This is a genomic window from Mucilaginibacter psychrotolerans (genome assembly GCF_004519315.1).
Taxonomy (GTDB): Bacteria; Bacteroidota; Bacteroidia; order Sphingobacteriales; family Sphingobacteriaceae; genus Mucilaginibacter; species Mucilaginibacter psychrotolerans.
The window spans coordinates 1-53,545 of the sequence record NZ_SOZE01000037.1; the positions used below are offsets into that span (position 1 = coordinate 1).

General features: G+C 45.1%; 58 protein-coding genes and 1 rRNA gene. 18 read left to right on the top strand and 41 right to left on the bottom strand.

Annotated elements, in window-relative coordinates:
* Nucleotides 1-53 precede the first annotated feature (53 nt).
* The 7 genes from E2R66_RS23685 to E2R66_RS23715 all read right to left on the bottom strand — a co-directional run bounded on the left by E2R66_RS23685 (nucleotide 54) and on the right by E2R66_RS23715 (nucleotide 3,447).
* Nucleotides 54-296 (bottom strand): DUF3253 domain-containing protein, encoded by a 243-nt coding sequence (locus E2R66_RS23685; protein ID WP_133235698.1) that lies wholly within the window; start codon nucleotides 294-296, stop codon nucleotides 54-56.
* A 53-nt stretch (nucleotides 297-349) separates the two neighbouring features.
* Nucleotides 350-631: a hypothetical protein gene (locus tag E2R66_RS23690; RefSeq protein WP_133235696.1), complete on the bottom strand. Its 282-nt coding sequence runs from the start codon at nucleotides 629-631 to the stop codon at nucleotides 350-352.
* Between the two features lie 66 nt (nucleotides 632-697).
* The gene (locus E2R66_RS23695; protein WP_133235694.1) at nucleotides 698-964 is read right to left on the bottom strand and encodes a hypothetical protein; all 267 of its coding nucleotides are present in this window, start codon (nucleotides 962-964) and stop codon (nucleotides 698-700) included.
* Between the two features lie 101 nt (nucleotides 965-1,065).
* Nucleotides 1,066-1,809 (bottom strand): 3-oxoacyl-[acyl-carrier-protein] reductase, encoded by a 744-nt coding sequence (fabG, locus tag E2R66_RS23700; RefSeq protein ID WP_133235692.1) that lies wholly within the window; start codon nucleotides 1,807-1,809, stop codon nucleotides 1,066-1,068.
* Nucleotides 1,810-1,987: 178 nt separating this feature from the next.
* Nucleotides 1,988-2,362: a hypothetical protein gene (locus tag E2R66_RS23705; RefSeq protein WP_133235690.1), complete on the bottom strand. Its 375-nt coding sequence runs from the start codon at nucleotides 2,360-2,362 to the stop codon at nucleotides 1,988-1,990.
* 168 nt (nucleotides 2,363-2,530) lie between these two features.
* Nucleotides 2,531-2,920, bottom strand: a complete 390-nt coding sequence (locus E2R66_RS23710) for a hypothetical protein (RefSeq protein WP_133235688.1) — start codon at nucleotides 2,918-2,920, stop codon at nucleotides 2,531-2,533.
* Entirely contained in the window at nucleotides 2,920-3,447 is a 528-nt protein-coding gene (locus E2R66_RS23715) for a hypothetical protein (RefSeq protein WP_133235686.1), read from the bottom strand. The genes E2R66_RS23710 and E2R66_RS23715 overlap by 1 nt, the downstream gene beginning before the upstream one ends.
* Before the next feature lie 169 nt (nucleotides 3,448-3,616).
* On the opposite strand from E2R66_RS23715, the gene E2R66_RS23720 reads away from it, so the two are divergent.
* Nucleotides 3,617-4,129, top strand: coding sequence for a DUF695 domain-containing protein (locus tag E2R66_RS23720; protein WP_133235684.1), 513 nt, complete (start codon nucleotides 3,617-3,619; stop codon nucleotides 4,127-4,129).
* 42 nt (nucleotides 4,130-4,171) lie between these two features.
* On the opposite strand, the gene E2R66_RS23725 is transcribed toward E2R66_RS23720, so the two are convergent.
* From E2R66_RS23725 to E2R66_RS23760, 8 genes are all read right to left on the bottom strand, one after another.
* A complete protein-coding gene (locus E2R66_RS23725) occupies nucleotides 4,172-4,570 on the bottom strand; it encodes a hypothetical protein (RefSeq protein WP_133235682.1) in 399 nt (132 codons plus the stop codon).
* Between the two features lie 3 nt (nucleotides 4,571-4,573).
* Complete coding sequence (locus tag E2R66_RS23730; protein WP_133235680.1) at nucleotides 4,574-4,777, bottom strand: cysteine-rich CWC family protein; 204 nt, start codon at nucleotides 4,775-4,777, stop codon at nucleotides 4,574-4,576.
* Between the two features lie 117 nt (nucleotides 4,778-4,894).
* Complete coding sequence (locus tag E2R66_RS23735) at nucleotides 4,895-5,620, bottom strand: hypothetical protein (RefSeq protein WP_133235678.1); 726 nt, start codon at nucleotides 5,618-5,620, stop codon at nucleotides 4,895-4,897.
* Nucleotides 5,621-5,789: 169 nt separating this feature from the next.
* Complete coding sequence (gene tatA / locus E2R66_RS23740; protein WP_133235676.1) at nucleotides 5,790-5,969, bottom strand: twin-arginine translocase TatA/TatE family subunit; 180 nt, start codon at nucleotides 5,967-5,969, stop codon at nucleotides 5,790-5,792.
* 272 nt (nucleotides 5,970-6,241) lie between these two features.
* Nucleotides 6,242-6,754 carry a DUF5606 family protein gene (locus E2R66_RS23745; RefSeq protein ID WP_133235674.1) on the bottom strand — a complete coding sequence of 171 codons (513 nt, stop codon included), beginning with the start codon at nucleotides 6,752-6,754 and terminating at the stop codon, nucleotides 6,242-6,244.
* 161 nt (nucleotides 6,755-6,915) lie between these two features.
* Entirely contained in the window at nucleotides 6,916-7,353 is a 438-nt protein-coding gene (locus E2R66_RS23750; protein ID WP_133235672.1) for a peptidylprolyl isomerase, read from the bottom strand.
* 347 nt (nucleotides 7,354-7,700) lie between these two features.
* On the bottom strand, nucleotides 7,701-8,234 hold the full coding sequence (locus tag E2R66_RS23755) for a GNAT family N-acetyltransferase (RefSeq protein WP_133235670.1): 534 nt from the start codon (nucleotides 8,232-8,234) through the stop codon (nucleotides 7,701-7,703).
* Between the two features lie 9 nt (nucleotides 8,235-8,243).
* Nucleotides 8,244-10,082 (bottom strand): UbiD family decarboxylase, encoded by a 1,839-nt coding sequence (locus E2R66_RS23760; RefSeq protein ID WP_133235668.1) that lies wholly within the window; start codon nucleotides 10,080-10,082, stop codon nucleotides 8,244-8,246.
* Nucleotides 10,083-10,243: 161 nt separating this feature from the next.
* On the opposite strand from E2R66_RS23760, the gene E2R66_RS23765 reads away from it, so the two are divergent.
* Both E2R66_RS23765 and E2R66_RS23770 read left to right on the top strand, forming a co-directional pair.
* Entirely contained in the window at nucleotides 10,244-11,083 is an 840-nt protein-coding gene (locus E2R66_RS23765; RefSeq protein WP_133235666.1) for a sulfite exporter TauE/SafE family protein, read from the top strand.
* 85 nt (nucleotides 11,084-11,168) lie between these two features.
* Nucleotides 11,169-11,645 (top strand): hypothetical protein, encoded by a 477-nt coding sequence (locus E2R66_RS23770; RefSeq protein ID WP_133235664.1) that lies wholly within the window; start codon nucleotides 11,169-11,171, stop codon nucleotides 11,643-11,645.
* Between the two features lie 136 nt (nucleotides 11,646-11,781).
* Here E2R66_RS23770 and E2R66_RS23775 read toward each other — a convergent pair whose 3' ends face one another.
* The 7 genes from E2R66_RS23775 to E2R66_RS23800 form a co-directional block, all read right to left on the bottom strand.
* Nucleotides 11,782-13,302 (bottom strand): serine hydrolase domain-containing protein, encoded by a 1,521-nt coding sequence (locus tag E2R66_RS23775; protein ID WP_133235662.1) that lies wholly within the window; start codon nucleotides 13,300-13,302, stop codon nucleotides 11,782-11,784.
* Between the two features lie 19 nt (nucleotides 13,303-13,321).
* Complete coding sequence (locus E2R66_RS23780; protein ID WP_133235660.1) at nucleotides 13,322-13,543, bottom strand: hypothetical protein; 222 nt, start codon at nucleotides 13,541-13,543, stop codon at nucleotides 13,322-13,324.
* Between the two features lie 85 nt (nucleotides 13,544-13,628).
* Nucleotides 13,629-13,880, bottom strand: a complete 252-nt coding sequence (locus E2R66_RS23785) for a hypothetical protein (RefSeq protein WP_133235658.1) — start codon at nucleotides 13,878-13,880, stop codon at nucleotides 13,629-13,631.
* Between the two features lie 315 nt (nucleotides 13,881-14,195).
* Nucleotides 14,196-14,357, bottom strand: a complete 162-nt coding sequence (locus tag E2R66_RS28535; protein WP_158288495.1) for a hypothetical protein — start codon at nucleotides 14,355-14,357, stop codon at nucleotides 14,196-14,198.
* Nucleotides 14,358-14,374: 17 nt separating this feature from the next.
* Nucleotides 14,375-14,818, bottom strand: a complete 444-nt coding sequence (locus E2R66_RS23790) for a DUF6934 family protein (RefSeq protein WP_133235656.1) — start codon at nucleotides 14,816-14,818, stop codon at nucleotides 14,375-14,377.
* A 149-nt stretch (nucleotides 14,819-14,967) separates the two neighbouring features.
* Nucleotides 14,968-15,846, bottom strand: coding sequence for a succinate--CoA ligase subunit alpha (sucD, locus tag E2R66_RS23795; protein ID WP_133235654.1), 879 nt, complete (start codon nucleotides 15,844-15,846; stop codon nucleotides 14,968-14,970).
* 210 nt (nucleotides 15,847-16,056) lie between these two features.
* Nucleotides 16,057-16,272 (bottom strand): hypothetical protein, encoded by a 216-nt coding sequence (locus E2R66_RS23800; protein ID WP_134737959.1) that lies wholly within the window; start codon nucleotides 16,270-16,272, stop codon nucleotides 16,057-16,059.
* A 150-nt stretch (nucleotides 16,273-16,422) separates the two neighbouring features.
* Between E2R66_RS23800 and E2R66_RS23805 the strand changes: the two genes are divergently transcribed.
* Nucleotides 16,423-17,193 carry a hypothetical protein gene (locus tag E2R66_RS23805; RefSeq protein ID WP_133235652.1) on the top strand — a complete coding sequence of 257 codons (771 nt, stop codon included), beginning with the start codon at nucleotides 16,423-16,425 and terminating at the stop codon, nucleotides 17,191-17,193.
* 41 nt (nucleotides 17,194-17,234) lie between these two features.
* Here the strand turns inward: E2R66_RS23805 and E2R66_RS23810 are convergent, their stop codons facing one another.
* Together E2R66_RS23810 and dctA are read right to left on the bottom strand one after the other, a co-directional pair.
* The gene (locus tag E2R66_RS23810) at nucleotides 17,235-17,798 is read right to left on the bottom strand and encodes a DapH/DapD/GlmU-related protein (protein WP_133235650.1); all 564 of its coding nucleotides are present in this window, start codon (nucleotides 17,796-17,798) and stop codon (nucleotides 17,235-17,237) included.
* An 86-nt stretch (nucleotides 17,799-17,884) separates the two neighbouring features.
* Complete coding sequence (dctA, locus tag E2R66_RS23815) at nucleotides 17,885-19,114, bottom strand: C4-dicarboxylate transporter DctA (protein WP_133235648.1); 1,230 nt, start codon at nucleotides 19,112-19,114, stop codon at nucleotides 17,885-17,887.
* A gap of 299 nt (nucleotides 19,115-19,413) precedes the next feature.
* On the opposite strand from dctA, the gene E2R66_RS23820 reads away from it, so the two are divergent.
* The 3 genes from E2R66_RS23820 (at nucleotide 19,414) to E2R66_RS23830 (ending at nucleotide 24,005) form a co-directional block, all read left to right on the top strand.
* Nucleotides 19,414-19,797, top strand: a complete 384-nt coding sequence (locus E2R66_RS23820) for a methionine-R-sulfoxide reductase (RefSeq protein ID WP_133235646.1) — start codon at nucleotides 19,414-19,416, stop codon at nucleotides 19,795-19,797.
* Between the two features lie 702 nt (nucleotides 19,798-20,499).
* The gene (locus E2R66_RS23825) at nucleotides 20,500-21,474 is read left to right on the top strand and encodes a ribonucleoside-diphosphate reductase small subunit (RefSeq protein ID WP_133235644.1); all 975 of its coding nucleotides are present in this window, start codon (nucleotides 20,500-20,502) and stop codon (nucleotides 21,472-21,474) included.
* Between the two features lie 155 nt (nucleotides 21,475-21,629).
* Nucleotides 21,630-24,005: a ribonucleoside-diphosphate reductase subunit alpha gene (locus E2R66_RS23830; protein WP_133235642.1), complete on the top strand. Its 2,376-nt coding sequence runs from the start codon at nucleotides 21,630-21,632 to the stop codon at nucleotides 24,003-24,005.
* A 42-nt stretch (nucleotides 24,006-24,047) separates the two neighbouring features.
* Here the strand turns inward: E2R66_RS23830 and E2R66_RS23835 are convergent, their stop codons facing one another.
* The 5 genes from E2R66_RS23835 to rlmH form a co-directional block, all read right to left on the bottom strand.
* Nucleotides 24,048-24,245 carry a hypothetical protein gene (locus E2R66_RS23835; RefSeq protein ID WP_134737960.1) on the bottom strand — a complete coding sequence of 66 codons (198 nt, stop codon included), beginning with the start codon at nucleotides 24,243-24,245 and terminating at the stop codon, nucleotides 24,048-24,050.
* A gap of 8 nt (nucleotides 24,246-24,253) precedes the next feature.
* On the bottom strand, nucleotides 24,254-24,661 hold the full coding sequence (locus E2R66_RS23840; protein ID WP_133235640.1) for a Dabb family protein: 408 nt from the start codon (nucleotides 24,659-24,661) through the stop codon (nucleotides 24,254-24,256).
* Nucleotides 24,662-24,716: 55 nt separating this feature from the next.
* A complete protein-coding gene (locus E2R66_RS23845; protein ID WP_133235638.1) occupies nucleotides 24,717-25,163 on the bottom strand; it encodes an SUKH-3 domain-containing protein in 447 nt (148 codons plus the stop codon).
* A 45-nt stretch (nucleotides 25,164-25,208) separates the two neighbouring features.
* A complete protein-coding gene (locus tag E2R66_RS23850; protein WP_133235636.1) occupies nucleotides 25,209-26,126 on the bottom strand; it encodes a cation diffusion facilitator family transporter in 918 nt (305 codons plus the stop codon).
* Between the two features lie 184 nt (nucleotides 26,127-26,310).
* Nucleotides 26,311-26,784: a 23S rRNA (pseudouridine(1915)-N(3))-methyltransferase RlmH gene (gene rlmH / locus E2R66_RS23855; protein WP_133235634.1), complete on the bottom strand. Its 474-nt coding sequence runs from the start codon at nucleotides 26,782-26,784 to the stop codon at nucleotides 26,311-26,313.
* An 80-nt stretch (nucleotides 26,785-26,864) separates the two neighbouring features.
* Between rlmH and E2R66_RS23860 the strand changes: the two genes are divergently transcribed.
* Entirely contained in the window at nucleotides 26,865-28,670 is a 1,806-nt protein-coding gene (locus E2R66_RS23860) for a MutS-related protein (RefSeq protein ID WP_133235632.1), read from the top strand.
* Here E2R66_RS23860 and E2R66_RS28540 read toward each other — a convergent pair.
* The 6 genes from E2R66_RS28540 to E2R66_RS23885 all read right to left on the bottom strand — a co-directional run bounded on the left by E2R66_RS28540 (nucleotide 28,635) and on the right by E2R66_RS23885 (nucleotide 35,464).
* Nucleotides 28,635-28,772 (bottom strand): hypothetical protein, encoded by a 138-nt coding sequence (locus tag E2R66_RS28540; protein WP_158288496.1) that lies wholly within the window; start codon nucleotides 28,770-28,772, stop codon nucleotides 28,635-28,637. The genes E2R66_RS23860 and E2R66_RS28540 overlap by 36 nt on opposite strands.
* Nucleotides 28,772-29,146: a type II toxin-antitoxin system VapC family toxin gene (locus E2R66_RS23865; protein ID WP_133235630.1), complete on the bottom strand. Its 375-nt coding sequence runs from the start codon at nucleotides 29,144-29,146 to the stop codon at nucleotides 28,772-28,774. Before E2R66_RS23865 ends, E2R66_RS28540 begins: the two co-directional genes overlap by 1 nt.
* Nucleotides 29,140-29,355, bottom strand: a complete 216-nt coding sequence (locus tag E2R66_RS23870; RefSeq protein WP_133235628.1) for a hypothetical protein — start codon at nucleotides 29,353-29,355, stop codon at nucleotides 29,140-29,142. Before E2R66_RS23870 ends, E2R66_RS23865 begins: the two co-directional genes overlap by 7 nt.
* Before the next feature lie 440 nt (nucleotides 29,356-29,795).
* The gene (locus tag E2R66_RS23875; protein ID WP_133235626.1) at nucleotides 29,796-32,300 is read right to left on the bottom strand and encodes an outer membrane beta-barrel family protein; all 2,505 of its coding nucleotides are present in this window, start codon (nucleotides 32,298-32,300) and stop codon (nucleotides 29,796-29,798) included.
* Between the two features lie 110 nt (nucleotides 32,301-32,410).
* Nucleotides 32,411-33,367, bottom strand: a complete 957-nt coding sequence (locus E2R66_RS23880) for an acyltransferase family protein (protein ID WP_133235624.1) — start codon at nucleotides 33,365-33,367, stop codon at nucleotides 32,411-32,413.
* Between the two features lie 258 nt (nucleotides 33,368-33,625).
* Complete coding sequence (locus E2R66_RS23885) at nucleotides 33,626-35,464, bottom strand: CocE/NonD family hydrolase (protein WP_133235622.1); 1,839 nt, start codon at nucleotides 35,462-35,464, stop codon at nucleotides 33,626-33,628.
* 62 nt (nucleotides 35,465-35,526) lie between these two features.
* Between E2R66_RS23885 and E2R66_RS23890 the strand changes: the two genes are divergently transcribed.
* Entirely contained in the window at nucleotides 35,527-36,153 is a 627-nt protein-coding gene (locus E2R66_RS23890; protein ID WP_133235620.1) for a class I SAM-dependent methyltransferase, read from the top strand.
* Between the two features lie 234 nt (nucleotides 36,154-36,387).
* Here the strand turns inward: E2R66_RS23890 and E2R66_RS23895 are convergent, their stop codons facing one another.
* The 3 genes from E2R66_RS23895 to E2R66_RS23905 all read right to left on the bottom strand — a co-directional run bounded on the left by E2R66_RS23895 (nucleotide 36,388) and on the right by E2R66_RS23905 (nucleotide 40,776).
* Nucleotides 36,388-37,074: a response regulator transcription factor gene (locus E2R66_RS23895; protein WP_133235618.1), complete on the bottom strand. Its 687-nt coding sequence runs from the start codon at nucleotides 37,072-37,074 to the stop codon at nucleotides 36,388-36,390.
* A 178-nt stretch (nucleotides 37,075-37,252) separates the two neighbouring features.
* Nucleotides 37,253-38,881, bottom strand: coding sequence for a sensor histidine kinase (locus E2R66_RS23900; protein WP_133235616.1), 1,629 nt, complete (start codon nucleotides 38,879-38,881; stop codon nucleotides 37,253-37,255).
* A 5-nt stretch (nucleotides 38,882-38,886) separates the two neighbouring features.
* A complete protein-coding gene (locus E2R66_RS23905; protein WP_133235614.1) occupies nucleotides 38,887-40,776 on the bottom strand; it encodes a S9 family peptidase in 1,890 nt (629 codons plus the stop codon).
* Between the two features lie 133 nt (nucleotides 40,777-40,909).
* Between E2R66_RS23905 and E2R66_RS23910 the strand changes: the two genes are divergently transcribed.
* The 3 genes from E2R66_RS23910 (at nucleotide 40,910) to rfbC (ending at nucleotide 43,842) form a co-directional block, all read left to right on the top strand.
* The gene (locus tag E2R66_RS23910; RefSeq protein ID WP_133235613.1) at nucleotides 40,910-42,715 is read left to right on the top strand and encodes a tetratricopeptide repeat protein; all 1,806 of its coding nucleotides are present in this window, start codon (nucleotides 40,910-40,912) and stop codon (nucleotides 42,713-42,715) included.
* A 260-nt stretch (nucleotides 42,716-42,975) separates the two neighbouring features.
* Nucleotides 42,976-43,278, top strand: coding sequence for a DUF4286 family protein (locus E2R66_RS23915; protein WP_133235611.1), 303 nt, complete (start codon nucleotides 42,976-42,978; stop codon nucleotides 43,276-43,278).
* A gap of 9 nt (nucleotides 43,279-43,287) precedes the next feature.
* The gene (rfbC, locus tag E2R66_RS23920; protein ID WP_133235609.1) at nucleotides 43,288-43,842 is read left to right on the top strand and encodes a dTDP-4-dehydrorhamnose 3,5-epimerase; all 555 of its coding nucleotides are present in this window, start codon (nucleotides 43,288-43,290) and stop codon (nucleotides 43,840-43,842) included.
* 131 nt (nucleotides 43,843-43,973) lie between these two features.
* Here the strand turns inward: rfbC and E2R66_RS23925 are convergent, their stop codons facing one another.
* Nucleotides 43,974-44,375 (bottom strand): hypothetical protein, encoded by a 402-nt coding sequence (locus E2R66_RS23925; protein ID WP_133235607.1) that lies wholly within the window; start codon nucleotides 44,373-44,375, stop codon nucleotides 43,974-43,976.
* A gap of 189 nt (nucleotides 44,376-44,564) precedes the next feature.
* Here E2R66_RS23925 and E2R66_RS23930 point away from each other — a divergent pair, with 189 nt between their 5' ends.
* From E2R66_RS23930 to E2R66_RS23955, 6 genes are all read left to right on the top strand, one after another.
* Complete coding sequence (locus tag E2R66_RS23930) at nucleotides 44,565-45,449, top strand: hypothetical protein (protein ID WP_133235605.1); 885 nt, start codon at nucleotides 44,565-44,567, stop codon at nucleotides 45,447-45,449.
* A 7-nt stretch (nucleotides 45,450-45,456) separates the two neighbouring features.
* Complete coding sequence (locus E2R66_RS23935; RefSeq protein ID WP_133235603.1) at nucleotides 45,457-46,113, top strand: hypothetical protein; 657 nt, start codon at nucleotides 45,457-45,459, stop codon at nucleotides 46,111-46,113.
* Nucleotides 46,074-46,865 carry a sensor histidine kinase gene (locus tag E2R66_RS23940; protein WP_133235601.1) on the top strand — a complete coding sequence of 264 codons (792 nt, stop codon included), beginning with the start codon at nucleotides 46,074-46,076 and terminating at the stop codon, nucleotides 46,863-46,865. Before E2R66_RS23935 ends, E2R66_RS23940 begins: the two co-directional genes overlap by 40 nt.
* Nucleotides 46,866-46,875: 10 nt before the next feature.
* A complete protein-coding gene (locus E2R66_RS23945) occupies nucleotides 46,876-47,505 on the top strand; it encodes a response regulator transcription factor (protein ID WP_133235599.1) in 630 nt (209 codons plus the stop codon).
* Nucleotides 47,506-47,805: 300 nt separating this feature from the next.
* A complete protein-coding gene (locus E2R66_RS23950) occupies nucleotides 47,806-50,643 on the top strand; it encodes an outer membrane beta-barrel family protein (RefSeq protein WP_133235597.1) in 2,838 nt (945 codons plus the stop codon).
* Between the two features lie 28 nt (nucleotides 50,644-50,671).
* Nucleotides 50,672-51,448: a GLPGLI family protein gene (locus E2R66_RS23955; RefSeq protein WP_133235595.1), complete on the top strand. Its 777-nt coding sequence runs from the start codon at nucleotides 50,672-50,674 to the stop codon at nucleotides 51,446-51,448.
* A gap of 342 nt (nucleotides 51,449-51,790) precedes the next feature.
* Here E2R66_RS23955 and E2R66_RS23960 read toward each other — a convergent pair whose 3' ends face one another.
* Nucleotides 51,791-53,227: a hypothetical protein gene (locus E2R66_RS23960; protein ID WP_133235593.1), complete on the bottom strand. Its 1,437-nt coding sequence runs from the start codon at nucleotides 53,225-53,227 to the stop codon at nucleotides 51,791-51,793.
* 202 nt (nucleotides 53,228-53,429) lie between these two features.
* Nucleotides 53,430-53,541: ribosomal RNA gene (gene rrf / locus E2R66_RS23965) — 5S ribosomal RNA — on the bottom strand.
* Nucleotides 53,542-53,545 lie beyond the last annotated feature (4 nt).

The window sequence follows — 53,545 nt, forward strand, 5'->3', positions numbered from 1 at the left end:
GGGGAGTTTTCGGCGGTGTATAACGGGTAAAAAAGACGCGATGTATCGCGTCTCTACGGACTATTCATTTTTATACGGACAGGCCCTATGATATTTTCAGTATCAACGGGCCTTCCTTTTTGGGTGATGCTAACCTTGCCTTCCTGTTGCAATTCGATAGCGGCATCCCTTACCTCCTGCATGTGCTTGCGCCAGTCGGCAGGGAACAATTCCCGGGCAATCTCGGAGGGGCAGGTGCTTTTATCAGGGCCACGCTGAATGGCTTTGGCGAGAATGGCTTGGGGGATGGTGGGCATTACTCATTGGCGTGGCCAGCGGTATGACGTATTATCTTGTCTAAAACGAGTGGTCAACTTATCCACAACCCCACACGTCGTACTATTTTCCACTTGCCATTTATTTTACTTAAATAAATTCCGCTGGCACCGCCGCCTAGAAAGTTACATAGCATGGATTGTTGAACATACGCCATATTGTGGTCAAGAGAAAAAATCGGGATTGTGATGGTGTAATAGCAATTGCCACCAAACTTTGGCAACCCATTTTCAGTTAAACTATTCTTTTTAATCTCCAGCGTATCGGTAAGATTAATCAGCTTTGAAAATGATTTATCAAGATTAAATGTTTTCAAGGTATCATTTTGGAAAAGTAAATAAGTTGAATCTCTATTGATAAAAATGTTCCTGCTACTACGCCCTTAAGGCAATCTGCCCTTTATGGAGAAGACACTCCAGTCGGGGGCGGATGGCACGCCGTTTTTATCTGCCGCTATAAAAACAACTTGGAGCTTTTTTAAAGCGATATCTAATGGTACGTCTTTTGCTGATAAGCTATCCTGTTCTATAACTGCTCTTACCACTTCATTTATCTCACTAGCCTCAGGCGGTACAAAGGATTGTGTAGTTTCTTTACGCCCACAGGCGAATAAGAACATAACCGAAATCAGTACTAAATACTTACGCATAGGATTGTTTGTACCAATATAAAACAAAAAAGCCAAAAGCCGCTCCTTGCAACTTTTGGCTTTTTTTAAGAAGACGCGAAGTATCGCGTCTCTACAATTTTCTACAACATCCCGCCATCCACAGGTATTACCTGCCCGGTGATGTAGGCTGCCATATCTGATGCCAGGAACACGCAGGCGTTGGCCACGTCTTCTACTTCGCCGGCACGTTTCAGGGGGATGGCCGCTGCCCAGCCTTCTACTACTTTAGGGTCGAGCACGTCGGTCATTTCGGTGCGGATAAAGCCCGGGGCCACCACGTTGGTGCGGATATTGCGCGAGCCTAATTCTTTGGCAATGGATTTGGAGAAACCGATAATACCTGCCTTTGATGCTGCATAGTTGGCCTGGCCGGCATTGCCCTGCACCCCTACTACCGAGCTCATATTGATAAATACACCTTTGCGGGCCTTCATCATAATTTTTGAAGCCGCCTTGGTTACGTTGAAGATGGATTTCAGGTTCACATCCAACACTTCGTCCCAGGCTTCTTCTGTCATGCGCATCAGCAGGCCATCTTTGGTGATACCGGCGTTGTTTACTACAATATCTAATTTGCCAAAATCGGCTACGATGTCGTTGATCAGTTTTTCGGCCTCGTCGAATTTAGAGGCATCGCTGCGGTAACCTTTTACCTGCGTGCCGAAGCTTTGCAGTTCGGTTTCCAGTGCCTGCCCTTTTTCTACCGAAGAGAGGTAGGTGAATGCAACGTTTGCGCCATGCTCGGCAAATTTCTCGGCTATTTTACGGCCTATACCTTTTGATGCACCGGTTATCAGCGCGGTTTTTCCTTCTAATAATTTCATAATTGAGTATGAGTTTATGGTTGGCGAAAGTACGGATTTTTTAGAAAGATGGAAAAGTGCAGGAATCTGCTATGCGGACAAGAAAAGCTGGGAAGTAGACGGAGGGTTATTTAAATCAAGTCCATAGAAATGGGGGACTTTCTACGGGCTTGGTTATCAAAGCGGTTTCAATGTAATTTTAGAATGTAGTATTAAAATATGTACCTAAAGAGCCGTCCGAACAACGGGCAGTCACATTTAAGGTGCCTCCGCAATTAACCGGGATGGTTACAGAGGTGCTGTAAGTAGTAGTGCCAAAACCTCCGGAAGTATTGCAACGATAATAACCACCGTAAGTGTAATAGCTGGCGTTAGTACCGCTCCAGGTTACGGTTACGGTGCCATCCCCGTTGTACACTTTGCTAACGAAAGTAACTGTAGCGTTGCAGGTGAACTTACGTGCAACAGCTGCCTTTTTTGTTGGTTTAACAGGCACCAGTTTAACCACAGTGAACGAATAAAAGCATGCCAAAACAATGACCATTACAAGGCCGTAGAATAGTTTGTTTCTCATTTTTGTATTAATTTAAAGGTTTATAAATGGTAGAAGTGCTACCGCTTTGGTTATACTAAGGTAAGCTTATATTACTCAATAGTATAATACCTATAACAACTTTAGCAAATAATTAATAAAGAGAAGCGAACTTAACTGAGACATAGCATAAGGGCATAATAATAAAGCTCACTCCGCATCTCTCACCCAAGGCTCTTCTCCTGTGAACCGGATAGTGTTGGTTGCTTCATCCAGAATAAAATCCCAGCGGATGGTGTCGTTGGCATCGTTATGCACATCAGAGCACGTGTAGTGGAAATGTATGCCGAATTTGCATTTCAGGTAGCCTTCGCTTTTCTCCGGCTTGAAGCCGCTATCGGTAATTTCAAACTCCGTTACCTCGGGCGAGCCGCCATCTTTGTTGTGGTAGGCCACTAACCCTTCGCACATGGCGCGGTAATGGGCACTTTGCTTTTGGCCGAACAGCGTTGCAAAAAATGCCGACGGGCTTATTTCATTAGCTATTAACTGCCTTAGCAGACTTTCATCGGCCTTTAGTGTGAACTTTTCTCTCATCATTAATACTTGAGGTATTCGGCGGGTATGGGGTTGGTTTTGCTCTCCTCGTCGAAATACCAGGCAATAATCCAGAAACGCTTGCCATCGTTATACATTTCTATACTGTTGATGCCGCGTTCTATCACAGGGCCATCGGGGGTGTTGCGGCTTTCGTACGTACTCCATACGTGGTACACGTTACCGAACTGCTCTACCTTACGGCCTATTTCCTTCTCTACAAAGCCTTCCTGCGTCAAAAACTCGTCGCTGCGTTTATGGAACTCTTTCAGCGTCATATATTCCAGCACTTTTGTACCGTCGTTTTTGGTACGTACCATGCCGCAGCGTGGGTCGGGAATATGGAGACTGCTGTCGCGCTGGTAGCTTGGCTTCTCGCCTTTTTTTACCGTTACCACATCGTAGTAGGCCTTCATCATGCCATCCAGCGTGCTTACGTTATCGCCGTATTTGGTTAATACTTGCGCATTGAGTTTGTTTAATGTGCCAAACGCAAGCAGGGTAATTATGAGTACGGACAATCGTTTCATTGAGAATTAGTTTAATACGGTTACGAGATAAAGGTATTAAAATCGAAGTACAAAAGCAGGTAGCCCTACCGGCGATTATTCAGGTTCAATAACTCTTTGAGAACTATCGAAATCTCCCCTTATTGTGCACAATAAATTATCTTTGCTGGGCCGTAAGATAATAACAGCGATGAAAACCATAACGACAACCATTATTTCGATAGCGTTTCTATCATACGCATTTACCTGTAAAGGCCAAACCACAGGCACGGTTTTCCCGGTAGAAAAATTTGCTGTTTTGGAAGGCAAATTAGCTGATGGCAGACCTGCAATTGGTTCTTTCAACAGGGGTTATAAGGATTTCGATAAAAAAGCATCATATACATGGTGTTTAACCATTAATATCGGCCTCGATTTGAAACATGTTACAAAAAACGGTTTACCGCTTCAATCAGAATCAGATATCTGCAATAAATTCGAAGATGAGTTGCTGAGCCACATTCGGCAACTTGCTACTGCCCATTACATTGGGCACCTGTATAATGATTCTTTTTTAGACATATACGTGTACCTTGATGAACCTGAAAAGGTGTATCAATTTTTGAAAAAAGAGGTTGATAAAAAAGGTCGCGCTCGTGATTTTGCGTTTGAGATTAAACAGGACCCGAATTGGGCCATCGTTAACTCTTTTTTAAGCAAATAATGCTGTAAAGCATAAGCAGCGAATGTATTGGGTTTCTTCAAATCAATACACCAACGCCAGTGGACCATCTTTCGCCACCAAAACTGAAGAACCTGGTTTAGCTCCGGGCAACAGTTCGGCTATAAATTTCCCGTGCAGCAGTATAGCCACTTCAACATCGCCGTCTTTACTTTCGTCCCATTCGCAGGTAATATCTGCCTCAGCAGCTATGGGTTTTACCGTAATACCAGGTTTTATGTATTCATCCGGATTTAGCGGTTGCCCGTCCTCCGCATTGAAGAAAGCATCTACAGGGGCGGGTAAACGATTGTAAAGCCACACGTCTGACACTACATCGCCATAAAAAGTGAGATAAGCGTACGCTACACGCCCATCGTCTTCGATGTTAACGGCGTAAGCCTTATCAAAAGCACAAGGTATATTGAGGCTGAATGGAGGCATAATTTATAAACTTTCCTGATATTCCTGCTGCAGTTCCAGCAAGCAATTGGCACAAAGGCAGCCATCGTACAATTCGCTTACGTATTGCACTTCATTGATACTGAGCTGCACTTTACTGCACTGGCATTTGGTGTAGGCATTGGCCTTGCATTCAAAACGGCTTTGACAGCGGTCGCAGCTTAATATTTCGTGTTTGGCAGAAATCATATTTTAAGTCCCGAAAGTCGGAAAGAAAAAATTGCTGTTTATCACACGAACGTAAAAGGCCCCGATACTTTGCAATATCGGGGTCTTTGTTATCCTAAGGCAATTATGCGGAAATTATTAAAAACTATAGGTAAGGAATAAATTGCCGGCCACCGAGTTAAAGCCTGGTGTGGTGCTTCCACCCGAACGTGTATTATAATTGCCACCAACTACGCCCAGGCTATAACGGCCCTCCACAGCTATACCTATATTATTGCTCAACATAAAGTTGAAGCCCACTTTGGGGGCGATATAGGTGGACTGGCCGTTCGATAACGATTCGATACTGGAAAAATTGGTATCATCTACCGTTATTTTATAACTCACCAATACAAAACCGCCGTTTACGCCGCCATAAAAGTTGATATCGCCTGCCGATAGTTCATAAGCAATACCCAGGTAGGCGCCGATGCCCTTGTAATTGCTAAAAGTTGCGCCGTAATAATCGGTACCATCGTAGCTGATCTGTATTTTGTCGGCCAGGGGTTTATAGCTGCGGTAATCAATTGTTCCTGAGTATAGCAGGTGGTCCATCCTGCGCATTACACTAAACCCGAAAGTTGGCGAGCCTTTATAGCTGTCTTTTAAATCGCCCATGGGCGATTCGTACCCGCCGTTGAAGGCAATAAGCCAGCCATCCTGCCGCACAGCGCCGCCGCTGCTGCGGTTGCTGCCGCTAAGTACATCGCCGTCGGCATTCATGCCGCGTGTTTGCGCATGCGCCTTGCAAAAAATAAACAGGGATAAAACCAGGGAGAGGGTAGCTACGCAACGTTTAGTGCGCGGTTTGATTTGGGGGGCCATTTGCGTGATTAGGTTGTATAATACTTATTGCCTAATTAACACAATTATTTCCATTTTGAGGAAAAATAATTCAAAAGATTAACCCGGAAGAATCATTGCAATCAAATAACAATCCATAAATGGATGTTAAATACCAAAGGCCCCGGTTGGGGCCTTTGGTAAAGTAGTATTAAGCGTTGTTATCTTTAACCGGCACGGGTATTGGTTTGCCGGCATCTTCATTTTGCGCTTCTTTAAAGTCTTTCATGCCTTTGCCCAGGCCGCGCATCATTTCGGGTATTTTTTTACCGCCGAATAATAGCAAAATGGCAACTAATATTAAAATGATTTCCGGTGCTCCTAATCCCATGGTGTTTTTTTATTGGTGAATGTACATGTATATACGCAAATAACGGAGATACGATTTTAATAACGGCAATTTTTAAATAAAAGTTTGCTTCACCGGAATTAAACGTCAATATCGCTTAGCAGCAGTTTCCGTCCTCTTGCACCACGTCATTACCATCCGATGGGAAAATGATGCAGACCAACACACAGCGTAAAGCCCCGATAGCATTCACTACCGGGGCCTTATGGTATTTTGCGGCGTGTACGCCGCCACCTGGAGGGATTTGTTGGCCCTTATGCTTTCTTAGCCGCAGGCTTTTTAGCTTTTGCTTTCGGCGCTTCGGCAGGCGTTTCTGCTACTGCTTCTGCCGCTGCAACTTCTTCCTCTGCAACCGGTGCTTCTTCAGCAACAGGTGCGGCGGCAACTACTTCGCTAAACAAAGGCATATCTTTCAATATCAGGAACCAGCTGATGATTTTCTTCATATCGCTGCCATACACCTTCTCTTCATCATGATCAGGCGCAACTTCGCGGAAGTACTTGCGCATTACCTTGGCATCATCCTTTACAGATGGCAGACCTTCTGCAGTTTTCATACGCTCCAGTACGTCGACCAGTTTAATGTCTTCATCGAGCCCGAAGATGGTTATCTCGTTCAATGCGGCAAGCTTAGCAGTGCTGAGGTTAACAATCAGCTTGGTTTTTTGCGCATCAAGGCTTTCTAAAACGTAACCGGTTTTGTTTTGCGCAAGCGCTTTCCATAAACCCGGCTTGCCCGATACGGCAACAATTCCCTGTAAATTCATATGTATGTTGTGAAATGTTAAAAGGGTTAGAAAAGTTAGAAGGAGTTAGAGAGGTTAGAAGGGTTAAAAAGGTCAAAAATTTCTTTCCAACTAATTAGCCTACCTGAATTTTAAAACCTCTGCAACTACTTTAACTTTTCCAACCTTTCTAACTTTTTTAACTAATCCTCAATTACTTCTACGCCTAAAATTTTATCGCCCTGGCGTATATCGTCAACCACGTCAACATTTTCAACAACCTTACCAAATACGGTGTGGTTACGGTCTAAATGCGCGGTATTTGCACGGCTGTGGCAGATGAAAAACTGTGAGCTGCCGGTGTTGCGGCCAGCATGTGCCATAGAAAGTACGCCACGATCGTGGTATTGGTTTTCGCCGGTTAGCTCGCAATCTATTTTGTAACCTGCGCCACCTGCACCGGTACCGGTTGGGTCGCCACCCTGAACCATAAAGTTAGGGATAACGCGGTGAAAGGTAACGTTATCGTAAAAACCGGATTTAGCCAGCTTCAGGAAGTTAGCTACGGTGTTAGGGGCATCCTTGTCGAAAAACTCAACAGTCATGTCGCCTTTTTCGGTTTTGATTATTGCTTTGCTCATCTTATTTTTTAATAGGGTGCAAAGTTAAATAAAAGAAGCACAAACCAAAATAGGGTGAGAGGTATAGGAAAGGCGCGCCACGGCGATTGAGGAATTGGATTTGACAACTTTTTAGATTTGTCAAATCTTAACGGTATTAGTTTTAGTAAGTCTGATGTGCTGCGTGCCTGAATGTAGTAATTCCTTGTAGAATATTTTGGGCGTTGCCTGCGGCCCGCGCTTTCCGCTGCAAATCCTCGCCCTTTCCTACGCTCATAAGCCCACCCGCGGCTGTGGGTTTTCCGCTGCAATCGCTAACGCGGCAAAGTGTGACCCTCATTTCTCGGCGGAGTGCGGCAAGCTATCGGCTATTTATAATAATCGCTCTTCTTTACCAGGTACTCGTAATGCAATAGCTTTGTACCATAATGGTCGAAATCGACCTCGTTTACTTTCACTGCGCCCAGCTTACAGGTAGCTTTTTGCGAGCGGATATTGGTAGCCGCAATATGGAACAGTACATTGTCAACAGTTTTGAATAAGTGTTCCATCAATAAGCTTTTCATCGCCGAGTTGTAAGCTCCGCCCCAATAATTACGGGCCAGGAAGGTGTAGCCGATAGCCACGCTGGATTGCGCAGGCAAGTAATTGTACAATCGCGTGCAGCCAATAATATCGCTGGTTGCTTTGTCTATAACCAGGAAAGCGCTCTGCGATGCCACGGCATCATTAAAGTAAAGCCGGAACACCTCCTTTTTATAGCGGTCTTTAACCGGGTGCAGTTCCCATATCATCGGGTCGGAGGCTACTTCGTACAACCTTTCAAAATCGCGCTCTTGCAACAACTGCAATGCTACCAGTTCGTTCTCTAATTTGGTTGATTCGAGTTCAAAGATTTTCATTATACCTGGTTAGATGATCCCGTGCAAAGCGCCACCTTTGGCCCCCATCTCATCTACCAGTTTTTCAACCTCAGGGTCTTTTATCAATTCGGGGGCATGGTGCGGCTTTATGCGGGCATCAATCATCAGCGGGCCATGACAGCCCCAGTGTTTGTTTTCGGTAAAGCTGTTGATGCCGTAAATATCGTGCGATGGATTGCTGCGCGTAAAGGTAACCCATACAAAATTGTTGATGGTTTGAGCCACAAAAGCAGCATCGTCGCATAGCACCATCAGCGGCAGACCAGATAAATCCATTTCACCGAGGTGCTCCTGCATAAATTCCAGCATCAGGGGCATATCGCTTGCGCGAATGTTCTTGGGTACTTCTACCGCCAGCACGCCGGGCATCACCATTTTATGGTTTACAAATGGGCGGGGCAGACTAAACGATGCCGGCATTTCGCTCCAAAGCTCGCGTTTGATATCGCCCGCAACGGTAATGGCTACTTTACTGCCGCTGTTGAGGCCCTCGCCGCTGTAATCGAGCGTATCAATAGAAGTTTTGGTTTGGAAGTGCAGGTCGCGCGTAAGGTCTATCCGTTGCAAGATATGTTTCAGGAAACCGCCTACATCGTTCACATCCAGCGTAGGGTCATCCTCTTTAGCCGCGATGAACAGGTATTTGGCCAGGCTCAATTGCCCTTTGCCCAAAATATGGTTGGCTATCGTTATAATTTCCTGCGGGTGGCGCTCTTTTACATACGGCGTATAACGCTCGCTACCGATGGCAAACAATAGTGGGTGTACACCTGCCGCATCCACGGCGTTTACGGCATGCAGGCCGGGTATTTCCTTAGGGATGGCGCTGCCGGTTATCTCGTGTATCAGTGCGCCGAAGCTGGTATCTTCCTGCGGTGGCCTACCTACTACCGTGAAACTCCAAATGGCATCCTTACGGTGGTAAACGTTATGCACCTTGAGCAGCGGGAATGGGTGGACCAGGCTATAGTAACCCAGGTGATCGCCAAAGGGGCCCTCGGGTTTATTTTCCATGGGCATAACGGTGCCGGTAATCACAAAATCGGCATCGGCAGATATGCAGAAACCCTCGGCATCGTAAAAATAACGGAAGCGGCGGTTGCCCAAGGCCCCGGCAAAAGTCATCTCGGATAAACCTTCGGGCAGTGGCATTACGGCAGCAACGGGGTGAGACGGCGGCCCACCCACAAATATGCTCACCTTAAGCGGCTGGCCTTTTGCGTTTGCCTTGGTCTGATGCACGCCAATACCGCGGTGCAACTGGTAATGCAGGCCTATTTCTTTATCGGGGATGTAATCGTTGCCGCCAAGCTGTATGCGGTACATGCCCAGGTTGGCGTTCATAATGCCGGGCGTATCCGCATCCTCCGTATAAACCTGGGGCATGGTTACAAAGGGACCGCCATCTTTTGGCCAGTTCACAATCTGCGGAATCTCGCCGATAGTGGTGCGCCCGAAATTGACAGGTGCGCTTTTACCTACTTTCATAGGCAAGGCAGAGAGCGCAGTAAGCGCCGTATTGGCATATTTAAAAGGGTGCTTGATGGCCTTTATCGGATCGTTCTTGATATCGACCAGGGTTTTTATCTTATCAAGCGTGTCCCTGAAGATAAATCTCGACCTATCCAGCGTGCCGAACAGGTTGGATACCGCCGGGAATTTGCTTCCCTTCACGTTCTCGAACAGGATGGCAGGCCCCGCGTTTTCGAATACGCGGAGGTGTATCGCCGCCATTTTCAGGTAAGGGTCAACCTCCTCTTTTATGCGAATGAGGTGCCTGTGGTTTTCAAGGTCGGTAATGCAGTCTTGTAAGCTTTTGTAACCCATAAAAATGGCTGAGGGATTAGTGGCTCAAAGATATTACACAGTGCGGAATATCAGGCCAATAATAAAAGATGTGGTTTTGCGATGATAAAAAATAGCGGCGCGGTCAAATGCTGTCTACTTTTTTATCTTACTTTTACCGCCTTAAACAGCAATCCGCGCCTATGTCGGTAATTCTTTTTACGCTGATCATCCTTGTCGGCTCTTACTTTGCGGGTCTTTTGGGTTCGCTTACGGGGCTTGGCGGCGGCGTGGTTATTATTCCCTTACTTACGCTTTTACTGGGCGTAGATATCCATTATGCTATCGGCGCATCGCTGGTTTCGGTTATTGCTACCTCCAGCGGTTCTGCGGCGGCTTATGTTAAAGAAGGCATTACCAATATTCGCCTCGGCATGTTTTTAGAGATAGCCACAACCTGCGGCGCATTGGCAGGGGCTATGCTGGCCATCTATATTCCCACGCAGTATATAGCTGTTTTATTTGGGGTGATCCTCATCTTCTCGGCAATTATGTCGTTGCGCAAAAAGGCCGAAGCAACCGTATTGCAACCCAGCCCGCTTGCCCAAAAGCTAAAACTAAGCGGCCACTACCCCGATGGCGACGGCAACCAAATCCCTTACGGCGTTACGCGCGTTGGCGGTGGTTTTTTTATGATGCTGTTTGCCGGGGTGATATCGGGCCTGCTGGGCATCGGCTCGGGCGCGCTGAAGGTTATTGCGATGGATACCATTATGAAGATACCCTTTAAGGTATCAACCACCACCAGCAATTTTATGATTGGCGTTACCGCTGCCGCCAGTGCCGTAGTTTACCTGCAAAGGGGATATATAGAACCCGGCATATCCATGCCGGTGGTGATAGGCGTTTTGCTTGGGGCGCTCACCGGATCTAAAATACTGGTGCATACCAAATCTTCGGGCTGGTTGCGCTGGGTGTTTGCCATTGTGGTTACGTTTTTGGCGGGCCAGATGATATACAACGGCATTAACGGCAGGATATAGCGCACTTCAGGAGGAGTACTCCATTCCGTATTATTTCTGCAACAATAAAGCACTTAGCGCGTTGAACTGGTATACCACCAGGCCAATGAACTTATTGCTGCTGCTCGCTTTCATGCTCCCCTCCCAAGCCAAATCCAATCCGCCATTGGCGAACTTTGCCATGGCAGATACGGCCAAAATAGATACCTCGCGCTATGCCGTGTTGCTTTTTAACCTCGGTCGCGATGGCTTTATTTTCAACCCGAATTTTAAACCCACAACGATTTCTGCCGAAGAAATTAAAATGATAGAGAAAATTATCTCCGTAACCGTTACGGAGCATAATAAACAATCCAAGAACGGCATAGATAATCCGCGCAAATATTACAAGCAAATCATAGCGGCCACCAACGCCAGCGGGCAGAAAGAAGTATGGGTAAATTGCTTTTGTACCCCTTACGAAAAACGGCACTGGCGCAAAGGCGTAGTGATGATACTGGATGGTGGCCCTTGCTTTTTCAATATCAAAATAAACCTGGATACCAAGACGGTGATGAGCTTTGCGGTGAATGGAAGCTCATAGTGGTTAGCGGCCTTTTTTCTCCGTCATTGCGAGGAACGAAGCAATCTATACGCATGCAGAGCCGCTTTGCAAATCCGCCCTGCTTATCGGGAGATTGCTTCGTTCCTCGCAATGACGCAAAGGAAAGAATTGATGACTAAGGAGTTACTAAGTCCAAATGATACTCCTGTATCGGCGGCGGGTTTTCGGGCGTGAGGGTAAAGCTCACGCGGACGTTGGCTTGCTCGCCTTTAATGATGAAATAACCACGCAACTGGTTCTCTGCCACAATATCGCCTATGCTTACCGTTTTCCCAGCTTTGGCAAATGCATCTGCCGCAGCTATCTTCAGTTTATCTGGGAAGTAATCCAGGAAGAAATTATCGGCAAATATGCCGCTGGCTTTGGCGGTGCTCCAATCGGCAATAACTTTTAGCAGCTCGGCTTTGCGCTGGTTAAGGATAGCAGATGGCGGCAATACGCGCGGCCTGATGCCCGACAGCATCAACAGGGTATCCAGTGCAGCGTTATTGATAGGTGCAGCGCGTGCATAAGTTACGTTGCCGAATGATACGATGCCCACGCCATAATCGGGCATTACATTCCACTGGCTGCCGAAGCCGGGTAGGCCACCGGTATGGCCCACGTAGATGTGGTTGTCGCAATCCTTCATCCAGCGTAGTCCGTAAGCATAGGCCGTCACATTGGGGCATGGCCTGCCCGTTGGGGTTTTGGCATTGGCGGTCAAATAGTTCACATCCCATGGGTATTGCATCTCGCGTATCGAACTGCGCTTAACCGGACCTTTATCCACATCGTCCCTCGGTGGCCAGGCATCCAGGTGCAGGGCCATGTATTTGCTAAAATCTTCTATGCTGGTGATCAGCCCGCCCATAGCGCCATATGCACCATCGTGCAGCAGGGGCTGCTCAACCCATTGCCCGTCGAGCCAGCGGTAACCGTGGGCCAGTTTGTCTTTGGGCACTTTGGTATATTCCCAATAGGTATGCAGCATGCCCAGGGGCTTTAAAATATTATCGGTTATGTACTGCTCGTAAGTTTTACCGCTTACTTTTTTGATGATGTAACCCAGCGTAGCAAACCCAAGATTGCTGTATTCGTAGCCCAGGCCGGGGTTGGTAGAAAACTGCACGCCTTTTTTATAAATGGCAATCAGCTGTGCATCGCTCACGGCCAGTTGCCTGTCGCCCCAGGGGTTGTCTTCGGGGTAACCGGCGGTATGGGTAAGCAGGTTTTTGATGGTGATGGGTGTGGCATCTTTGGTTAAATACTTCGTTCCCCTCATTTCGGGGATGTAAAGATAGGCGGGGTCATCCAACTTTAACTTACCTTCATCGCGCAATTTCAATATCGCCATAGCGGTGAGGCTCTTGGTCATACTGGCAATACGGAACTCAGACGTAGCGGTAACCGGTATTTTATTGGCAATATCGGTATAGCCTATCCCCCCGGTATGCACCAGTTTGCCATCTACTACAATCCCGTAAGCCGTGCCGGGCCAGTGGTTTTTTTCGGCATAATCTTTATACAGCTGGTCGATAACCGGAAAGGTGGCTTGTATCTTTTTGAGCCTATCAGGGTCGGTAAAGGTAGCCGGTTTGTATTGGGCAATGGCTAATGTGGGGAGCAGTAAAAGGAGGCAGAGGTATTTGCGCATGGTGGTGTGTTACATTATTTTAATGTTGCTTTCTTGGGTCAATAAGTTCGAACTCCTTTTTAAATTGTTCTGCAAGGAACTTAAAAAAATCTATTGGTTGTTTGAGACAACGAAAATCGTCTTTACATAACTGCTCAACAGCAGATTCTAAAATAGATTCAAAACCTTCAGACGACCAATTGTTGACTCCTATTGTAAGCCCTGTAACAGGATATCCACTTCCATCCAAGGTGTCCTTCACATCTCTTAAGATTTTCCAAAAAAGGTATGCTGGAATTATTAATCCTTGCTCAAGCGTTTGTAAAAGCCCTTTTTCTTTAGATGAATTAAATTGATCTAATAAAGCCTTGTATAACTTTAATCAAATTAACTCTGATATTTCCAGCTTTTTCATTCTCTTCTTCCAAAAGTTTAACTACTTCGTTCAGTTCTGATTTTTTCTTCTCCAAATCCCTATTTGCAACAACAATTTCTTCGCTGTATTTAGACTCGCCCATATTGTTATAAAAGCTCAGATGATAACCAATGTTGTCAATTTGCTCTTCTAAGTAGAAATATTGCCTAACTAAATTTTCCATAAAATAAATCTACAAAAAATACATAAGGAAATTAGCGATTTCGACGAGAGGTTTTCAATTTGCTATTCTGCTACCTTTCAAAGCCCCCTGGGGCGTATTAGCTTGAAACGAATTTATGGGATTAGCAGATATACAAAACGGACCATTGCGAGGAACTAAGCAATTTCCTGTTAAGCAAACCAACTTTGCAAATCGCTTGTCAAATGTAGAGATTGCTTCGTTTTAAAGGCAATGACGCGGCGGCAAGCAAGGCCATGAAACACAAAAAGCCCCAGTCTTCTAAACCAGGGCTCTCAAATATTTATTACTAAAAAGTTATTTAGCATACTTTTCAGGCACAGGGAATTTCTGTAGCGTTTCTTTGGCTTCTTGCGTTTTTTTAGCTACAAACGCCGACTCAGCATAGTGTTTTACCTGATGACCAGCGCCGTCAGCGTTTTTGCTGTCAATAACTATATATTTCGTATCCCTCGACATAGCACAAATATAATCTATTATTTTCTGTTTGTCAAAAAGGCTAGATAATTTACGTTTTTTGCAAATGGCTCCCAACCCTTGTCTGTCAATCCTTTAATGTCGAAGTCGCTCTGCAATTCTGTGAAATTCCTGGCAATACTCATTTGATATAAACGGGTTCGTGCCGGATTACTACCTTGTGCGAAGATGAGATGGTTACCATCTCGGTCGCAGAAATCATTAATAGAATGCGCGACGGTGGCCAGAACCTTGTCTCTATCTTCGTTATTACTGGTTACCGCATCATTAATTTCACCGGCAGCATCAACATCCCCAAAAGCTAAGTTATAAATGAGAAACGGATATTCCTGAACTATAGTAAAAGCAATCATCTTTCTGATTCTACCATTCGGTCCTTCACTAAAAAATTCGTATTCGGTAAAGTCATCTCCAGGGATATAATCGTATCGTGAAAGGTTCATGTCATTGGGCTATTTGCAATTATAATTGTTTACAACCTATCTCATGATTTTTAGCAGCATTTTTTTTCAGTAGACAAAAAAAGCCCCGGTTTACTAAACCAGGGCTCTTTAATATTTATACCCAACTCCCCCTTCAGGGCGTTAGGGGCTTAAGCGATCTTCGCCAACTCTTCTGCCATGGCAGCGCCAATTTCGGCAGGAGATTCTACTACACGGATACCGCACTCGCGCATGATAGCCATTTTTGCCGCAGCGGTATCGTCGGCACCGCCAACAATTGCACCTGCGTGGCCCATACGGCGGCCCGGAGGCGCTGTTTGGCCGGCAATAAAGCCTACTACAGGCTTGGTGCCGTTTTCTTTGATCCAGCGGGCAGCTTCTGCTTCCATGCCGCCACCAATTTCGCCTATCATAATGATACCGTGGGTTTCAGGGTCGTTCATCAGCATTTCAACGGCTTCTTTGGTTGGGGTACCTATGATCGGGTCGCCACCGATACCTATAGCTGTTGTGATGCCTAAGCCGGCTTTCACTACCTGGTCAACCGCTTCGTAAGTAAGCGTGCCCGATTTTGAAACCACACCAACGTTACCTTTTTTGAAGATAAAGCCCGGCATAATGCCAATTTTTGCTTCATCGGCTGTGATAACACCCGGACAGTTTGGCCCTACCAGGCGTGCGTCTTTATCAGATAAATATTCTTTAACCGCAATCATATCCTTTGTAGGGATACCTTCGGTAATACAAACAATAACTTTAATACCTGCTTCAGCAGCTTCCATTATGGCATCTGCGCCAAAAGCTGGCGGTACAAAAATGATGGATACATCGGCACCGGTTGCAACAACGGCATCCTTTACGGTATTGAAAACGGGCCTGTCTAAATGGCTTTGCCCGCCTTTGCCGGGGGTAACCCCACCTACCAACTGAGTACCATACGCAATCATTTGTTCTGCGTGGTAACTACCTTCTTTACCGGTAAAACCCTGCACTATAACTTTAGAATCTTTATTTACGAGAACGCTCATCGGCTTTTTGATTTTTGTATGGCAAAGCTAAGTTTATTGGCCTTAAAGTCAAATTAAATTTTCGACTGCTTTTATATTTTACATGAGGGTGAAACTGCGAAGCGATACACCTCAAACAGGAATAATTACAGATTAACCGTTCCTATTTGAATATAAAAAGGAACGAATAAAAATCATGCTAATTCAGCGCACCATCTCTTGGAAAGCAATTTACAGAGGGTCGGAAAGCTTTAAAAATGGCACGGTTTGGGTACGTGGTACTTTGGCACGCCCAGAAAACCTTAGTGGTTTGGTAAATAAGTTATGCAGCAACAAAACTAATAAAGGAAGGATAAAGATCACAAGCACACTCACGCACATTAGCATATACATAATGTCGGATAGCTGGGGGGCAAAGCCGCGTTTATGGATAAATGTTGTTTTCATATATGGTAGACCGGTAGGATGTATTGTAGCCGACTGGTAGTTAGATAACCATCAGTTAAACAAAATGTTTATTGCGGCTAAATATTTTTTGATGTTAAAGTATGTTAAAAGCTTTTTGTACTGTTGCCTGCGCGTTATTTTTATACGCAAATGAGGCCACTGTTGTTGTTAATAACGCTGCTGTTTTTATTTAGTTGTGCCGGCGCGCAGGTAATTTCCGGCAAACTCATAGATAAAGAAACGGGCATGCCCGTAAAACACATCACCATCACATCCCAATCAGGCGTAGCATACACTGATGACAGTGGCGTATTTAGGCTAAAAATAAGTAAAACTTCTGATACAATCCGAATAAAAACCTTGGCTTATAAATCTTTTAAGCTAGCGGCGAGCGATTGGGGAGGTTTTATGCGCACTATAGAACTGGAAATAAGCTACAAGCAATTGGGAGAAGTAACTATTACAGCGAAGAGAAATTATGATAAAGATTCTTTAAGTCTGCGGAAAGAATATGCTAAGACTTTCAATTTCAGAGGGCCAAAGTTTACCGAAATCTTTCGCAGCCCATCGCCATATGTGCCCTTTGCTGTAATGAGCATAGATGTTGGTATGTTGTTTAAAGCAATAACCAAAAAACACAACCGCGATTATAAATTACAGCAGATTTTGCTGCGCGACGAGCGCGAAAACCATGTAAGTGCCCGGTTCAATAAAAGGTTGCTGGGCGATATCACCCGCCTGGCGGGCGATTCGCTGGAGAATTTCATGAGCAGGTACCGACCAACTGCCGCAGTGCTGGACAAGTTGAGTGATTATGAGCTGATTCAATACATCAAAAACAGCCTGGAAAAATTCAAAGCAAGCGGCGGGAAGAATGATGCGTTGCCGAAATTGCTGAAAGAGGGGGAATCGTTGGAATGAAGCGAAGTACTGATTGAGATGCAATGCCGCAAACCTGACTCCTAAATAATCGACTTAATAAATTTCGCCGGCACGCCGCCCACTATGGCATTGTCCGGCACATCTTTAGATACTACCGCACCCGCTGCTACTATAGCGTTCAGCCCAATGGTAACGCCGGGAAGGATGGTGGCATTTGCGCCAATCCATGCATTTTCTTTAATAACGATCTGTTTCGTAATTAAGGCCCGCCTATCAATAGGGTCGGCCGGGTGGTTTTCGGTAACCAGGTTTACCCTGGGCCCAATCAGTACATCGTCTGCTATGGTTATGCCGCCCATATCCAAAAATGAACAGGCGTGGTTAATGAAAACGCGCTTTCCAATATTGATGAACTTGCCAAAGTTGGTGTAAAAAGGCGCGAACACCGTTGTGGAGGCATCAATTTCGTATCCGATTATGTCAGAAAGGATATTTCGGATCTGCCGAATATCACCAGCAGTGTTAAGTTGTACTGAAAGGCGTAAGGTGCGTACAACCACTTCATCTATCTTCGAAAATTCGGGGTCGGTAAGCCTGATAAGTTCACCCGCTTTAAGTCTGTCAAAAATATCCCGTTGATTCATTTCCTATTTTAATTTTTTAGCATTCAGGTTTCCCGCAAATTAAAAACTCCCCCTTGCGCCACCGATAAAGCTAAGGCAGCACGCGGTCAGGGGGCCGGCGCTCTAAACTCTCCCTCGCTTTTCGCCACCACGATAGTGGCCACGCCGTTACCTATCACATTGGTAATTGCCCGCGCTTCAGACATGAACCTGTCTACGCCCAGCAGTATGGCTACGCCTTCTACCGGGATAATTTTGGTAGCGGCCAGCGTTGAGGTCAGCACAATAAACCCGCTGCCCGTTACGCCCGCTGCGCCTTTGGAGGTAATCATGAGGATGCCAATGATCGTAAGCTGCTCCTCTATAGATAGGTGCCTGTTGAATACCTGCGCCAAAAATATAACCGACATAGATAAATAGATGGTAGTACCATCCAGATTAAAAGAATACCCTGCCGGGATAACCAGCCCCACTACCGATTTGGAGCAGCCGAATTTTTCCAACTTCTCCATCATCCCCGGCAGGGCCGATTCTGAAGAGGAGGTGCCCAACACAATTAATATCTCCTCTTTGATATGCTTAAGGTATTGCCAAAGGCTGAACTTGAAGAAGTAGGCAATCAGGTTCAGCACCACGAAGATGAACAGCGCCATGGTAATATATACCGAAGCCATCAGCAAGCCAAGTGGCTGCAAGGCTTTTATGCCATAGGTGCTGATGGTATAAGCCATCCCGCCGAAGGCACCCAACGGTGCTACCCGCATCACAATCTTCATGATGTTGAAGAACACTCTGGATAGTTTCTCAAAAGTAGCGATGACCGATTGCCCGGACGCTCCCAGCCTGCTCAGCCCGAAGCCAAATAGAATAGCAAAGAAGAGTATCTGCAAAATCTCTCCTTTAGCAAACGACTCGAAAATATTGCCGGGAACAATGTGCGCCAAAAAATCCATTATCTTCATCTGCGATGCGGCCTTTTGGTAATCGGCAAGTTTTGCGGCATCAACCGGAGCATGGGTGTTGATGAAGCCTTCGCCCGGTTTTACCAGGTTGGCAACCGTAACGCCTATAACCAGCGCCAGCGTGGTAACTATTTCAAAATAGAGCAAGGCCTTGCCCCCTACCCGCCCCACTTTTTTCATATCGCTCATGCCGGCTATGCCCAGCACAATAGTGAAAAAAATGATGGGCGCGATAAGCATGGTAATCAGGCTGATAAAAGTTTTGCTGATTACCTGCGCCGTTGGCGCGAAGCCTTTAAAATATATACCCACCACTACACCTAGCAGTATGGCAAATAACACCTGGAAGGTAAGGTTGCTGAGAATGCGTTTCATCAAAACAATAATACGATTTATTTTGGGGAGTGGTTATTGGAGAATGGTGAGTGGTTAAGTAGTGAATAGTTTAAGGGCGATAAAACAGACAGGAAATAGCGGCATCGGGCATCAGTCAAACCAGTGTAAACATCGCCCGGCCAAACATTCCATGCGGCCAGATTGTCGTATATTTATATAAGAAAGTCAGGAACGTCCGATGTACGAAAGTCCGCAGTTGAGGTTTGATACAAAATCTGTGGAATCGAAATTAATCGGTGGAATCAAGAAAATAAAATCGGTGAAATCAAAATAAAAAAATGGAATATAATCAGCTAACACCCGAAGAAGAATACGTAATACTACATAAAGGTACGGAGCGCCCGTTTACCGGCGCTTTATTGACCAACAAGGCCGAAGGCCTATACCTGTGCAAACGTTGCGATACGCCGCTCTACACCTCCGACACTAAATTCGAATCGCATTGCGGATGGCCAAGTTTCGATGACGAGATAGCGGGCGCCGTTCGTTGGGAAACCGATGCCGATGGCCGCCGCACCGAAATTTTGTGCGCCAACTGCGGCGCGCACCTGGGTCACGTTTTTAAGGGAGAGTATTTAACGCCAAAAAACACCCGCCACTGCGTAAATTCTCTCTCGCTGAAATTTGTGGCGGCCGACGAGGTGAGCCCCCCAACCCCCTGACCGCGTGCCGCCTGTAGCTTTAGCGGTGGCGCAAGGGGGAGCCTTTGGTCAGGTGGCGAATTGCCAGGAAATCCCGCCCCGAAAAAAAGCGGGATTTTTTGTTTTCCACAATTTGCGGTGTGGACAGACGGAGGCAAAATACCGTATTTCTACCTGGTTCATAAAGCCCTTAATTTGGCGTGATTGGCACTTTTTTAGGGGCTTGAATTGTCTGTTTAAGGTAAACTAAAAGTGAAGTTAATGTTATGACTGCGTTATCGGATTTTGTGATAAAAGGGTTTAAATAACTTTAGTAATACACTGGCCTTTAGCGGATTGAAATTTGCATCAATTGACCAAAATCGCCCCCAATTATTTTTTATTGTTTATAACTCATGGGGGGTGTTAAAAACTTAGGCTAACATACAATGGAGGGATGACCTATCTTTGAACTATAAGTTCTAACAACGCTATCCGTTTTGCAGTATCTACCTGCGGTAAAATTGGGCAAAACCATGTTAAACACGTGGGCTGTGTGTATTAAAATATAGAAGTTTAATAGCAGAAAAGTGGGGGTGTTTGGGGCGAGAAAATAAAAGCGGCACGTTTGCCAATTTAAAACTCGCGGGGCATAGCTGTCTCCAAATACGCCGTAAGCTTAATAGCGCTGAATGCGAAAAATAGAACCGGGGAAATATAAATATAACAGATACAAAATACGAGATGCCAGAGGAAACCGAATTATTGCTTAGAGAAAACAAAGACCGTTTTGTAATCCTGCCTATCAAGTATCCCGCTATATGGGAAATGTATAAAAAAGCAGAGGCCAGCTTCTGGACAGCAGAAGAGATAGATCTATCTGACGATCTGAAGCATTGGGAGAATTTAAACCCCGGCGAGAAACATTTCATATCACACATCCTGGCATTTTTTGCAGCCAGCGATGGTATTGTGAATGAGAACCTGGCCATCAATTTCATGAGCGAGGTACAACTGCCCGAAGCACGCTGTTTCTACGGTTTCCAAATCATGATGGAGAACATTCACTCAGAAACCTATGCGTTGCTGATTGATACCTACATTAAAGACCCTACCGAAAAAGATCGTTTGTTCCACGCCATAGACACCATCCCCTGCGTAACCAAAAAGGCAGAATGGGCACTACGCTGGATTAACAATGGCACCTTTGCCGAGCGTTTGGTAGCCTTTGCTGCGGTAGAAGGCATCTTTTTCTCCGGTAGTTTCTGCTCTATCTTCTGGCTAAAAAAACGCGGCCTGATGCCGGGATTAACTTTCAGCAATGAACTCATCTCGCGCGATGAAGGCTCGCACTGCGAATTTGCCTGCCTGCTATACAAAATGCTGGATAACAAACTCAGCACCGAGGCAGCAACCAAAATCATCACTGATGCGGTAGAGATAGAAAAGGAATTTGTGAGCGACGCATTACCGGTGAGCCTGATTGGCATGAATGCAAAATTAATGAGCCAGTACATCGAATTTGTTGCCGATAGATGGTTAGATGAATTGGGCTATCCAAAGGTGTACAATGTATCGTGCCCGTTTGATTTTATGGAGATGATAAGCCTGCAAGGGAAAACCAACTTCTTCGAAAAAAGAGTAGGAGATTACCAGAAAAGCGGCGTATTGAATGGTACGGCAGAAAATAAATCATTCTCGCTCGACGAGGATTTTTAGAAAATAATAACAGGCAGTTAGTATCGGGTATAAAGAACCCTTCACATTAACCGCTTTAATGAAAACAATACCCCTAATTAATTATTTATTAAACTGTTGGTTTTTTGAAGTACCCAATTTCTTTAAGACACTAACTATTTAAAATACCAAACAATATGTACGTAGTAAAACGAGACGGCAGAAGAGAAACGGTAAAGTTCGACAAAATCACGGCGCGCATTGAGAAGCTGTGTTACGGATTTAACCTGGTGGACCCAATTGATGTGGCCAAAAAAGTAATAGAAGGTTTGTTCGATGGCGTTACCACGTCAGAACTGGATAACCTTGCTGCTGAAACAGCGGCATCGTTAACCACCAAACACCCCGATTATGCTTTGCTGGCTTCGCGTATAGCGGTGAGCAACCTGCACAAAAATACCACCAAGTCGTTCTCCGAAACTATGAAACGTATGTACGAATACGTTGACAAGAAAACCGGCAAAAACGCCGCCCTGTTGGCAGATGATGTTTACCAGATCATCCGCGATAACGCCGAGATACTGGATAGCAGCATCATTTACGACCGCGATTTCGGTTTCGATTACTTCGGTTTTAAAACTCTGGAGAAATCGTACCTGTTGAAGATAGACGGTAAAATAGCCGAGCGCCCGCAGCACCTGTTTATGCGTGTATCGGTTGGTATCCACAAAGAGGATATCGAGAGTGCTATCAAAACCTATAACCTGATGAGCGAGCGTTGGTTTACCCATGCTACGCCTACCTTGTTTAATGCAGGTACACCAAAACCGCAAATGTCGTCATGCTTTTTGTTAACCATGAAGGATGACAGCATCGACGGCATCTACGATACCCTGAAACAAACTGCCAAAATTTCGCAGAGCGCAGGTGGTATTGGTTTAAGCATCCACAACGTGCGTGCTACAGGCTCATACATCAGCGGCACAAACGGCACCAGCAACGGTATCATCCCCATGCTGAAAGTATTTAACGATACCGCACGTTACGTAGACCAGGGCGGCGGCAAGCGTAAAGGTGCTTTCGCGATATACCTGGAGCCTTGGCATGCAGATATCTTTGAATTTCTGGATTTGCGCAAGAACCACGGTAAAGAAGAAATGCGCGCCCGCGATTTGTTCTACGCGCTTTGGGTGAGCGATTTGTTTATGAAACGCGTAGAAGCTAACGAAGACTGGAGCCTTTTTTGCCCGCACGAAGCACCCGGCCTGGCCGATTGCCATAGCGAAGCATTTGAAGAACTGTACACCCGTTATGAGCGCGAAGGACGTGCCCGCAAAACCATTAAAGCACAGGAACTTTGGTTTGCGGTATTGGATAGCCAGGTAGAAACCGGTACACCGTACCTCTTGTATAAGGATGCTGCCAACGCAAAAAGCAACCAGCAAAACCTGGGCACCATCAAAAGCTCTAACCTTTGCACCGAGATCATCGAGTACACGTCTGATAAAGAAGTAGCGGTTTGTAACCTGGCATCGTTAGCGCTGCCACGTTATGTGATCAACGGCGAGTTCGACCATAATAAATTGTACGAGGTAACTTACCAGGCTACTTTAAACCTGAACAAGATTATCGATAACAACTACTATCCGGTAGAAGAAGCACGTTACAGCAACCTGCGCCACCGCCCTATCGGCTTAGGCGTACAGGGCTTGGCCGACGCGTTTATCTTGTTGCGTTTACCTTTCGAAAGCGAAGAAGCAAAACAACTGAACAAAGAGATATTTGAAACCATCTACTTTGCTGCCATGACGGCTTCTAAGGACCTGGCTATAAAAGACGGCCACTACGAAACCTTTAAAGGTTCGCCGCTATCGCAAGGCAAGTTCCAATTCGACCTTTGGAACGAAACGCCTGCAAGCAGCCGTTGGGATTGGGATAACCTGCGCCTTGATGTAATGAACCATGGTGTGCGTAACTCACTGCTGGTTGCACCAATGCCAACCGCATCAACATCGCAAATATTGGGTAACAACGAGTGCTTTGAGCCATACACCTCAAACATTTACACCCGCCGCGTATTAAGCGGGGAGTTTGTGATTGTAAACAAACACCTGCTGCGCGATCTGGTAAACCTTGGCTTGTGGAACAACAGCATCAAAGACAAAATCATCACCGCCAACGGCTCTATCCAAAATATCGCAGAAATACCTGCCGATATAAAGGAATTATACAAAACCGTTTGGGAGATTAAGATGCGTAACATCATTGATATGGCTGCAGATAGGGGCGCATACATTTGCCAGTCGCAGTCGCTCAACCTGTTCATCAACTCACCAAATGCAAGCAAACTGACTTCGATGCACTTTTACGCATGGAAGAAAGGCCTTAAAACAGGTATGTACTACCTGCGTACACAAGCAGCATCGCAAGCAGTTAAATTTACGGTTGAGAACCAGGGTGGCAAAAACATGGATGCCGTGATACCGGAAGTGGTTGCAGATAGCGCCGCCGAGGATGTACCGGCAGGTCCATCATGCTCAATGGAAGAAGGTTGCGTAACTTGCTCAGCATAACACCGTAGAGACGCGATACTTCGCGTCTCCGAACGAAAAGCACTAACATAACAAAGGCCGGGGAACTGCAAAGTTTCCCGGCCTTTTTACGCTCTGTCCACCGATGATTGCCACGTCGCCCAGGGCTATCAGCCCAACGCGGCTCGCCAAAACATGGTTAAGCGCTTCGTTGCTGATATTGACGAGGCGAATGTAATCTCGCGTACCTATTACTATCGGTTTACTCCCGAAAATTTGCATATTGCTGGTTACGCATCTATTGCATCATACACAACAACCTTTTCCCAAAGGTGGCTGTGGGTTTTAATGAATTCCTGGTGTATGGGATGGCTTTGGTATGCTGCCTGAGCTTCCAAATCGGCAAAGAACATTACTTCTGATACCCCCCAGCTGTTATCCACCACGTCGCGTTTCTCGGTGCTGGCTACTACGCCTACGTGCAGTTCTTTGATATGCTCTATTTTGCCAAGCGATTTTACGCCGGCCACCAGCATATCGCGGTCTTCCTTAGAATTGGGGTTCTTTAACCAAAAAAGTGCATGGTGCACCACATGATACTTGTTTGTCATAATTGTTAAGGGTAATGCTTGGGCAACGGCCACACCTGCGGCCATCGTTGCTGCGGTTGCTATAAATTTTCTGCGGTTGGTTTTCATTATTGGGGTAAGTTACCTTTTTATCAAAATATAAAAAAGCTTAAAAAGATTTACATCAAGTTATCTCTTCAAACTCCCTATCAGAACACATCGCTTCTATAGCTTCCTCGCCACTCTCGGCTATAAAGCATAAAAAGTCATCAAAGCCGCCATAAAATTTGCCGGTTTCGTCCATCATCAGCGTTAAATGATCAGTATCAGCTTGGCCTACAACGCATAATCCAACTTTCAAGCGCTCGTAATAAGTCGTTTGAGCCCAAAGATCGTCTACCCTTTCTATTGCAGTGCGCGCATCAAAATGGAATGAGTTTTTTGTACCGTTTTTTCGGTTATACTCTATTTTCAATCCACCATAACTCATCAAAAATTGCTCGATTATGGGGGACATTCTGTATCCATTATTTAAGATACACTCCTTAAATGATCCAATATCGTAATTACGTTGAGGATGCCACCCAGCATCAACCAATACTTTATAAGTTTTATCTGAGAACCTAAACATACATTCTCGTTGTTACAGTGTGTTTAAACCTGCTGGAAGATATGGTCAACACTTCGGTTGCCCGCATTCTTCATCCACAAACTCCGGTTCGAAGGTACTATGGCTAATGGAGAGATGCTCCAGGCGGTGACGCAGGTCGTGCTTGATGTTATCGAAGTTGCCCATATCCTCGGGTTTCACCACCAGGTGTGCGGTTAAAGCATTCTCAGTAGTGCTAAGGGCCCATACGTGCATATGGTGCACATCTACCACACCTTTGGCTTTTTTTAGTTCGGATTCTATTTTGGCCAGATCCATCTCCTTAGGTACACCATCCATCTCCAGGCGAAGGCTATCCTTCAACAGGCTCCAGGTGCCCGTTAGTATCACAATGGCGATAACTATACTCACCACGCTATCTACCCAATACCAGTGGCTAAAGTAGATGATAACGCCTGATATGACCACGCCAAGCGAAACAATGGCATCTACCGCCATATGCAGGTAGGCGCCTTTTACGTTAAGGTCGGTATCCTTATCCTTTACAAATAGCCATGCCGTAAAGCCATTGATGGCAATACCTGCAAACGCCACCCAGGCTACAGTACCGCCGGCAACACTTTCGGGATGCAGGAAGCGGATAATCGCTTCGTAAACAATGAAACCCACTGCAACAAAAAGTATCATGGCATTAAAGAACGACACGATAATGGTTGATCGTTTATAGCCGTAAGTATATTTACTATTGGATTTTGCCTTACTCATCTTAAAAGCCAGCAGCGCCAGTGCAAGGGAGGCTACGTCGCTAAGGTTGTGCCCGGCATCGGTTAATAACGATAGCGAACTGCTCCACAGCCCGGCTACCACTTCAATAATTACGAAGGCCGAGTTGAGTACGATGCCCCAGATAAAGGCCGAGTTGAGATGGTCCAGCTTGGGGGCATGGTCGTGATGATGATGGCCGGAGTGGTCGTGGCTGTGCATGGGGTAAAGGTAATAAAAGTTAGAAGGGTTAAAAAGGTTGGAAAAAGTTATAAAAGTTAAAAGGGTTAAAAGATTTTAAAAGTTAAAATGCTAAATTTTCCAACATCTCCAAGCATTGTAACTATTCTAACAACGCTAACTTCTTTACCTTTCTAACTTTTTTAACCTCTCAAACCTTTAAAACTTATTGGTGATGATAAGGCTCCCCCTTAATAATGGTAAAGGCCCGGTACAGTTGCTCCACAAAAAACAGACGTACCATTTGGTGCGAGAACGTCATACGGCTGAGGGATATTTTATCGTTGGCGCGCTGGTAAACCGATTGGTCGAACCCGTAGGGGCCGCCCACCACAAACACCAGGCTGGTTACAGAGCTGATGCTACGCTTTTCCAAATACTTCGCAAACTGCACAGAGGTGTACTCCTGCCCTGCTTCATCAAGCAGTATCAGGTAATCCTGCGTGGTAACTTTCTTCAGAATGAGTTCGGCCTCCCTGGTTTTCTGCTGCTCCTCGGTAAGGGCTTTTGTGTTTTTCAGCTCAGCAATCTCCACCAACTCCAGCCTGGTGTAATGCTTTAGCCGCTTAACATACTTTTCTATACCATCTTTCAGGTAAGCATCTTCGGTTTTTCCAACGGTTATAAAAGCTATCTTCATTACAAGGCCTTAAATGTTGCGTAATTATCGTAAAATTGAAAACTTGCAAAACTACCTAAAATAAGGTTTGGCAACAGCTAATGGAACGGGATATTTTGAACGATTACACACAGGCGGCTGCATTAGCTGCGAAACAGGCTGGCATCAACCGCCAAAAAGCCAATACTTACTCGCTACTTCGCCTGGGCATATTCGGGCTGATGATATTCTCGGTGTACCTCACCATCTCGCTGGACAGTTTTGGCATTATGGCCATAGCCATGGTTTTGTTGCTGCTGGCCTTTGCCTGGCTGGTGGCCCGGCAGGGCGCTTATGAACGCCTGCGCGATTACTACCTCGATCTTAAGAAAATAAACGATAACGAGTTGGATAGCCTGGGCACCGGCGCCAACCTGTACAGCGACGGACAGCAATTTGCCAATGAAAAGCATTTTTACGCCTCCGATCTGGATATCGCAGGCCCGGCTTCCCTCTATCAGTTAATCAACCGGGCCGCTACAACCACGGGCAATCAAAGGCTGGCCCAGTGGCTGCTGGCCCCTGCCGATAAACCGGCCATACTGCAAAGGCAGGAGGCAGTAAAGGAATTAGCCGCCAAAAATGAATGGAAAAAAGAGCTGCAGGCCCTGCTGCTGTTTGCCCGTAAAGACAATCCCAGCCGGCTGGGCAATCTGTTCAGTTTTCTGCGCATGCCGCTCAACCTACCGGGCGAGAAGGCCCTCGGTGCTTACGCAAAAGCAGCCCCATACCTGTTGGGTGTAGCTATTGTAGCCGCTATACTTTACCCCACCTATAAAGGTATAGCCATTTTCATAGCGTTGGCCAACCTGGGCATCGTTTTCTCTAAAGCTGCGTACATCAAAAAAACCGATTTCGTTGCCGATAAAATAGGCAAGGTACTAAGCAATTACGCGGGCGTTTTCAATAAGATCGAGAGCGAGCCATGGGTCTCGACCTTAAACAATGGTCTGGCCCAAAAACTCAAAGAGGACAACACATCACAAAACATCAGGCAATTGGGTATGCTGATAGATAAGCTTAACTACCATCTCAACATCATTGTGGGCGTGCTGCTGAACGCTTTTTTTTTATGGGATATCAGGCAAGTGATCGCCATAGAAAACTGGAAACGCGACAACTGCCGAAATATCGAAACCGCCTTTGATATAATTGCCGATTTTGAGGCCCTCATCAGTATTGCCGTACCCGCCATCAATTATCCCGATTGGACCTACCCTGTTATTGCCGAAACCGAGGGTTATACGCTTACTGCAAAAAGCATCGCCCACCCGCTTATCCGTGGCAAACGGGTTGATAATGATTACGAATTGAATAATGCATTCAGCATCGATATCATTACGGGCAGCAATATGGCGGGCAAAAGCACCTTCCTGCGCACGGTGGGTATCAACACTGTTTTGGCACTGGCAGGCGCGCCCGTTTGCGCTGAGGCAATGGTGGTATCAGTTATCAACATCGTGAGCTATATGCGCATCAAAGATAACCTGAACGAAAGCACCTCTACCTTTAAAGCCGAGCTGGACCGGCTGCAGATGCTACTGGCCGCTGTAGAGAACCAGCCTCGCGTTTTCTTTTTGATAGACGAGATGTTGCGTGGCACCAATTCGGTTGATAAATACCTGGGCAGCAAAGCCGTGATAGAGCGGCTCATCAGCAAAAAGGGCGTGGGCATGGTAGCCACGCACGATTTGCAGATAGCCCGGCTGGAGGATAAATACCCCAGCTATGTACGCAACTATTACTTCGATATCCAGGTAATTGATGGCGAAATGCTGTTCGATTACAAAATAAAGCACGGCGAGTGCAAAACCTTCAACGCATCGTTGCTGCTAAAGCAGATAGGGATTGATGTAGGTGAAGAATAGATGTGCGGATTTCAGATAATCCCAATCTTCCATAAATGTCGACAGGATATAATCTTCCAGGCGGGTGGGGTTACGCAATGCCGGTGGCAGAAAACGTTTCATTACCGCAGTACTTTGAGATCATCTACCAACATAAAATCTTTTTTATTCCTGGTCAGTACCGGCTGATCAAAAATAAGGCAGGTTGCTGCGATCATAATATCTTGTACGCTGATGTTTCTGTTACGACGCTTAATTGACTGGTAAATTTCACCAGCTTTTGCAGCAACGTCGGCATTAAAGGGTAACAGGTTCAGGTCTTCCGTCAGATCAACGATATGCTGCTTTTTGTCAGGGCTTGTAGCTCCGCAATACAGCTCGAATAGGGTAACCACAGAAACGTAAACAGGCTCATCTGCGGGCAAATTTGCAAGCGCAGTATTAGTGCGGTCTTTGGACCGTATGTGATCAATAAATATACAGGTATCAACTACCATTCCTGGGGCTTAAAGCTTCCTAAGATTCTTCGGTTCTCATCCAACGCTTTAAGCTCCTCTTCAGACCAGTGCCCTATTCCGGCTATCTTGGCCCGGTAAGCATCCATATCCAATAGCTTAGGACCGTCCATAGCTATGCCCATGCTTTTGAGAAAACTTTTGATCTCCGTACTTTTTTCATCGGGAATATTGATGATTAACCGTTCCATTTAATCAAAAATACGCATTTCGATAATCATTCGCTAATAACTTATCGGGCGATTCTACTTTTTGCAAGCGGTTTGAAATCGACAGAATTTCCGCTCTTGTCGTTTTTTTTACTTCTTTTTTAACTGGCTTAGAGGTGATTTACCAGACGGTTACTAAACTATATAAGGCAAGAGCGTAGCAAAAAGCGATGGTAATATCCCGCCGCCACAGTCACCTTTTCACTAAGAGACTGCGGAGACGAAAAATAGTCTGAACCATGATGAAAAGGATTATAGATTACCTTGATGCATCTTGAAAATCCTTTCATCCTTTCATCCTTTAATCAGGTAAATCAAGGTTCAGAAACAAAAAAAGCGAGCCTCCCGGATTAACGGAAAGCTCGCTTGTCATATTATTTTTTTCTTGATTCCTGACTCTTACAGTCTTTATTCTTAAAAGACTACCGGCCACCTGCTGGTGCGCCACCGCCACCCATACCCTGGTCGCCTTCTTTCAAATCGTCGTTCTTTACGCCCGATTTTTTAGGCTGGCTAAAACTCAATTTACCAAAGCTGTAGCTAAACGTAATACCGTACGAACGGAATGGCAACTGGAACGAAGTGCTGGATCTGAAATCTGCGCCCTCTGTTTTGGAATTAAAGCCTTTATACTCGGCAAATGGACTGATGATATTCACACCAACAGACATTTTCTTCTGCATAAACTGCCTGCGTACGCCAAAACCCAGGATGCTAAAGGTTGGTGTTTGGCCCTGTATAGTACGGCGCGATGAACTGCCGAACACGAACGATTCTGCGATAAAGTTATTTGGTAACGTAGCGGTCGCCCTTAAAAAACCACCGTATTGTATGTAAGTACCATTCTGGCTCTGATCTTTCAGGAACCTACCTGTTGGATCCGGCTTGTAAGTATAGGCATTAACACTACCAATAATGGTGATAGCTTTGATCGGGTTAATTGTACCAAAGAAGCTACCGCCAAATGAGTTGTTGTTACCCACGTTTTGGTAAGTGGTTAAGGTACCACCCTGCGATTTGTATAACCCTGTTGCCGGGTCTAAAGTTTTTACAGTTATCGTATCAGCTATACCTTCTATTAAGCCCGATGTACGTTTGTAATAAACCGACACGTTTACGATAGAGGTTTTGATGAAGCTGTTTAAACCCAGTTCGATGGTTTGTGATACCTCAGGGCTCAGCGTAGGGTTACCCACTTGTTGCGCCAATATGTTGCTCTGGTTCACAAAAGGATTTAAAAACTGCAGGCTCGGTCGTGTAATACGTTTAGAGTAACCCAGTTTTAAAGTGTTCGAAGCGTTAAGCTTCTTTTGAACAGTTAAGCTTGGTACATAGGTATTGTAGTTCTGATCGAACGATGCCAGGTTTTGGTTAGCGTTAAACGGCTCGCCATGAATATCGGTATTCTCTAACCTGAAACCGGTTAATAACGACCAGCCCTTTGGCAAGGTGGTGGTTAGCACCGAGTAACCTGCAAATACGTTTTGATTGTATTTGTAAACGTTGGAGGTTGCGGGGTTAATAACAAAATCGTTATTGATAAAAGAGTAAAAATCTGATGTGCTGTTTATTCTTCTGAAGATACTTTTACCACCTGCTTCCAGTTTAAACACTTTATCTATGGGTAGTACATAATCTACCTGGGCGGTGTACTCATTGTTTTTACCATCGATGTTGTTCTTGATATTTGGCAGCACCGCTGTGTACAAGTTAGTATAGTTGGTAATACCTGAGTTGTGGCTCCATTGGGTAGAGAATGATATCTCGCTACCTTCTTTTTTAAACTTATGGGTATAATCCACATTCCAGTCAAAACCATCAATTTTATTATTAGATACCGAATTGCTGCTGTATGGCTGGGCAGAGGTGATATCGTTTATTGATGTATTACCAAAGGTGATCTGGTTGAATTTAAAGGTGGTATTAATGTTATTAAAACCGTTAAACTGGTAACCCGCACCAACCGAGCCTACCAATGCATGCCTGGTAAGCCTGCCTGTACCTACAGATGATGTAGAAAACTGCGGATTTTTAAAGTTTTCGTAGGTAGAAGAGTTTAAGGTATTTTGCGGCCACGAAGCATTACCACCAATGTTGGTGTTAAAATTAAACCGGTTTTTGTTGTAGTTTAAGTTTAAGTTGCCGTTATTTTGACGTGTACCCACGGCTGTATTGATACCGCCGCTTAAACCCGACACATTAGATTGCTTGGTAACGATATTAATAATACCCGCCGAACCTTCTGCATCATATTTTGCTGAAGGCGAGGTAATCACCTCAATGGTTTTGATCTGACTGGCCGGGATAGATTTCAGCACATCGCTTAAGCTGGCGGCTGTTGCGCCCGATGGTTTACCATTAATCAGCACGCGCACATTGTTATCGCCACGCACAGATACGTTACCGTTGATATCTACGGCAACCAAAGGCACTTTTGATAATAAATCGGTAGCTGTACCACCGGCTGCAGTTAAATCTTTCTCGGCATTGTAAACTATCTTGTCTATCTTGTTTTCGATGATAGATTGCTGGCCAACCACCTGTACCTCTTTCAAAGCACGCGCGTTTGGTGGCAATATAACGTTGCCCAGGTTAGCATCCGGCTTGCTTGCGGTAGTGGTAACCGGATCGATTGTTTTGGTTTGGTAACCCAGGAAAGATATGGTGATTTTGTAACTGCCCGATTTGATATTATCGAGCTTAAAGTTGCCCTTTTCGTCGGTAAGTACGCCGTTGATAGGCACCTTGCCCCCGCTTTTGAATAAGCTTATTGTTGCATAGTCCACCGGTTTTTTGGTAAGCGAATCCACTATCGTACCGGATATCTTCCCTATTACAGATGAGCCGCCACCACCTCCAACCCCAAACTGGGCTTTAGCTGTAAAGGATGCACAAAAGATTATTAAAAGTAAAATTATTCGTCTCATATATGTTCAATTTGGTAATTGGAGGCGAAAGTGGGTAAAATGTTACAAGCAATTCTCCCTTTTTTGTAAAATATTCATAACTGTAATGTATATGTTACACTAACTGATTATCAGGTATAAGCTATCGATTTAGATAGCTTTAGGAAGGGTTGCTCCACGTATTTATAAAATAAATAAGCAAATAATATACTTACCAGTATGCCGCCTGCAAATTCGGCTCCTTTGTAAAGAAATGTCTTGGGCAGCACCTGCCCCATGTACACTACCAGGTTGCTACCAACGGTATCGTGGGTAAGGTACAGTGAGAAAGATATATCCGAAAAAAAGCGCAGCACGCGATTGCGTTTAAGGGGTAGCCACAATAAAAGCAGGGCAGCAAGTGCGGCGGCGGTTTCCATCCATCCGGCAGTAAAATAGCTCATTGCCGCTACGGAGAGCATAAAAAGCGATGCGGACAAAGCATTTAGCCATGAGCTGCGATACAAGTAATACAATATCCCCAACGCAAATACCGGGAAATAGGCAAACAGGTTAATCCCCGGCAAATGTATCAGGCAGCTTAAGCCGTTAAGGGCAAGTAGCAGCCAGGCACCCCAGCGGCTTGCTATAAACGGGAACATTAAGGCAACGAAGAGGTAAAACTGTAATTCGATGCCGAGCGTCCAATAAACCGGGTTTACGTATGGCCTGCCATTGAAATTATTAAGATAAGCAATGTGGGAGGCCAGGTTCCCCCATTCGGGACGCGCGCTTGGGATAAGCGAAAGATAAGCCAGCAATACATTTACCAGCAGCACTAAAGCGATAGAGATAAGGTAGGGAGGCTCGATACGTATCATCCGCTTGCCGATGAACCGGCCTGCCATTCGCCAGCTATACTTTTGAGGCAGAGCCCTGCAAATGATGAATCCAGAGAGTACGAAAAACATATACACGCCCAGCCAACCGTATTTGAGTACAGGCAGCACCTTGCCACCCAAATGGAACAAAGCCACCGCCATGGATGCGAAGGCCCGGATATAATCTACCTGGGGGATGTGTGGGCGTTGCTTAAGTGTTTGGGGCATCAATAGCGCTTTGCGGCTAAGATATTAAATTTATCTGCCGCCATGCCCTGCTTAAACACATCGCATCGAAAATTGAAGCAGTCAAGACCATAGCAAAATACTGATGCCGCCACCAACAAATTAACGCATCTAAAAAGGCAGCGAATTCAATCTTGACAACAAACCAGGAAATTTAACTCACTTAATCCTGATGAAACAGCGCAAATAAACAAGAGCTGGTGCCCTTTTTCAATATCAATTTTCGGTTTTTAACCACTGCTAATCAACCACCGGCAAGGCTATCGCCGATGCAAACTTCACCGAATGATAAACCTTGTGCGTGGCAGGTATAAAATCGCTTGCTTTTGCCTCAAAGATGTTAGGAACGTAACGTTGCGGGTTACGATCAATAACAGGGAACCAGGTACTTTGTACCTGTACCATTATCCTGTGCCCCTTCTTAAACACGTGGTTGGTCCCGTGCAGGTCAACCGTGTATAACTCCACTTTGCCGGGCGTTATCGGTTCCGGGTGTTCGAAGCTTTTGCGGAACCGGCCACGGAAAACATCGTTGGCTATCATAAATTCATAGCCGCTCATTTTCAATTCGGGCTTGTATTCGGCAGGATAAACGTCGATCAGTTTTACCACCCAGTCGGCATCGGTGCCGGTGGTGGAGGCGTACAGTTTCGCCGCTATGTTGCCGGTGATGGTAACGTCGCTGGTTAAGGTATCAGTTTGCCAGCTGAGCACATCGGGGCGATTATCTACAAAGCGTTGGTCCTCGGTAAGCCAGGTAAACCAGCGGGAACCCGGTCCGTAGGTCTCTTCAATAGGTCGGCTACGGTAAGGCACGGGCTTGGCCGGGTCAGATACGTAGCTATCGGCAATAGCTTCGGTAGCGGTTGGCGGCGTAAAGGATAGTTTGCCGTTGCTATGGAAGTAGATGTTTTTGATGATGGATTCCTTTGGCGGCCATTTGCTGTATTCTTTCCACAGGTTGCTGCCCGTTTGAAAAGTTATTGCCTCGGCGAATTTACCATCGCCCTTGTCCTTCAGGTAATAGGCAAACCAGCGTGCCTGTATATCCTTACGGAAAGTAACGCCCGTGTTGGTGCCGAATTTAATGTTGCCCAGTTTATCACCGTTGCCGCCGGCCCAGCCGCCATGGTTCCATGGTCCGATAACGATGTAATTCTGGTTATTGGTATCATGCGGCTCCAATACCTCATAGGCTTTTTGCGGACCGTAAAAATCTTCCTGATCCCACCAGCCGGCAACGTGTTGTATGGCAATACGCGGATGATCAAGCCTGAATTTCATCGCCTGCTTTTGCCAAAAGCTATCGTAATTGGGGTGTTTGGTAAAATCGTTCCAACTGGGAAGTTTATTATGGAAGTACTTTTTATTGACGTTGGACAGCGGGCCAAGTTTAAGATACCAATCATAAGTATCATAAGTACCAAACTGGTAAAGCGTATCGGTATGTGAGGCCTCCTCCATAAAAGCATACTCAAAGCCATAACTTAGGCGGAAAGCCCCGTTGTGGTGAAAATCATCGCCCAGGAACATGTCCGATGGCGTGGCCTGTTCCGATACCGCTTTCATAGCGGGATGTGGATCGGTGGCGCCTATTAGGGCCGTCCAACCATCGTAAGAGATGCCGTACATACCTGCCTTGCCGTTGTTATCAGGGATATTCTTCAGCAGCCAGTCTACCGTATCGTACGTATCGCTGCTTTCGTCTATAGCGTTTGGCTTACCCTTATCGCGGCTGAAACGTTGCATCTCGAACGCACCCTCAGATTTATATCTCCCGCGGATGTCCTGGGCTACGAAGATATAGCCATCTTCAGCCATATCGCGGGTGTAGGCGCTACGTTCGGGACTGCGGCTGTCGGCAACGCCGTAAGGCGTACGCGTTAGCAGGAAGGGCAGTTTGTCATGCTGTTCTTTAGGCGTATATATTACCGTAAAAAGTTTAATGCCATCGCGCATGGGTATCATTACTTCCTTACGGTTATATTTATCCTCTGTTGGTGCCGTTTGGGCAAACAGGTTTTGCCAGGCAAATAAAACCAACACAAACAGTACGGGTTTAAAGTAAAAGGACTTCATTGGGCAGTGATTAAGTTTAGCTAAATATAGCAAATTCACCTTAGAAAAGCATAAGCAAATAAATGACAGGCAATTACGACAATTCGGCTTCTTTTTATGATGGCTTATCGCGCCTGGTATTTGGCGATGCTTTGGTAAAAGCGCAGGTTTATTTGCTGCCCAATATTCCTGCGGGTAGCAAAATATTGCTCATAGGCGGCGGCACCGGGTGGATACTGGAAGAAATAAGCAAAATACACCCGTCCGGATTATATATTACCTACGTGGAAATATCCGCCAAAATGATGGCCTTATCGCAAAAACGCATCACTGGCGCAAACCATGTGGAGTTTATTAACAAGGCGATAGAGGATGTGGATTTGATGCAAGACTTTGATGTAGTGATTACCCCGTTTCTGTTTGATAATTACAAACCAGACACCCTGCCCGCAACATGCTATCACATTCACCAAATGCTGAAACCAGGCGGTATGTGGCTCAATACCGATTTCCAACTGACGGGAAAATGGTGGCAGCATGTAATTCTGAAAAGCATGCTGCTATTTTTCAAGGTACTTTGCGGGGTAGAATCCTGGCGATTGCCGGATGTGCAAGGCGAGTTTAACAAGTGTGGCTATACGGTAATGGAAACGAAACTGTTTTTTGGGGATTTTGTGGTGACGAGGATGTATAAGAGAAACTTTTTTTGAAAGAAATAAAAAAATCGTCATTGCAGTATCCATCAGGGGTAACCCTGAAAAAAAAGGTTATGACGTGCAAAAATATACACTGATAATCAATAACTTAAAACCACGTCATTATAAGGAGCGGCGCGTTGGGAATTGCGGCGGGGCGACGTGGCAATCATCGGCAAGCAGGTTGGACCTGCTAATCTGATCTTATCACCGATGATTGCCGCGCTATCGCTCGCAAGGACAAAGGGATTAATACACAAACTTATACCCTATCCCCCTTACTGTTTGCAGGTAGGTTGGCGAATCGGGGTTGTTCTCAATTTTTTTTCGCAGGCGCACAATGTGCATATCCAGCGTGCGGGTATTTACGTCGGCGTTGTAGCCCCAAACTTCCATCATCAGTTCTTCGCGGTTTATTACTTTATTCTTATTCTTAAGAAAGTAGAGCAATATGCGGTTCTCTAGTATAGTCAACTCGGTTTTGCGGCCATCGCGTATTAGCAGGTGCGTATTGGGCAGGTGTTCCATATTGCCGAACTTATGCGATTCGGGTTTTTCACTGTTAAGCGAGAATTTTATCTTGCTGTCTATCATGGCCACTAGCACATCCATATTGAAGGGCTTGGTCATATAATCAGACACGCCAAAGTTGTAGGCGCCTATCTTATCTATATCCTGCGCCTTGGCGGTCATCATGATGATCAGCTTATCAAAACCCTGCTCGCGTAAGCCGACACAAACATCTGAGCCTTGTTTGCCCGGCAACATCCAATCCAACAGTACAATGTCGGGGAGTTCGGCCAATATCATTTTCTCGGCTTCGGCACCATTGCCGCTTTCTAATACTTTGTAACCTTCGCTTTGGAGGCGCTCGGCGACCAAAAACCTCAGGTTTTCATCGTCTTCTACCAGCGCTATTTTAATTTCTTTATTCATTTCCTAATATCTTTCTGTAAAAAAGCCCATGATTCTAAACTTGTTTAAGGATCTCGCAAGACCAGCCGGCGATATACAAACAGCCTTACAGGTTACCTACCTTGCATGTGGGGTGCCGAATAAACTCAGCACGACGTTTGGTTTCAATCTATCGAAAGCCCTTAAATTCCTTCACCCGTTAACTTTCAAACGGCAGGGTAATGATAAACGTAGAACCTTGGTTTAGCTTGCTTTGCAGGCTTATGGCCCCACCCATATAATTCACCAGTTCTTTGCAAAAAGCCAGGCCCAGGCCCACGCTGCCGTTTTGGTTATACTGGTTCTCTATCCGGTAAAACTTTTTAAACACGTCGCCCTGTTCGTACTTAGCCATACCTATTCCCTTATCAGCAAAAGAGAATACAATATTACGCTTATCCTGTTTTATTGTGATAGATAATTCTTTTTTGCCGGGGTGCGAATACTTATAGGCGTTCTCCATTAAATTTTGGAACACGCTGCCCATCAGCACCGGGTCGCTGTTAAATTTAGCAACTTCCACCTGCGATTGCAGCTTAAAATCGGGGTACTTTATTTTAAAGGTATCTATATATCCCTTCACAAATCCGGGCAAGTTAATTTCTTCGCGCTTTACATTGATGGACCGGTTCTCCAATTGCGTAAAGGACAGAAGCTTATTCATCAGTTCGTTCAGCTTATCGGCTTCTTCATCCAATATTTTACCGTAATGTTTGCGCTGGCGTTCGCTGAGTTCGGCATCGCCTTTAAGGTTAGAGCCGGCAATTTTAATAACGCTTACCGGCGTTTTAAATTCGTGGGTAAAATTGTTGATGAAATCGTACTGCAGTTTAAATACTTTAAGATTTATGTTCAGGTTTCGGTAAATGAGATAGCTGATCAACACCAAAAAAAAGTAGATCAGCAGCAGTATAGCCCCAATAGGCAGGTACCGCCGTTCTATCTCCTTATTAACATGCGACCGTTCCGAACTGAAATACAACTTAAAATTAGAGAACGCGCCCGGCAAACCGGCTTCTGTTATCACCTTTTCCTGGGCTACATCCAGCGGGTCGTACACAACGGGTTGTATAGTCACATCCTCATAAAGCTCTTTATGCGTGTTGATTACTTTTAAAAATTGAGGGTCGAGCGTAAACGTCACCATGTTTTGTTTACCAAAATTATCGCTTTGTTTACTCCTCAACAAAGCGCGGTAAATACGGATATCTTCCCTGCGCGGGATGTTGAGATAGCTAATTTTATCCGGCGTAACATTATAAAAAGTACGAAATATCTCATCTTGTGTAGGCACCCGCGAAGTATCTGCCGAGATGATGAACGTGTTTAACTTTAAAGCCATTTGCCTAAAGTCTTCATCATCCGCACCGCTAACTTCCTTTACGCCAACAATACCATCACGTTTGGGCTTAAAGCGATATACGTCTTTTACCGTAATGCCTTCGGGATGTTCGGCAGTTGGGCTTCCTATTCTTATATCGTAGAAAAGCACCTTTCGTACAAAGCGATAAGTCCGGAAAACGGTATCTGAATAATTGGCCGCCGAAGCGGAATCTAAGAAGCCCTGGTAGGAGGTTATCTCGGGTATTTGTATCTGAAAAAAGTCGTAATAGGGCTTTATGGTTTGTTCCAGCACCTCTGTTTTTTTATTGGCAAATTCGTTCTCTACATATCTGGAAGTGAGTTTGTAGGATATGAATATGGCTATAATAAGCGTTACCGTTATAAGTACCAAAAAAGCAGTTATCAGGGAAAAATTTGTGCGGTACAGATTTTTTTGCGCTTTCATAGCGACTATTGTTTACCCTGCATATTGGCATCCAGAAATTTCTCAATCTCGGCATACATCTCCATCCTATTATGCTCGCTACGGAAAAAGGTCCGTTCGTTTTCTTTCAACCTGTAAATAACCGGCACATTACGCTTATTTAACTCGCGCACAAATTGGTTCAGCTCACTAATATTAGCCCGGGGATCCTTAGCACCCTGGAAAATCAATAACGGGCTTTTTATTTTATCAGTATGGAATACCGGCGATATAGCCCTTAGTTGCTCTGCATCCTTTTCAGGATCGCCTATCATCTCATACGTCATTTTAAGAAAAGGTTTATAAAAGGGCGGCGCATCTTTCAAATAGGTAAAAAAGTTGATCAGGCTATATTTCACCACAGCGCAATTGTACATATCCGGGTGAAAGGATACACCATAAAGTGCCGAAAAACCGCCAAAACCACCACCAAAAATGGCTATCTTTTTGGGGTTGGCAATTTTATTAGCAATGAGCCAGCGCACGCCATCGGTAATATCCTGCTGTATCTTGCCGCCTACCTGTTTAAAGCCAGCCTTACGAAAAGCCTTGCCATAGCCTGCCGAACCACGGTAATTCACCTGGAAAACGGCGTAGCCGCGGTTGGCCAAAAACTGTACCTCGGCATCGTACCCCCACGAATCGCGGCTCCATATACCATCGTGCGGCATCACTACTACCGGCAGATTCTTTTTTTCTTTTCCGTTAGGCACGGTTAGGTAGCCATTTATGGTTAAACCATCAGACGCTTTGAAGCTTACCGGCTCCATTGCACAAAAATCTTCGGGATGTATATCCGGGTTTATATCGCCCAACTTAGTAAGCTTATCGCCCCGCGTTTCGTAAAGGTAGTACGATCCGGGGCTTTTATCTGTATAGGTATTTACGATGAATTTAGCCTCCAGGCTGTCGCGGTCTACAATATTCATCTCGTTACCTACTAACTTACTCTCAATGCCTTTGTATATGGCCTGCACCCCGGCACTCAGAAAATGTCGTTGCGGCATGGCTTCGTCCCAGGAGGCAAGCTCTAAAACGCGCTTACTTTTAGAATAGCTCACGTCCATGATATCGGCATTAGGGCTGGCATAAACCACCCTCACTTCTTTGCCGCTATCAGCATCAATTTCTACAACTGCCGTTTTATCGCGGTTTACGTTAGAGAGGGCGTAGAAGTAGTTCTTTGTGCCGGTAAAAGCAATTGGCTCTACCCTATCGTTAAAGTTACTTTTAATGATGGGTTTGAAGGGTGTTCGCTCGCTGGTGCGAAACAAGATAGTTTCATTAACGCCATCTGATGCTTTTGCCATCCGGATGCGGCCATCAGGTTCGGGATACCATTTGGTTACATTGCCTGGGTTTTGCAGGTAAAGCTTCAACTCACCGGTTTTCACGTTCATGCGGTAAACGTCGAAATTGGCCGCATCGCGCTTATTAAGGCTTACGGTAATTATATCGGGCTGCTGTCGGTTACGGTTCAGTATCCGAATGCGCACGTTATCCAGGTTAAGCAGGTTGGTTATCTTCAGGGTGGCTACATCCAGCGTATATACCCGGTACACATCGCTGGCGATGATATCCTGGGTAAAAACAATTTGGTTATTGAAAGTCCATGAGTAATCGCGTACCGAGTAGTCGGTATATGCGGTGGCTATGTGCTCTTTGCCGGTCTCCAGCGATTTGATGTAGATATTTTGCTTATCTTTATAAGGCTTAAGGTACGATACGAATTTACCGTCGGGAGATATCTTGAAGAATGTCTTTTCTGGTGTCTTAAAAAAGTCGCTTACAGGTATTTGCTTCACCCTATCAGGCGTGCAGGCGCAGAGCGAAGCAACACAGGCAAGAAAGAAAAACAGTCGTAAGTGAACGGGCATCAATTATATGCTTAATGACTAATTAAAGTTCAAAGTACCTATTTAAAATAACGCAAATGTCAATGTCACTACAATTTTACCCTGCTCCGGCGTTATATAGCCTTAATAAGTGCAACAAAAATCTTCAAATCCGATGAAGCGTTTTTTTATTATAATAATACTGCTTTTTACCTTTTGTACAAAGCTTTTTGCGCAAAATAATGATTTAGCTCTGGCACGATTATACGCCCAGAACGGTGAGCAGCAAAAAGCGCTGGATATTTACCTTAAACTTTACAAGCAGGATAACGAAGGCTACTACCAACAGTACCTTAACGCCTTGCTCGCCGGTAAAAAATTCGACGAGGCGGAGAGCATCACCCGGAAAATGATACGCAAGCATCCTGGTGCCTACGAATACAATATTGCCCTGGGCACCGTCTACACCCAGCAGGGTAGTATAGATAAAGCCGACGTTATATATGCTGGGCTTATTAAAAACCTCCCGGCCGATCAGAACGAGATTTCCGCCATCGCCTCGCAATTTTACCAAAATGCCAATGTGGAGTACGCGGTAAAGATTTTTTTGCAGGGCCGCAAGCTGCTGCACAACGATGCGCTATTCTCTTTCGAGCTGATAAACCTTTACCGCTACAAACGCGATAAAGGCGGCCTTACCGAAGAGTATCTCAACTTTTTACCATCTAACCCTTCGTTTTTAAACCAGGCCGAAAGTATGTTGGCTACGGTTTATGAGGGCGCGCCCGATTACGATATACTGAAGTTTGCTTTGCTGAAACGGATACAGAAAGACCCGCAGCAGCTTATTTACGTAAACCTGCTTACCTGGCAATACCTGCAACAAAAGGATTTTGGGCAGGCACTTAATCAGGCCATAGCCCTTAGCCGCCGCCAAAACGACGACGGCGGCAGCATATACGAGTTGTGCAGCACGCTTAGTGCTAACGAGGCTTATGACGAAGCCATTCGGGGGTACGAATATGTTATTGCCAAGGGGAAAGACAATCCGAATTACGTTTCGGCCAAGATAGAGCTCATTAATACCAAAAACCTGAAGGTTACCAGCGGCAAATATACTCAGGCCGACTTGCTGAGCCTGGAGCAGGACTACCTTAACCTCCTGAACGAATTTGGCCGCAACCGCAGCACCGTGTTCGCCATGCAGAAACTTGCCAGTCTGCAGGCCTTTAAGCTACATAAATTAAAGGACGCCGAAGCACTACTGGAAAGCGCGGTGTCCATCCCCGATGTACGCCCCACCCTGCTGGCAAGCTGCAAACTAGACCTTGGCGATATTTACCTGCTGAACAACCAACCATGGGATGCTACCCTATTGTATAGCCAGGTGGAGAAAGACAACCCTAACACCGCCGTTGGGCAAGATGCCCTGTTGCGGAATGCCAAACTGGCCTACTACACCGGCGACTTCAATTGGAGCAGGCGGCAATTGGATATTTTGAAGGCAGCCACCACGCAGCTGATCGCCAATGATGCGTTGAATTTATCCTTGCTGATATCTGATAACCTGGCCATAGATAGCGCCGGCACAGCACTTAAGATGTATGCCCGTGCCGATTTGCTGATATTTGCCGAACAAACCGATAAGGCGGTACTCACGCTGGATAGTATACCTAAAAAGTACCCCGGTACGCTGGAGGCTGATGTGCTGATGGCTAAAACCAAAATACTGCTACAGCAAAAACAATACCCCGAAGCGGTAGCCCTGTTAAAACAAATTGCAGAAAGCCATCCCGATGACCTTTGGGCAGACGATGCCGTATTTATGCTGGGCGACCTATACGAAACCAAACTGAACAACCCCACCATGGCCCAAACCTATTACCAAAAAATAATCGCCGATTACCCGGGCAGCCTCTGGCTGAACGATGCCCGCAAACGCTTCAGAGCGTTGAGGGGGGATAAGAATGACGCTTCTTAGGTCATTGGGTCATTGGGTCATTGGGTCATTGGGTCATTGGGTCATTGGGTCATTGGGTCATTGGGTCATTGGGTCATTGGAGGGAATTTTGAATGCGAGGTTATGTTTTAGCAAAATCAAAGTAAATCAGCTCATCTTTATCGATGTAATCTTTCGCAAATCGGTGTAATCTCAAAAAAATCAATCCTTCAATCCCTCAATCATTTTAAAAAATCGGTGGAATCATCCCCAAATCGGTGAAATCCTGTTACTTTTGAGGCATGATTATTTACAACGAAACCTTTATCCTCGAAGATACGGTTGAGCAGGAATGGCTGGCCTGGATGAAAGAGGTGCAGATACCCGCCATTATGGCTACGGGCTATTTCTCATCTTATCAAATCCTAACCATCATCGATTCGCCTAATGAAGGCATCACTTACTGTGTTCAATACATGGCCGATACCATAGAGCAGTTTCAGGATTATTACAGCGGCCACCTGTTCCGTTTTCAGGACGGGCATCAGCAACAATTTGCCGAGCGTTTCGTATTGTTCAACACCGTTATGAAAACCGTAGACTAACCACCATATATGACCGCAACCCAAACCATAATCCCCGGCGTAATCATATTAGAGCCCCGCGTATTTACAGACGACCGTGGGTACTTCTACGAAAGTTATAGCAAACGCACCCTTACCGAATTGGGCATTGAAGCAGATTTTGTGCAGGATAACCAATCTATGTCGCAAAAAGGCACCGTTAGGGGCTTGCATGCGCAGGCGAATCCCTTTGCGCAGGGCAAATTGGTGCGCGTATTACAAGGTAGCGTAATGGACGTAGCGGTAGACGCACGCCTTGGCTCGCCAACTTATGGCCGCCATGTTGCCGTAGAATTAAGTGCCGCCAACAACTTACAGCTATGGGTACCGCCGGGCTGCCTGCACGGCTTCGTCACTTTGGAGGATAATACCATCTTCGCTTACAAAGTAACCAACTACTACGATAAAGCATCAGAAACCGGCGTGCTCTGGAACTCCCCTGAACTGGCCATAGGCTGGGGTATTGCCGAAACCGATGCCGTAGTATCTGCAAAAGACCAGGTGCTTCCAGCTTTTAAAGACTGGCAAAGCCCATTCAATATTTAAAAACAAACAGATTTCCATACCCTAAAAACAAAAGCTGTTACAACGTATATTGTAACAGCTTTTGTTTTTATAGGTGTTTTAAGATTTAGGTTAAGATGCTTTAAATAGCAGTGGTGTGCAGAGTTGTGTGCTTATACACCGCAAAAAGCGCCTATGCCTTTGGAAACTATAAAGTTTACCACCCAGCGCACAATTTTTTCGTCAAATATTCCCGAGGGAATAACAGAGGCCAGCGCTTTTACCACGGCATCTATGATCTCTTCGCGCGTAGCGCCCGGGCCAACAAAGCCACAAACAAATTTCTTTATCGCCGCCAGTATCTTACGGCCGATACCGAAGATATCGAATGCCGGTGAGAGGGCTGCCCCAAGCTCGTAATGTTTGCTTTCCAGGTTAAAGGCATGTTGGTAGTGTTCGCCAAGGGCCTGTTCAAGTTCCGTTTCGGTGGGTGCAGCGGTATCTTTACTGTTTAGTAATGCAGCTTTAATATCCTCGATATTAAGCTGGCGGTAGTTTTCGTCGTGTAATAACATTGCTTTATTTTTTAGTTAAAGCAAAACTGCGGCAATAAGGCACGCAAACAGCTACAGCAAACACGTTTTTGGGCAGGGTAATTTTACGGTATTAAATACCGTATAAAAAAGTATATCAATAATTGAGGGATAGTGAATTTAGTGAAAAAATAATTCACTAAATTTAAACACCAAAAAAACTTTATCATCATGAAAAAATTCCTCCTAATCGCCTGCTGCGCTGTGTGCATGATGGCGTGCAAACGCACAACTAACACTGATACTAATAAGCCAGGGCCTACTGTTACCACTCTGGAGCATGATAACATTGGAAAAACCCTTAACGGCCTGGATTCGGCTGACGCTATTAAACTGGTTACAACTTTTAAAAACGACACCACAAGTAAAGACCGCTTTACCAATATTTGGTTTAGTAAATCTTTCGTTGAAGATACTTATGATATTTTAAGCTCCCAAACCGATGCCGACGGTATACGCCTTTATATAGGAAAAAATGCTGATGGCCATAACACGTTAGTGGTTATGTCAACGAAGGATGGAGGAAATTATACGGATCCCGATAGCAGTAAAATACCGCCGTCCAAAAAAATACACGTAGATTATTTTCAACACGGTTATCCCATCCTAAATACAAAGGAGGTAAAAAATCAGGATAGTTATACAGCTACTTTAGGTGATGGTGCCGATCTTTATCAGGACACTACAAATAAACCATGCCCCAAAATCAAATGCGAAATAAATGAGTCACAGGTATCATGTATTCAAGCCAAGACTTGGGCGCAAGGATTTAAAGGTGGTGCAATAGACATTAGAAGCGTTTGGTATAGCCTAAAGTTGATAGCGTATTTAAAAGAGCAAATACATGCCGGAGTGAGTAATCGCAGAAGTGTTGACGGCATCCGTATATATTTTGTGGTTGACACCACTCGGCGTAAAAATGGCTTTTTATTAACACCGACGGAAGAAATAAACGGCGTACATCAGGACATTTACGATTGCTATTCTTTGCACAAAATGTTTGACGTAGTTGATCACGGAGAAGAATGCCCTATATTTTGCAAAGGAACAATGTAAAAAAGGTATGCTCAATTACTTCACCATCGTCACTATTCCCGAACTTATCTGCTTTATCACAGCGGCGGTTTGTTTGTATAACGATAAAAGCCCGGCCTGGAAATGGCTGGTCTTTTATCTGTTTTGGGTTTGTCTTACAGAAATTGGTGGCATTTACCTAAGGGCGCGTTACGGAACGAATAACTGGATCTATAACATTTTATTCTTGTTCGAAATCGCAACCATAATGATTATGTTCCGGGCCGTGTTAAATCCATATCGCAATAGTAATAAGCTTATTTCAGTTGCAGCAATCGTATTATATTCGGTTTACCTGATAAACACTTTCGCGAAAAAAGATAGTTTTTTTCAGCATTATTCAAACACAGGTATCGCTCTCGCCATAGTTGCTGCTTTACTAAGCTTTTACTTTTTCTACTGGTTTCTTAACGATGATGCCTATGTACCGCTGTTTTCGTCGGCAAGTTTTTGGTGGGTATCGGGCACGTTGCTGTTCTATTTTGGAACTACCGTAATTCGTGTTTTTTACGATTATTTATCGGGAGTTATTCCTGAGCTTACTATTTATTATATTTATAGAGCTGTAAACATCACTTTATACGTTTGCTGGAGCTATTCATTTATATGCAGGCGACTCAGAAACCCGATATCCAGGACATTGTAGTAATACTAACGCTCTTATTTCTTACGGCACCATTTTTTCTATTGATCTATATATCGCTTTTTAACCGGCGCAAAAAAAAGCACGATGACGAAAAGCTGGAAATGAAACAATCCTTTGACAACGAAATTGTGAAAACGCAGCATGAAATAAAGGAACAAACCCTGCAAACTGTTGGGGCCGATCTGCACGATAACGTAGGGCAATTGCTTAGCCTTACTTCATTCACCCTAAAATCTATTAAAGGCAACGAGCCGGATGGCATAAACAAAAAAGTAGATGCCGCTATAGAACTGGTTTCGCGGTCGATGCAGGAGATGCGCCAGTTGGGCAAATTGCTGCAGGGCGAACAATTAATAAGCCTTGGGCTTAACGAGGCCATAACCCAGGAAGTGCACTGGCTGGAAAGAACGGAGCAATACCAAATAACTTACCAGGCACAAAACCTTAACTCGGTAACGGCCAACCCCGAAAAGGACCTTATCCTGTTCAGGATAGTGCAGGAGATACTCAACAACGCGGTGAAGCATTCCAGAGCCACCCGTATCGACATCAACCTGCTCTACAAAGCCGGTACGTTACAATTGCAGGTAAACGATAACGGGGTAGGATTCATTATCGACCCTTCGGATAAACCCACGGGAATGGGCCTGATGAACATTAAAAACAGGGCGAAAATGATAGATGGCACCACAACGATAACCTCCGCGCCTGAAAATGGTACCCAAATCAGTGTTTTTGTACCTTATCCTTAATTGATAATTTATGATAAATATCGCAATAGTAGACGACCACACACTGTTCAGGAACGGCGTGGCAGCGCTAATGAAAGATTTTGATGAACTGAACATCGTTTTTGAAGCAGGTAACGGCGAGCAGTTGCAGCAAATTATGAAACAAAAGCCCCTCCCCGATGTGGTACTGATGGATATTAATATGCCGGTTATGGACGGGTACGCTGCTACTACCTGGCTCAGAAAAAACCATCCTGATGTGAAGGTGCTTGCCCTGAGCATGTATGAAGATGATAAGAGCGTGATAAAAATGATACAGTGTGGCGCAGGCGGTTATGTTTTAAAGCAATCAGGCCCGGTGGAGGTATTAACAGCCATTAAAACGATATTTGAGAAAGGTGTATTTATCAACGAACTGGTTTCGGGCAAGCTTATCCGTTCGGTAAGCAACCAGCAGGCGGGGCCGTGGTTTTCTAAAAACGAAGTGGAGTTTCTTAAATTGTGTTGTTCTGAACTCACTTATAAAGAGATGGCTGAAAAGATGTTCGTAAGCCCCCGCACTATTGATAACTACCGTGAATCGCTTTTTGCCAAACTTGGTCTTAAATCACGAACAGGGCTGGTCTTGTACGCCATCCAGAATAAAATCATCGAATTATAAAAATCATTTCTGAGGTTCCGGTTTTACCCTTCCGCACAGCCAACTGCATTCTTTAGGAGTGCCGGCGACAAAAGAACATATAAACCTTGGTATCAAAGCTGTTACAATATAAGTTGTAACAGCTTTGTTTTTTATGCGTCTTTTATACTTGGCGTAATTAACCCCATTCCAAACAATATTTGTCCAAAAGGTAACAAATCTGTGATTTAACATTTGTAAACAGATTTTTAACACATTTTAACAAAACTATATTCTATTACTAAGAATTTAGTTATATCTTGCATGCACTAACTCTAAACTATGAAAATCACATTTACAGCACTATTCTTCTTTTGTATCTGCACATTTTCGGCCATGGCACAAAAAACGTACTCGGTGAAAGGCACCCTGCGCGATTCTGTAGCCAACGTTGGGCTGTTCAACAGTTCGGTAAGCGTACTGAACGCCAAGGACTCTACGCTGCGCAAATTTATGCGGGCCAATAGTAGCGGCGCTTTCAACTTATCGGGCCTGGGCAAGGGCAGCTTTATCCTGTTGGTTACCTACCCAGACTATGCCGATTACGTTGAAAAATTCACGCTCGACTCGGTACATACCGACCACAATTTCGGCAACATCAACATGGCCTTAAAATCGAGGTTATTGAAAGAAGTACTCATCAAAGGCACCGTAGCCGCCGTGAAAATAAAGGGCGACACCACCGAATACAATGCCAAGGCATTCGTTATCCAGCCAAACTCTAAGGTAGAAGATTTACTTAAACAGCTCCCCGGCATACAGGTAGATAAGGATGGCAAGATAACCGCTCAAGGCCAAACGGTTAAAAAAGTATTGGTTGATGGCGAGGAGTTCTTCGGCGACGACCCAACTCTGGTAACCAAAAACATCCGCGGCGATATGGTTGATAAGGTACAGCTGTACGATAAAACCAGCGACCAGGCCGCCTTTACCGGTATAGATGATGGCGATAAAACCAAAACTATCAACATCAAATTAAAGGAAGATAAAAAGAACGGCTACTTTGGCAAGATAGATGCGGGCGTAGGCACCGATGGTTTTTACCAGGGCCAGGCACTATTCAACAAATTCAAAGGCAAAAAGAAATTCTCGGCCTATGGCACCCTGGGCAACACCGGCAAAACCGGACTAGGCTGGGAAGATAACAATAAATTGGGCACCAGCGGTGGCGTTACGTTCGGCGACGATGGCGGTGCCTACTTCGATGGCAGCGGTAGCGATAACGGGCTTGACTCTTTCAGCGGAAACTACGAGGGTGATGGTATCCCGGTAGCGCGTACCGGCGGTGTACATTACGACGATAAATGGAAGGCCGATAAATATGGCCTTAACACCAATTATAAGATAGGTTCACTTTCTGTAGATGGCACGCGTAACACCATATCGCAGCAAAATCTACCTGGTAATAGCAACAGCAATACCAGCATCATTAATAGCGTAACCAACCAAACGTTCAACAATTACATGTTTAGGCAAAAGCTGGATGCTACTTATTCAGTGAGGTTGGATAGCACTGCCAACCTAAAATTCTCGGTAGACGGTACCCTTAAGAACAGTACTACCCGTACGGGCAACTTATCTTCCAGCACGCGTGCTGATGGCAGTTTGCTGAATAAGAACGACCGCTCGGTTAATAACGATGTTGATCAACAGTTATTCAATGCTACGGTATTGTACACCAAGAAATTAAAGAAAAAGGGCCGCACGCTATCTGTAAACTTAAACGCCGGTTTTACCGATAACAAGGCAGACGGTTTCCTGAAATCGACATTGGGCCTATACGATGAGCAAAGCCAACTGGATAGCAGCCAGATAGTTGATCAACGAAAGATTGATAATACTAAGACCTCGAAATTCAACACCAACATTACTTATACCGAACCATTCTCCAAGTATCTATCTATGATATTGAGCTATGGCATCAACTTCAACAACAGCGATGCCGACCGCCGTTCGTACGATCAATCGGCCCCGGGCAATTATAACCTGCTGAATGATTCGTTGAGCAATCATTACATCTTTAACCAGGTTGCTAACCAGGGTGGGCTTAACTTTAATTACAAAAAAGGCAAAAGCACGCTAAGGTTCGGCACCAGCGTGGCTGATGTTACCTTTAACCAAAAAAACCAGATTTCGGGCTCTACGGCAAAGCGCAGCTTCCTTAACTGGAACCCTTCGGCCAATTATCAATACAAGATATCCACCTACGGGGGTATAAACGTCAATTATTACGGCAGCCAAACCCAGCCTACGCTCGATCAGTTGCAGCCCATCCGTGTAAACACCGACCCACTTAACGTGGTAATTGGTAACCCTGATCTGAAGCCTTCATTTACACACCGCCTTGGTTTGTGGTACAACATGTACAAAGTACTCAGCGAGCAATCGTTATGGATAAACGGTAGCTACAACTTTACTACTAACCCCATTGTAAACAACGTGGTAACCAATACTACTACTGGTAAAAGCACCATACAAGCCATAAACCTCAACAATCAGCGCCCATCTAATTACCGACTGAGCGCGGATATGGGCCGTAAAATAACCGCCCTGGGCATTAATCTTGGTGCGCGCCTAAGCACCAACGGTAATGTTTATTACAGCATGGTTACCACTGGCGATCAATTGAGTCAACTAAACCGCACCAAATCCAACAGCTACTCGGGGCAGCTATCACTATCTAAATACAAAGAGAAAAAATTCCAGATATATATCAATGCCGGCCCGGATTACACGGTCGGTCAATCGTCGCTGCAGCCAGATCGTAATAATAACGGCCGCGGGTTCAATGCCGATTATTATCTAAGTGTTTACCTGCCCTTTAAATTGCAGGTAAGCAGCGATGGACAATACCAATACAGGGCGGCAACACAATCGTTCGATACCGATTTCCGCCAAACTATCATCAATGCGAGCATCACCAAATCGTTCTTTAAGGCCGAGAACCTGAAGTTGGTTTTAAGAGGAAACGATTTGCTTAACCAAAACTCAGGTTTTAGCCGCTCTGCATCAAGCAACCTCATTACGCAAACGCAAAACACCACCATAAAACGCTATTTCCTGCTATCCGTAGTATGGGATTTCAGCGGCATGAGCGGCGGCACACAACCAAAAAAATAAGGCATTAAAATATCAAGATATCATCAACATGAAAAAGCACCTGTTTGTATTATTGGCCTGCCTGCTCAGTAGCGGCATGCTATCGGCACAGAACGCGCATTTTACCACGTCGGGCACCATAGAGTACGAGAAGAAAGTAAACATGTACGCGGTTATTAAAAAAGTAATCAATAAGGATAACGAAAGCTGGTACACCCCGGCGTTCGAATCGTACAAGAAGAACAACCCGCAGTTTATGACACTGCTGAGTAAAATGACCTTCGGCAACAATAAAACGTTGTACACGCCCATTCAATCTGAAGAGCCACCCACCAACAGCTGGTTTAGTGATATGCCCCTTGCACAACAAATAAACACCACCTATACCGATCTGAACACCAACGTAAGCATAACCAATAAGAAAGTTTTTGATGAAACCTTCCTGGTTAGGGATACCGCTCGTAAAATCAACTGGAAAATAACCGACGAAACCCGCGAGATTGCCGGCTACACCTGCCGCCGCGCCAACGCCATCGTAATGGATTCTATTTATGTAGTAGCTTTCTATTCGGACGAGATACCCGTATCGGGCGGCCCCGAATCATTCACCGGCCTGCCCGGCATGATATTGGGCCTTGCCTTGCCGCACGAGAACGTAACCTGGTTTGCCACCAAAGTAACCGATATGCCCGTAGCCGATGCAACTATAAAAGCACCCGCAAAAGGCAAACCTGTAGATTACAAAAGCCTGTTTAACACCCTAACCACAGTAATGAAAGACTGGGGCGAATACGGCAAGAAGTTCTTTAAGATATATCTGTTGTAGTGCTTATAAGCAAGACGTAACAAAGGATTTGGCCGTATAATATCAACCGGCAGGATTAATTGAAAATCCTGCCGGTTTTTTGTTGTAGGATGGTTTGGAGACAGTCCCATCCGCTATTACAAGTGTTTTAACTTCTATGTCGCTTGAAAAGCAGCCGCCATGCGCACCTGTTAGCAACTCTAATTGCTTCGCCATTTGAACACATTATCTAATGACAAGCCCGAACCACAGGCGGTAGTTAAAGGGGTGCATGTAAACAACAAAAGATTGTTTCTTTACATTGTTTTTTTTGATGTAGCCAGAATTGATATTTAATGAATACATGCTAACAGCCCTTACTCGTCATTTTACATAAGCGGTAGCTGCTTTGCCCTCATTCACTTCAATATTTGCGTATGAAACCATATTTCCGGTGCCATCCTTTTTGTGAATGGCCGTATGTGCTATACCATTGATATAAATAAGCACGTGGTTACAATAGAAAGTCGCGCGCCAGTTAACCGCCTTGTTTCCCTTGTTGATTAAAACACTTTTCTTTTTATTGATATGGCTGATGTCAATCAAGGTATTTAATACTGGCACATTATACAAAGCCGAACCGACATCTTTATGATTACGATAAAGCGTACTGATGCGGTTGTAACGCGCGTCTGCCGATATACCCATTAAACCTTCGGTGAAGCCTTTTATCACACCAAAAGAGACTTCTGGGTATTCTTTTCTTTCGGTACCAGGGTTGGTTAAATGGAGGATATATTTATAGGCTTCGGCCGGGTAACCATTTTGGTACATAAGGTAAGGGAAGTACGAAAGGTTTTCGACGTTCCAGTCGTTTGCTAAAAGATGCTCCAATGTTTTCTTCCGCCTTGCAGGGTTCTTTAGCGCATCAAACCACAGCAAAAAAGTCTCGCCCTCGGTTTTACCGAACACATTTTTATTGGAGTAATAAGTATGATATAATGATGCACTATCGTCCCACCAATGCCCATCGAGTTGTTGTTGGTACGCCGTTGCCTTTTTTTGGTAAATAACAGCCTCTTTTTGCTTCCCGTTTACCTTTAATATTTCGGCATATGATAATAAACCGCGATAAATGGCCGCCAGGAGGTCTGCTCCCATTTTAATATCGGGCACCCCTTCAGAATAAGACGGTCCCCCCCTGCAGCGATGAAAAGCATCATTGATGTTAAAAGGCGTGGGAGCGTTGGGATGTGCAACCCTCGTTAATAACGAATCGGGCTGAAGCACCCACTGCCTAATAAACTCATTTGCCGACCGGTCGTAAAAATGCCTAAATACCTTGTCTTTAATATAGGTTTTATCCCCTGTCCATAAATATAGGTTCCAGCAGGCCGTCATCACGTCGAAGTTAGCATTGAGGTTATACCAAAACTCATTATCGTTGCGATAGTCCTCTGGGGCAGGTTTCCCAAAATGGTTTATCTCCCAGTAGCTACACCAATCTTTGCTTTTCGAAATGTTCTTTGCAAACAGCGTAAGCATATTCTTGTTGGCATCCTGCAAACCAAGTACCTGCCCAGCTAAGGCCTGGTGCGAAACATCGCGCATACAAAATGCAAAGCGTGGTGGTAATGCCGATTCGTACCATGCCCCTACCGGATCTGTAGGTTTTCCAGTATAGCGCAGTGCCATCGTTTTTGCATTACTAAATGCTGTTTGCAACGCAGCATCATCAGAGGTGAATGATAAACCTGTATTTTGGGCATAGGTATAATGATGCAAGCACGCGAGCACAAACAGTAAAATACTTTTTTTCATGAAATAAAAGTACATTATTATTTATAATACCCCGTATGCAGAAGATTTACAAAACAGAGTAAATATTGAATTACCAAAAGCTGGGGGAGTGCTTGTTTAGGCGGCCGAGGCCTCAGGCGAGGGAGCTAAAAAAGCCCATAAACGAAGAAACCCCTTCATCGTTAGATGAAAGGGTTCTTGTTAAGGCCATAGAGGCATTAAGATTTGGCACCGACCTACTCTCCCACATTTTACTGCAGTACCATCGGCTCTGGCGGGCTTAACTTCTCTGTTCGGAATGGGAAGAGGTGGACACCGCCGATATAGGCACCTGAATAT

Excerpts from the sequence above, each read along its gene's own strand:
- E2R66_RS23895 (WP_133235618.1), bottom strand. The coding sequence starts at position 37,074 with ATGAATAAAGAAATTAAAATAGCGCTGGTAGAAGACGATGAAAACCTG.
- E2R66_RS23930 (WP_133235605.1), top strand. The coding sequence starts at position 44,565 with ATGAAAAAATTCCTCCTAATCGCCTGCTGCGCTGTGTGCATGATGGCG.
- E2R66_RS23900 (WP_133235616.1), bottom strand. The coding sequence starts at position 38,881 with ATGAAAGCGCAAAAAAATCTGTACCGCACAAATTTTTCCCTGATAACT.
- E2R66_RS23945 (WP_133235599.1), top strand. The coding sequence starts at position 46,876 with ATGATAAATATCGCAATAGTAGACGACCACACACTGTTCAGGAACGGC.
- E2R66_RS23960 (WP_133235593.1), bottom strand. The coding sequence starts at position 53,227 with ATGAAAAAAAGTATTTTACTGTTTGTGCTCGCGTGCTTGCATCATTAT.
- E2R66_RS23880 (WP_133235624.1), bottom strand. The coding sequence starts at position 33,367 with ATGCCCCAAACACTTAAGCAACGCCCACACATCCCCCAGGTAGATTAT.
- E2R66_RS23800 (WP_134737959.1), bottom strand. The coding sequence starts at position 16,272 with ATGAAAACAACATTTATCCATAAACGCGGCTTTGCCCCCCAGCTATCC.
- E2R66_RS23720 (WP_133235684.1), top strand. The coding sequence starts at position 3,617 with ATGAAAACCATAACGACAACCATTATTTCGATAGCGTTTCTATCATAC.
- E2R66_RS23785 (WP_133235658.1), bottom strand. The coding sequence starts at position 13,880 with ATGGAAAATTTAGTTAGGCAATATTTCTACTTAGAAGAGCAAATTGAC.
- sucD (WP_133235654.1), bottom strand. The coding sequence starts at position 15,846 with ATGAGCGTTCTCGTAAATAAAGATTCTAAAGTTATAGTGCAGGGTTTT.
- E2R66_RS23770 (WP_133235664.1), top strand. The coding sequence starts at position 11,169 with ATGAACTTATTGCTGCTGCTCGCTTTCATGCTCCCCTCCCAAGCCAAA.
- E2R66_RS23845 (WP_133235638.1), bottom strand. The coding sequence starts at position 25,163 with ATGTTTAGGTTCTCAGATAAAACTTATAAAGTATTGGTTGATGCTGGG.
- E2R66_RS23825 (WP_133235644.1), top strand. The coding sequence starts at position 20,500 with ATGCCAGAGGAAACCGAATTATTGCTTAGAGAAAACAAAGACCGTTTT.
- rfbC (WP_133235609.1), top strand. The coding sequence starts at position 43,288 with ATGACCGCAACCCAAACCATAATCCCCGGCGTAATCATATTAGAGCCC.
- E2R66_RS23885 (WP_133235622.1), bottom strand. The coding sequence starts at position 35,464 with ATGAAGTCCTTTTACTTTAAACCCGTACTGTTTGTGTTGGTTTTATTT.
- E2R66_RS23870 (WP_133235628.1), bottom strand. The coding sequence starts at position 29,355 with ATGGAACGGTTAATCATCAATATTCCCGATGAAAAAAGTACGGAGATC.
- E2R66_RS23865 (WP_133235630.1), bottom strand. The coding sequence starts at position 29,146 with ATGGTAGTTGATACCTGTATATTTATTGATCACATACGGTCCAAAGAC.
- E2R66_RS23805 (WP_133235652.1), top strand. The coding sequence starts at position 16,423 with ATGAGGCCACTGTTGTTGTTAATAACGCTGCTGTTTTTATTTAGTTGT.
- E2R66_RS23875 (WP_133235626.1), bottom strand. The coding sequence starts at position 32,300 with ATGAGACGAATAATTTTACTTTTAATAATCTTTTGTGCATCCTTTACA.
- E2R66_RS23750 (WP_133235672.1), bottom strand. The coding sequence starts at position 7,353 with ATGAGCAAAGCAATAATCAAAACCGAAAAAGGCGACATGACTGTTGAG.
- E2R66_RS23775 (WP_133235662.1), bottom strand. The coding sequence starts at position 13,302 with ATGCGCAAATACCTCTGCCTCCTTTTACTGCTCCCCACATTAGCCATT.
- E2R66_RS23695 (WP_133235694.1), bottom strand. The coding sequence starts at position 964 with ATGCGTAAGTATTTAGTACTGATTTCGGTTATGTTCTTATTCGCCTGT.
- dctA (WP_133235648.1), bottom strand. The coding sequence starts at position 19,114 with ATGAAACGCATTCTCAGCAACCTTACCTTCCAGGTGTTATTTGCCATA.
- tatA (WP_133235676.1), bottom strand. The coding sequence starts at position 5,969 with ATGGGATTAGGAGCACCGGAAATCATTTTAATATTAGTTGCCATTTTG.
- E2R66_RS23755 (WP_133235670.1), bottom strand. The coding sequence starts at position 8,234 with ATGAAAATCTTTGAACTCGAATCAACCAAATTAGAGAACGAACTGGTA.
- E2R66_RS23905 (WP_133235614.1), bottom strand. The coding sequence starts at position 40,776 with ATGCCCGTTCACTTACGACTGTTTTTCTTTCTTGCCTGTGTTGCTTCG.
- E2R66_RS23685 (WP_133235698.1), bottom strand. The coding sequence starts at position 296 with ATGCCCACCATCCCCCAAGCCATTCTCGCCAAAGCCATTCAGCGTGGC.
- E2R66_RS23735 (WP_133235678.1), bottom strand. The coding sequence starts at position 5,620 with ATGGCCCCCCAAATCAAACCGCGCACTAAACGTTGCGTAGCTACCCTC.
- E2R66_RS23715 (WP_133235686.1), bottom strand. The coding sequence starts at position 3,447 with ATGAAACGATTGTCCGTACTCATAATTACCCTGCTTGCGTTTGGCACA.
- E2R66_RS23950 (WP_133235597.1), top strand. The coding sequence starts at position 47,806 with ATGAAAATCACATTTACAGCACTATTCTTCTTTTGTATCTGCACATTT.
- E2R66_RS28540 (WP_158288496.1), bottom strand. The coding sequence starts at position 28,772 with ATGAAACGTTTTCTGCCACCGGCATTGCGTAACCCCACCCGCCTGGAA.
- E2R66_RS23850 (WP_133235636.1), bottom strand. The coding sequence starts at position 26,126 with ATGCACAGCCACGACCACTCCGGCCATCATCATCACGACCATGCCCCC.
- E2R66_RS23705 (WP_133235690.1), bottom strand. The coding sequence starts at position 2,362 with ATGAGAAACAAACTATTCTACGGCCTTGTAATGGTCATTGTTTTGGCA.
- E2R66_RS23925 (WP_133235607.1), bottom strand. The coding sequence starts at position 44,375 with ATGTTATTACACGACGAAAACTACCGCCAGCTTAATATCGAGGATATT.
- E2R66_RS23835 (WP_134737960.1), bottom strand. The coding sequence starts at position 24,245 with ATGCAAATTTTCGGGAGTAAACCGATAGTAATAGGTACGCGAGATTAC.
- E2R66_RS23810 (WP_133235650.1), bottom strand. The coding sequence starts at position 17,798 with ATGAATCAACGGGATATTTTTGACAGACTTAAAGCGGGTGAACTTATC.
- E2R66_RS28535 (WP_158288495.1), bottom strand. The coding sequence starts at position 14,357 with ATGTCGAGGGATACGAAATATATAGTTATTGACAGCAAAAACGCTGAC.
- E2R66_RS23790 (WP_133235656.1), bottom strand. The coding sequence starts at position 14,818 with ATGAACCTTTCACGATACGATTATATCCCTGGAGATGACTTTACCGAA.
- E2R66_RS23915 (WP_133235611.1), top strand. The coding sequence starts at position 42,976 with ATGATTATTTACAACGAAACCTTTATCCTCGAAGATACGGTTGAGCAG.
- rlmH (WP_133235634.1), bottom strand. The coding sequence starts at position 26,784 with ATGAAGATAGCTTTTATAACCGTTGGAAAAACCGAAGATGCTTACCTG.
- E2R66_RS23745 (WP_133235674.1), bottom strand. The coding sequence starts at position 6,754 with ATGAATTTACAGGGAATTGTTGCCGTATCGGGCAAGCCGGGTTTATGG.
- E2R66_RS23730 (WP_133235680.1), bottom strand. The coding sequence starts at position 4,777 with ATGATTTCTGCCAAACACGAAATATTAAGCTGCGACCGCTGTCAAAGC.
- E2R66_RS23760 (WP_133235668.1), bottom strand. The coding sequence starts at position 10,082 with ATGGGTTACAAAAGCTTACAAGACTGCATTACCGACCTTGAAAACCAC.
- E2R66_RS23765 (WP_133235666.1), top strand. The coding sequence starts at position 10,244 with ATGTCGGTAATTCTTTTTACGCTGATCATCCTTGTCGGCTCTTACTTT.
- E2R66_RS23910 (WP_133235613.1), top strand. The coding sequence starts at position 40,910 with ATGAAGCGTTTTTTTATTATAATAATACTGCTTTTTACCTTTTGTACA.
- E2R66_RS23830 (WP_133235642.1), top strand. The coding sequence starts at position 21,630 with ATGTACGTAGTAAAACGAGACGGCAGAAGAGAAACGGTAAAGTTCGAC.
- fabG (WP_133235692.1), bottom strand. The coding sequence starts at position 1,809 with ATGAAATTATTAGAAGGAAAAACCGCGCTGATAACCGGTGCATCAAAA.
- E2R66_RS23820 (WP_133235646.1), top strand. The coding sequence starts at position 19,414 with ATGGAATATAATCAGCTAACACCCGAAGAAGAATACGTAATACTACAT.
- E2R66_RS23940 (WP_133235601.1), top strand. The coding sequence starts at position 46,074 with ATGCAGGCGACTCAGAAACCCGATATCCAGGACATTGTAGTAATACTA.
- E2R66_RS23725 (WP_133235682.1), bottom strand. The coding sequence starts at position 4,570 with ATGCCTCCATTCAGCCTCAATATACCTTGTGCTTTTGATAAGGCTTAC.
- E2R66_RS23710 (WP_133235688.1), bottom strand. The coding sequence starts at position 2,920 with ATGATGAGAGAAAAGTTCACACTAAAGGCCGATGAAAGTCTGCTAAGG.
- E2R66_RS23955 (WP_133235595.1), top strand. The coding sequence starts at position 50,672 with ATGAAAAAGCACCTGTTTGTATTATTGGCCTGCCTGCTCAGTAGCGGC.
- E2R66_RS23860 (WP_133235632.1), top strand. The coding sequence starts at position 26,865 with ATGGAACGGGATATTTTGAACGATTACACACAGGCGGCTGCATTAGCT.
- E2R66_RS23840 (WP_133235640.1), bottom strand. The coding sequence starts at position 24,661 with ATGAAAACCAACCGCAGAAAATTTATAGCAACCGCAGCAACGATGGCC.
- E2R66_RS23935 (WP_133235603.1), top strand. The coding sequence starts at position 45,457 with ATGCTCAATTACTTCACCATCGTCACTATTCCCGAACTTATCTGCTTT.
- E2R66_RS23890 (WP_133235620.1), top strand. The coding sequence starts at position 35,527 with ATGACAGGCAATTACGACAATTCGGCTTCTTTTTATGATGGCTTATCG.